Below are 47,145 nucleotides of genomic sequence, written 5' to 3'. Positions count from 1 at the left end.
GCGAAATCTTTAGCAACACCGCCGTATACTTTTGCAAGAGTAGTACAGATAGCAGCAGTTAGAGTTGTTTTACCGTGGTCAACGTGGCCGATAGTACCAACGTTTACGTGCGGTTTCGTACGTTCAAATTTTTCTTTAGACACAATCGTGTTCCTTCCTAGTTATGATTCGCCACGTTCATTATTGAGCGAGACGCGCCAGAAATTGCTATTTTATGCGCCAACTCTCGTTAGCGCAATATTTGGACGCATTGTTCTTTCAAAAAATGAAAAAAAATGCCTTCCTTTTGTTTAACCACGCTCTGCAATGATTGCTTTTGCAACATTGTTAGGCACTTCAGCGTACTCACTAAACTCCATAGAGTAAGAAGCACGACCTTGTGTCGCAGAACGTAAATCAGTTGCGTAACCGAACATGACAGACAACGGAACTTGTGCACGAATTATCTTCAGGCCAGCTGTCCCCTCGTCCATACCTTCGATGATGCCGCGACGACGGTTAATATCGCCAACAACGTCACCCATCCAATCTTCTGGAGTAGTTACTTCAACTTTCATCATAGGCTCAAGCAGAACCGGTTGCGCTTCAAGTGCACCCGTTCTGAAAGCCATAGAGGCAGCGATTGTAAACGCCATCTCACTTGAATCTGTTTCATGGTAAGAACCATCATATAGTGTAGCTTTGATATCCAAAACTGGATAGCCAGCAAGCACACCATTGTTCATCTGCTCTTCAACGCCTTTAGCAACTGAAGCGATAAACTCTTTCGGTACGATACCATTGGCAATTTCATCCACAAAGACAAAGCCTTCGCCAGCTTCTGATGGTTCTAGTTTCAGCCATACGTGACCGTACTGACCTTTACCACCATGTTCACGGATAAATTTACCTTCCGCTTTCGCTGTACCACGAATAGTCTCACGGTAAGCCACTTGCGGGTTACCAACGTTGCAGTTCACGCTAAATTCGCGCTTCATACGGTCAACGATGATATCTAAGTGTAGTTCACCCATACCAGAAATCAGAGTCTGGCCAGTTTCCGCATCCATATCAACGCGGAACGATGGGTCTTCCGCTGCTAGTTTACCTAGAGCGATAGTCATTTTATCTTGATCAGCTTGAGAGCTTGGCTCTACAACGATCTGAATAACTGGGTCTGGGAACTCCATGCGCTCAAGAACAATCTTATGGTTCTGGTCACAAAGGGTTTCACCAGTAGTCACATCTTTCAGGCCAATGATGGCTGCGATGTCACCTGCTCGTACTTCTTTTACTTCTTCTCGCTTGTTTGAGTGCATTTGAACAATGCGACCTAAGCGTTCACGTTGTTTCTTCACAGAGTTATAAGCTGTTTTACCGCTTTCAACAACACCAGAGTAAACACGGATGAAAGTTAAAGTACCAACGAATGGATCTGTTGCAATCTTAAATGCTAGCGCTGAGAACGGTTCTTTGTCGTCTGCGTGACGCTCTGCTTCGTTCTCATCTTCATCGATACCTTTAATTGCAGGTACATCGACTGGAGAAGGAAGGAAATCAACAACTGCATCTAGAACAGCTTGTACACCTTTGTTTTTGAATGCACTACCACAAGTAGCAAGTACGATTTCATTATTAAGGGTACGAGTACGAAGACCTTGTTTGATTTCAGCTTCTGTTAGTTCACCTTCTTCAAGGTACTTATCCATCAGCTCTTCATTTGCTTCTGCAGCAGCTTCAACAAGTTCTGTACGATATTCTTCAGCCATTTCTTGCATGTCTGCAGGAATATCTTCGTACGTGAAAGTCATGCCTTGGTCAGCTTCATTCCAGTTAATTGCCTTCATCTTGATAAGATCGACAACGCCTTGGAAGTTTTCTTCAGCACCAATGTTCAGTTGAATTGGAACAGGAGTTGCGCCTAAGCGGTCCTTGATCTGTTCAACTACGCGCAAGAAGTCAGCGCCGGTACGGTCCATTTTATTAACGAAAACCATACGTGGAACTTGGTACTTATCAGCTTGACGCCATACTGTCTCTGACTGAGGTTCAACACCAGATGAGCCACAGAACACAACAACTGCACCATCAAGCACACGCAGAGAACGTTCTACTTCGATTGTGAAGTCAACGTGTCCAGGAGTGTCGATGATGTTAATACGGTGGTCCGAGAACTGAGCTTCCATACCACGCCAAAACGTAGTGGTTGCTGCTGAAGTGATCGTAATACCGCGCTCTTGCTCTTGCTCCATCCAGTCCATGGTTGCTGCACCATCGTGAACTTCGCCGATTTTGTGAGAAAGACCGGTATAGAACAGAATACGTTCACTTGTGGTTGTTTTACCTGCATCTACGTGAGCAACGATACCGATATTACGGTATTGCTCTATAGGAGTTTTACGAGCCACGGTTGAATCCTCTTATTAGAGACTTAGGGACTATTGCTATGTCTAGATTAGGCGTTAAAAGCGATGCTTCGCTAAAAATTGCTTGCCCTAGAAATAGCAATAGTTCCTAGCATAAGCATAGGAACTAAAGAAGTGCTGCAAGGAACCTTGCAGCACTAAAAAGGTATTACCAACGGTAATGTGCGAACGCTTTGTTTGCGTCAGCCATGCGGTGAACGTCTTCACGTTTCTTAACCGCAGTACCTTTGTTCTCAGACGCGTCTAGCATTTCAGCAGCTAGGCGTTGAGCCATAGATTTTTCACCACGCTTACGCGCAGCTTCAACTACCCAACGCATAGCAAGAGCGTTACGGCGAACCGGACGAACTTCTACAGGTACTTGGTAAGTTGAACCACCTACACGGCGAGATTTAACTTCTACCGCTGGGCGAACATTTTCAAGAGCTTCTTCAAATACAGCTAAGTGGTCTTTACCAGACTTCTCAGCCATTGAATCTAGTGCAGTGTAAACGATTTTTTCTGCAGTAGATTTCTTTCCGTCAACCATAAGGATGTTAACGAATTTTGCCAGCAATTCAGATTTGAACTTAGGATCTGGAAGGATCTTACGCTGACCTATTACGCGACGACGTGGCATGGATATTCTCCGTTGTCTTCTTCAGGTTTTTTCCAAAACTTTTCAGAATAATAAATAAAATAGTGTTTGGCCTTACTTAACGATTTCTTTTTAAAAAAGAGAATCAATTAAGACTTAGGACGTTTCACACCGTACTTAGAACGACCTTGTTTACGGTCGTTAACGCCAGCACAGTCAAGTGCGCCGCGAACAGTGTGGTAACGAACACCCGGAAGGTCTTTTACACGACCGCCACGGATTAGTACAACACTGTGCTCTTGTAGGTTGTGGCCTTCACCGCCGATGTACGAAGTTACTTCGAAACCGTTAGTTAGACGTACACGACATACTTTACGTAGTGCCGAGTTAGGTTTTTTAGGTGTAGTAGTGTAAACACGAGTACATACACCACGTTTTTGTGGGCACGCTTCTAGTGCAGGCACGTTGCTTTTAACAACTTGCTTTACACGAGGCTTGCGAACCAACTGGTTAATAGTTGCCATTAACTAGCTCCTGAAATTTACTTGAAAGTAAGCTTTGTGAAAAATCTATCCCTAATCACAAGTCGTAATTAGGGACGCAAAATTCTATTCAGCAGTGGGAGGTGTGTCAAGAAATATACAGATCTTTTTTAGCCGTCTAGAGCTCAGGATGGTCTAATTTTAACCAAACTGATAAAACACGCTTACCAAGTCACTGATTTGTCTTTCAAAACCGTCAGTTTAACGAAGCCATCGAAGTCAACTTGATCAATGGTACTTGAGACAAGTAGTTGTAAACCTCGGCTATCGAGATCTGGTTTTAACACCGACACCTGCTCTACTGCGCAGATTTGAGTGAATAACTCATGATTAGGAAGGCAAACATACACTGCATCTTCCACCAAAAGGAACTGGTCCTGTGGCTGAGAATAGGTCAATGCAAGTTTAAGCTTGTCGACTGATTTTACGATATGAAGCATAGCGTCCCCTAGAAAGTCAGGATCTGTTGGCACTGAGCTAACTTCTGCGTTAACTCGTCGGCTTCAACGGTGGTCACATCGATTAGCAGGTTGTCTGCTGAAAGACCAAACTGACTCAGACTACGCTGACACACATACACCTGTTCGATGTCGTACAGGTCCATAAGTTTGAATGCGGAGATGTAGTCACGCGATAGTATTTCGTCGGGCTGCTGCGCTTTGAGAAGCTGTGTCACGCCATCACCAACAAAGAACACGGCAATGTCTTCACTATATGCGGACGCAGCAAGCAGGGCGTCTAACCCTTCTCTACCCGCAGCGGTCGTATGAGGGAAACTGTTAAATATAAAGGCTAACTTTCTCAAAACTGCACAACCCTATCTTGCGTTAGTAGCGCTTCCGATAAGCTCCCTAATCCGGCTTGAGTAAATCCAGTGGCTAGGTTAGAGGCACTTAGTTGATGTTGCTCTGCTTCTTCAAAGCTAATCACTCCGCGTCTTAGCGCAGCTGCCACACAGGTTTCAAGGCTAACATCGTGTTCATCAGCCAGCTTTTGCCAAGCAGAAGCTAAATCAAATTCATCGTTAGCCGGTACGGTAAGGTCTGAGCCGTTACTGACGCCATCTTGATAGAAGAACACACTGTGAAGTTTGTGGCCCTGTTTAATCAGAGCCACGGCAAACTGGTAGGCACTTCTTGCTGACTGTGAGCCATAGACTGGCCCATTCACTAGGAGTGTATAGCTTAGCAACCCTCTTCATCCTCTGTTTTACGTTGGCGGATGTATAGGTACACGGTGTGCTTAGAGATGTTCAGTCGCTCAGCAACGCGGTTGATCGCGTCTTTAATATCGAAAATACCTTTGTCGTACAGCTCCATCACGATCTGACGGTTCTTAGTATTGTTCGATACCGATTTGTCAGCGTTAATTTCTTCAATGGTGCGTTCAACCGTTTGGTCGACAAGTTCTTCAACGTCACTAGCGAAGTTAACCGATGATGCGGCTTCGTCTGCGTCTTGTGTAGGCATGAACGATTGCAGCACTTGTGAGAATGGCGCGTCTAGATTCACGTTAATACACAGTAGGCCAATCACTCGGTCTTCACCGTTGCGGATAGCAACCGTGATCGACTTCATCAACACTCCGCCTTTAGCGCGAGTGAAGTATGAACGTGAGAAGTTACGCTTAGAACCTTCAATATCTTTTAGCATCTTCAATGCAAGATCGGTAATCGGCGAGCCAACCTGACGACCTGTATTTTCGCCGTTGGCAATTTTAATCGCAGAAGTATTGAGGTCTTCTAAAGAGTGCAAAACGATTTCACAAAACGGACCAATAAGGCTCGCAATACCGTCAACAACGGCCTCATAAGATCTTAGAATGATTTTATCGTGTTCACTGAATGGCATAACGTGGACTGATTCCATTTCAAGTAACACATCTGCATTGACTGTTTCTGTAGTAGTCACTTATTCCTTACCTTCGTGTGAAAAATCAACAAATTTATGTAAGTTTATCAGAAAATTTTAATTGCACACCTAGCTAACATTGCAACTAGTGATTTAGAACAAGTTTAAAAATCAAATACTCATCTTCAAATCATAAAAAAAGCCTAACTCAAAGTTAGGCTTTTTATTCAATCAACGTATTTTAGTACGAGGCTTTTAACCGATATTACTGTGCAGGAGCTGCTTCAGCGTTATCGATGTTTAGTAGTTCTACTTCGAATACTAGCGTTGAGTTAGCAGGGATAGTCGGTGTGTCTTGCTCACCGTATGCTAGCTCTGGCGGGATAACGAACTTGTACTTAGAACCAACTTGCATCAGTTGTACGCCTTCAGTCCAGCCTGGGATTACGCGGTTTAGTGGGAATGTTGCTGGTTCGCCACGATCGTAAGAGCTGTCGAACTGAGTACCGTCTGTTAGCGTACCTTTGTAGTGTACTTGAACGGTATCAGTGTCTTTTGGAGAAGCGCCTTCACCAGCAGTCATTACTTGGTAAAGTAGACCAGATTCAGTTTGCTTAACGCCTTCAGTTTTAGCGAACTCAGCGCGGAAGTCATCACCGGCTTTCTTCACTTCTGCAGATTTTTCTGCCGCTTGTGCTTGCATCGTTTCAGCAACACGCTTGTCTAGAGCTTCAAGAGCTGCGCGAGTTTCTTCTTCGTTAAGTGCTGTTTTCTCTGCGAATACGTCTTCGATACCTTGAAGAACCATATCTTTGTCTAGGTTGATACCCAGCTCGCTTGGCTTATCAATGCTTGTGCTTAGGTAGTTAGCGAAAGATACACCGATTGCGTAAGCCGCTTTGTCATCTTCTGTTTTAAAGTTTACTGCTTCAACTTTAACTTCTTCTACCTGTGGAGCTTCTGCCTTTGGTTCTTCTTTCTGACAACCAACTGCTAGCATAACCGTTGCGGCAAGCAGTGATACTTTTAAAACTGATTTCATTGAATTCTCCAATTAATGGCCAAGCCATTGGTTATTGTGCACAAATCTAATGATTAGATTGGTGTGAATACGTTAGTTATAACAATATACTAGTCATATGTCTTTCGACACAAACCGGATTATTAGATGTGATGCGAATATTTTTCCACTCATTGCTATGTACAATTGTCATCACCTTGTTAAATGGTTGCTTTTTCTTCCAAGATGATGAGCAGCGTTGGGAAATTGAGCCCAATGGTGCCACCAGCTTTGCACTCAGCAGAGATGGACGCTTCGCCCTGCTCTACTCTCAGCAAAAGCAACTGCTCCTTTGGGACCTCGCCGAAGACCAAGAGTTGGCTCAGCTTGGTCCACAAGACCAGTTAGAAAACCAAGTATCGCGTATCCGTATCTCCGACGGCTTGATTCGCGATGTCGATATCTCTAGCAATGGTGAAAAAGTACTGCTTGGCCTTTCTAATGGAAAAGCCATCTATGTGGACTTAGTCACCGGACGCCGTCTGGAGTTCCTTGCTCACCGAGAAAAAGTGAATTCAGTCTCCCTTTCTTCTAATGGCCGCTACGCATTATCAGGCGGCAACGACTACAAAGCTTACCTTTGGGATACCGAGTCGGGCTTGGTGTTGCGCACCTTTGAGCATGAACAAAGAGTAGTACGAGTCGCGCTACAACGCGATGGTGAACTGGCTTTTACCTCTGATGGCGGCAATCAAGCGATGATTTGGGATCTTGAAACGGGCGAACCTCAAGCGCAATTGCAAAGCTGGTCTCGACAGTTGATTTTCTCGAGTGCGCGTTTTTCTGATGACGGCAGTATGTTGGTGACGGGCACACCATCCAGCCAAGTGAGTGTGTGGAATACTCAGGATGGCAAGCGAATTTCTCGCCACGATGCTGAGCCATTAAAAGATGCTCGCCCTCCTCGTGCGGTAGTGTATGATGCAGCCTTTGATGATAAGAACCGTGTGATATCGGGCACCTCTGCGGGCATTGCCCAAGCTTGGAATGTGGATTAAGAACGATGACAGAAAAGCGAGTTGAACAACTAGAAAGCCGCGTAAATGACCTAGAGTGTCAGCTAGCTTTCCAAGAACAGACCATTGAAGAACTCAATGAAGCGCTTAGCCAACAACAAATGTTAATCACGAGAATGCAAGATCAGATGAAGTTCGTGGTTGGCAAAGTAAAAAATATGGATGGCTCTAATCTAGCTGACGCATCAGAAGAGACGCCACCTCCACACTATTAAGTGCGGTTCAAAATAACCAATTAAACCTAACGACGCATATCGTTAGTTTCTCGTCCTCAATGTGTAAACACATTTCAGGACGGGACATAGAAAACTAAGAGGGCGACAGATACTTATCTGTCGCCCTTTTGTTTATTTCATCTCAGTGAATAGGCTAAAGCCAATTAAGCCGATACCAACTTAGTCGTCGGCATAAATCTTCACTTCAACACGACCTTGAGTATCAACGCTTGCACGATACATTCCTGAGCTGTTCATACCAAAATGTATATCGCCTTGGCCATCGATAGCGATCAAGCCACCTTCTCCACCCATGGTTTTCAATTCACCTTGAATGATCGTTTCACAAGCGGTGTGCACATCTTCTTTCAGATAACGCATTCGTGCTGCGACATCACTGGCGACCATTTTACGTAGGAAGAACTCACCCATCCCGGTTGTTGAGACGGCAACATTGCCATTTTCAGCGATGGTTCCTGCACCAATGATCGGAGAGTCACCCACACGACCGTATTTCTTATTGGTCACGCCACCGGTACTGGTTGCTGCCGCTAAGTTACCCGCTTGGTCTAATGCGACCGCACCAACCGTGCCGTACTTTTTATCGTCAGGGTATTTCTCAGCTTGCTGCTGATCATATTTCGCTTCAGACAGAACAAAGATGCCTTTCTCTTTCATCGACTGAAGTTGGTCATAGCGGCGCTCAGTAAAGAAGTAGTCTTGCTCGGTAAAGGTGTAGTCATGCTCAAACGCAAACTTCTCGGCACCTTCACCAATCAGCAACACATGGTCGCTTTTCCGCATCACATCACGTGCAAGCTCAATTGGGTTTTTGATATGGCGAACGCCTGCAATAGCACCTGCATCCATTTCGCGGCCATGCATCACAGAAGCGTCCATCTCAACAAATTCATCATGCGTTAAAACAGAGCCCCTACCGGCATTAAAGTGCGGGCTGTCTTCCATCACCTTAACCGATGCCACTACCGCATCCAGAGCATCACCACCCGATTGCAATATTTGATAACCAGCCAAAACCGATTTTTCCAAAGCCTCGGTAATACCCGCTTTTAATTCATAGCTCATTTGCTCGCGCAAGATGGTTCCTGCACCACCATGAATGGCAATTGAAAAAGGCTGTGACATACAAACTCTCCACTGACGTCGTCTTATAATGTTGTGCTATCAATACCACATCCATGGTTCGATGTCTGATAACGAAAACCAAACTTTTACGAATGCTTAGATTTGCGGACACTTAGTTTGGTAGAGAAAAGCGAGGTCAAAAAGCGAGACTCCTAAACGCAAAAAGCCTCCACAAGGGAGGCTTTCAAGATTCTTAAACTAAACCGTTAATTCGGTATTAGTGAGAACCACAGCTACCGCCGCCGCAGCAGCCGTCTTTTTTCTCTTCACCCTGGTCATGGCCTTCGCCACCACAGCAACCGCCTTCGTGGTCATGATCGTGGTCGTGACCGCCACAGCCGCCTTCTTGGTGTACGTGACCGTGTTGAACTTCTTCTTCAGTCGCTTCACGAACCGCTACAACTTCAACGTCAAACGTTAGAGTTTGGCCAGCTAGCATGTGGTTACCATCAACAACAACTTCGTCGCCATCTACTTCAGTAACTTCAACTGGGATTGGACCTTGGTCAGTATCCGCTAGGAAACGCATGCCAACTTCGATTTGCTCAACACCTTGGAATACGTCAGCAGGAACACGTTGAACTAGTGCGTCGTTGTGTTCGCCGTATGCGTCTTCTGGAGTAACAGTTGCAGAGAACTTGTCGCCAGCTACTTTGCCTTCAAGCTCTTTTTCAAGACCTGTAATTAGGTTGTTGTGACCGTGAAGGTAATCTAGTGGAGCTTCTGCAGTTGATTGGTCAACTACTACGCCATCTTCAAGTTTCACTTGATATGCAACACTAACTACTACGTTCTTTTCAATTTTCATGAGAGCTCCAAGGAGGTTTGGACTAAGCTCGAACAGTTGAGCTTAGGAAAAATTCTGTACCGGGATATTATGGGGATCAATTAACGAAACTCAATCATTCTGGCTTAAAAATACCGATCATTTCTTGATTCGCGTGTTCAGATTTCTCTACAGTTTTCGGTTTACGCTGTTCTGTGAAGTCACAATCGACACATTCCACCAGCTCGATATTATTTTCAATCCACCAACGGAGTGTGTCTTGAGTACTGCAACTTGGGCAGCTTGCCCCTGCGATAAAGCGTTTTTTCTGTTTCACGTTCATATCCTTTACTACTCTGGATTCGCGGTTCTTCCCACTCACTTTATTGATAAGTTAAGCAGAGACCGCGTTTATTATTAGGTTAGTTCTATAGTCTGTTATTTCTATGCCCAAGCTCTATTTCTAAGCTCAAGCATGAGTTATCACTTCAAGCTACTGCCAATAGTTTCGAGATTGGTGATCGTTTTCCATCTCGTGTCCAAAGATCTCTTCAAGTTCTTTACGAGCCTCTTTCGCTCTTTGGGCTAACTCGGCATCTTCGTTATGCTGAGGCAGCAACTCTTTCAGCATACCATTATCCAACTTTCTAAAGTGTGCTTCTGCTCGCTTCGCTTTATATGGATGCATGCCAAGTTCAGTCAATGTTTGACGACCTAAATCCAATGCTCCAAGGAAGGTTTCACGCGAATAGTTACTCACACCGTGGTTAAGTAGTTGATACGCTTCAACACGGCTTCGTGCACGCGCCAAGATCTTTAAGCGTGGGAAGTGCTGCTTACATAAATCGACGGTTTTCATGATTTCATCAGGGGAGTCAGTACACAACACAATCGCCTCTGCTTTATCAGCACCGGCTGCGCGTAATAGCTCTAGGTGAGTCGAGTCTCCGTAAAACACCTTGTAGCCGAACTTTCTAAGGATGTGTATTTGGCTGGCATCACTTTCAAGGACAGTGATACGAATCTTGTTGGCATACATCAGACGACCAATGATCTGACCAAAACGACCAAAGCCCGCAATAATCACTCGAGGGCTGCGATCAACCACATCCGAAGACATCGCACTTTCACTGATTTGATTAAGCTGACGTGCAAAGAATCGGTCTTGCAGTTTAAGCATCAATGGCGTGGTCACCATAGAAAGGCTCACAACCACCAGTAAGAACGACACTTGTTCGCCACTTAAGATGCCTTGCGCACTCGCCGCAGTAAAAATAACGAAAGCGAACTCACCACCTTGGCTAAGGATCATCGCCATTCGGCTGCGTGCTTTAGCTTGAGTGCCGAAGATACGAGCCAGCGCATACAGCACCAAACCTTTCAATACGACTAGCGACGACACTGCAATAAGTATTGCGAATGGGCTTTCTGCCAGTAGACCTAGGTTTACCGCCATACCCACAGAGATAAAGAACAGACCAAGCAGTAAACCTTTGAATGGATCAATCGCGATCTCAAGCTCGTGTCGATATTCACTTTCAGCCAGAAGTACGCCCGCTAGGAAGGTACCTAATGCCATCGACAAGCCAATCCGTTGCATGATCACAGCAATACCAATCACAAGTAACAGCGCCGCGACGGTGAATAACTCACGCACACCACTCATCACTACGTATCGGAAAAGTGGTCTCAACAAGAAGTGGCCACCGACCAGTAGGCCAATCACGCCACCCAGCATCCACAGCATGTCAGCCCAGCTACCGCCGGTATTACCCGCAAGTAGAGGCAACATTGCTAGCATTGGAATAACAGCGATATCTTGGAAAAGCAGTACTGCAAAGCCCGACTGCCCTGCTTCTTTGCCGCCGAGCTCTCGCTCTTCAATAACACGCAAGGCAATCGCAGTCGAAGACAGCGCCAAACCCATACCTATCACGAGACTGGTTTGCCAGGTTAATCCGAATAGACAGGCGATGGCGGTAATAATCAAGGTGGTGATCAACACTTGCGCCCCCCCTAAGCCGAGAATAGGCGCCCGCATCTGCCACAGTTTTTTCGGGTTAAGCTCTAAACCAATAAGGAAGAGCAGCAGCACCACCCCGAACTCTGAGAAATGTAGAATGGCCTCTACGTCACTGATTAGGCCAAGCCCCCATGGACCAATAGCGACACCCGCTAATAAGTAACCTAATACTGAACCTAAGCCTGCTCGCTGCGCGATAGGAACCGCAACCACAGCCGCCGCTAAAAATATAGCGCTACTTTGTAGGAAATCATTAGTCAGAGCCATCATTCGCTCCTATATCTTGTAGCGGATCTCGCAACCAATTTCGATATTCTTCAGCGTGTTGGTAACGCGTCATATCCGAGACATTTCTAGCCCAATGTAAAACTAAAGGTGACATCCAGTGCATCTGGCACAAAGCGGCAGTTAGCTCAAACGGTTGCAAGATCTCTTGTAAGGGATACTTATTATAGCCTGCAGCACCAAACGCCTCTTCTTTACCACCCGTGGTGATAACACTGCGCCAATGCTTACCCTTAAGTGCACTTTGCTCACCAAACGCAAAGCCCTTGCCTAATACTCGATCAAACCACTCCTTCAATAACGAAGGACAAGAATACATAAACAGAGGATGCTGGAACACAATCACATCGTACTGCAGAAGCAGTTCATGCTCATAAGGCACATCAATAAAGAAGTCAGGATAGAGGGCATAAAGATCGTGGATTTTAACATTCCCAAGCGACTCTATCTTTTTAACCATGATCTGGTTAGCGATAGAGGTTTGCGGCTCTGGGTGCGCATAGATCACTAATACCTTTGGCACGGGTTTGTCTATCGAGGGAGTAATACTCATTCCTTTGAAACATTCCTTTAAGGGCTAAACGGTGGCAAGGCCACTAGAATTTAAATAAAAGTTATTAATATGTTATTGGCATCATAACGCAAATTGCATTGTGATCGACTTTTATCTGGATTCAGCCTACTATGCAGGCGTCTGTTCACCTCTAATTTCTATGCTACCTCTATATGATTACTTTCTCTGATATTCAATTGCTACGCGGCGGTAAGCCACTCCTCGACCAAGCATCTGCGACTTTTCATCCTGGCGACAAGATCGGTTTGGTTGGTAAAAACGGCTGTGGTAAATCTACGCTGTTCGCCTTAATTAAAGACGAGCTGTCTATTGATGCTGGCTCATTCAGTAAACCAGCCCATTGGGAAATGGCTTGGGTTGCTCAAGAAACGCCAGCACTAGAAAGAACAGCGATTGAATACGCGATTGATGGCGACCGTGAATACCGCGGCCTTGAAGATCAACTAGAGAAAGCTGAACAAGCCGACAACGGCACATTAGTAGCAGAGATCCACGGCAAAATTGAAACCATTGGTGGTTACAGCATCAAAGCACGTGCTGCTGAGCTATTGGATGGCTTAGGATTTCGCCAAGAACAAATGACATGGAACCTAACCCAGTTCTCGGGTGGTTGGCGTATGCGTTTGAACTTAGCGCAAGCCCTATTGTGCCGCAGTGACCTACTGCTACTCGATGAGCCAACCAACCACTTGGATTTAGACGCAGTAATGTGGCTCGAGCGTTGGTTACAAAGCTACCCTGGCACGCTAGTGCTTATCTCGCACGATAGAGACTTCTTAGACCCTATCGTCAACCGCATCGTGCACGTTGAAAACCAACAGCTCAATGAATACACGGGTAACTACTCATCGTTCGAAACCCAACGAGCGCAAAAACTGATTCTGCAACAAGCGATGTACCAAAAGCAGCAGAAACAGATGTCTCACATGCAGAGCTACATTGACCGTTTCCGCTACAAAGCCTCAAAAGCTCGCCAAGCGCAAAGCCGTATCAAAGCATTAGAGAAAATGGAACAAGTGCTGCCCGCTCAATTTGATAACCCATTCAGCTTTGAGTTTAGAGAACCAGACGCGCTACCAAATCCAATCATGATGATGGATGAAGTCTCTGCGGGCTACGATGACAACCTGATTCTAGAGAAGATTCGCTTGAACCTAGTACCGGGCAGTCGTATTGGTCTACTTGGCCGAAATGGCGCTGGTAAGTCAACGCTGATTAAACTCCTTTCTGGCGAACTGAAACAGCAAGGTGGTGAACTGAGCTATTCACAAGGCGTTAAGATGGGTTACTTTGCACAGCACCAGTTAGAGACGCTGCACCCAGAAGAAACACCGCTGCAACACATGATGCAGATTGCCCCTAAACACACAGAGCAACAACTGCGTGATTACCTAGGTAGCTTCGGTTTCCAAGGTGAAAAAGCGCTCGATAAAGTAGCCCCCTTCTCAGGCGGTGAAAAAGCGCGTTTAGTTCTGGCGCTACTAGTATGGCAAAAACCGAATCTGTTGCTGCTCGATGAACCAACCAACCACTTGGATCTCGACATGCGTCAGGCGCTGACGTTTGCATTGCAGACGTTTGAAGGCGCAATGGTTATCGTATCGCATGACCGTTACCTACTCCGTGCGACTACCGATGATTTGTATTTGGTACACGACCGCCAAGTGGCACCGTTTGATGGTGACCTAAGCGATTACTACAAGTGGCTAACCGAACAGCAGAAAGTTGAACGCAAAGAAGCACAAGCATTGGCACCAGCAAAAGACGGCGCCAACAGTGCAACAGCAAAAAAAGATCAGAAACGTAAAGAAGCAGAGTTCCGTAAACTAACGGCACCAATTCGTAAAAAGCTGAGTCAATTTGAAAAGCAGATGGATAAATTAACGTTGGCTCTTGAAGAAGCCGAGCAAGAATTATCCGACACTTCACTGTATGAAGCTGAAAATAAGGCTAAACTGAATAAAGTACTCGCTCTCCAAGCGAGCAGTAAATCACAGCTAGAAGAAGTTGAAATGGATTGGATGTCCACTCAAGAAGAGCTTGAGCAGATGGAACAGGATATGGATAGCTTATGAGCCCAGAGCACACCCCAATATCACTAACACTGGAACGACTATGGCAATTTAGCCTTCAGTATTACAGTGTGCGTGGTGTAAAGGATGCGTGCCTAGCTTTACAAAACCAGTTTCACGGCAACGTCAATCTACTGCTGCTGCTCAAATGGCTTGATGAGCAGCAATTGTCTTTTGCCGAAGAAGAGTGGCACAAAGTTCAACAGTGCTTGAGCCGCTCTGAAACCCTGCTTCATAGTTATCGAGAGCTACGTAAGCATCTCAAAGCACACGTTGTTGATTCACTCTACCGTGAAGCCTTACAGTTCGAATTACAACTAGAGAAACAACAACAATCTGATCTCGTCGACTACATAAACTCTCTTCAGCTTTTCGCAAACCAACAATCACCGCTCGCTTTTCAATACTGTCGATTATTAGGGGCAGAAAACCTCTATGTTGCTTTTTCTGAACCAGCCCCTCAGCCCTAAGGCATTCCCTTTTCCTTTTGTTAGATCAAGATCCAAGCTTATTGGGGACTATCGTTCTTCGTGTTCACGCGATGGTGGCTCGGATTATTAGCAATATATAGAGCTTAACCTCGATAGTATTCAACCAGTTACCTACAACCTGTTTTGTAACCTGTATGAGTGAAACTCTTGCGCTTATGCCGAGAATCAACCAAGCTCAAATAAAAACATGGGCGTTTCACTAAAAGCTCAACACTTTATCAAAGCCCATAAAAGAAGCATGGACTGTTTTATGACAATATTTACCGCAGCGGCTGGTCTCTCTAATCCGCACTTACAAACCTTAGTGCCACGGTTTATTCGAAAGCAGGCGCTGTTTCATCCTCACTGGCAAACCTTAGAAACACCCGATGGTGACTTTCTTGATCTTGCTTGGAGCGAATCACCAGACGGTGACACCTCAAATAAAAATGATCGCAGTAGCAAGCCGATATTCGTTCTATTCCACGGTTTAGAAGGTAGCTTTGAGAGCCCTTATGCCAATGGATTAATGAATGCGTTTGCTAAAGATGGTTGGTTGTCCGTGATGATGCACTTCAGAGGCTGCAGCGGAAAACCCAATCGCCTGGCTCGCGCTTACCATTCAGGTGAAGTCGAAGATGCGCGCTTTTTCCTAAGACACCTACACGCCCAGTTTCCGAATAACCCGAAGGTTGCGGTTGGCATATCTTTAGGTGGGAACATGCTGGCGAACTATTTAGCTGAGTACGCAGACGACCCATTGCTGTCGGCGGCGACAATCGTATCTGCTCCATTTGACTTAGCGTGTTGCTCGAGTCGTATTGAGCGCGGTTTCTCCAAGCTTTATAAGAAGTACCTGCTCAACTCTCTAAAATCGAATGCGTTAAAAAAAGTTAACCTGCTGCAGGAAAAACTTGGCATCACCGCTGAAGCCATCAAGAACATCACCAAACTGTATGAGTTTGATGAACGAATCACTGCGCCTCTGCATGGCTTCAAAAATGCCCAAGATTATTATGCGCAATGTTCTGCTCTGCCTAAGCTCAATAAGATCAAACTACCGACTCAGATCATTCATGCCAAAGACGACCCTTTCATGACCGATGATGTGATCCCAAAATTTGTTCTGCCCGATAACATCGATTATCGACTGTTTCAAAAAGGCGGCCATGTTGGGTTTATTACTGGCAGTACACTCAAGCCAAGGTTTTGGTTAGAAGAAGCCTTGCCTGCCTACTATGAAAGTATCCAAGATTCGGCATAATGACCGAGCCTTAGTAAATAGAAGTAAAACAATACTAAGCACACGCATTTCTACATCAATAAACCTATTTATGAACATAAAAGAGAGAAGTATTTATGATCATCCCATGGCAAGACATTGCGCCAGAGACACTGGAAAACCTCATCAAAGAGTTCGTGCTGCGTGAAGGCACAGACTACGGCGACGTAGAGGTTTCACTGCAAAACAAGATTGATCAAGTGAAACATCAATTAGCTTCAGGAGAAGTCAGCATTGTGTTTTCTGAGCTGCATGAAACCGTTGATATTCAAGTCACAAAACGCTTCTAGGCTGCGCTCATAAAGGAGCCGTGTTATAGTGGTAAACGATTGCTAACAAGTAAGTTACTCAAAAGACAAGGGTTGTCATGTCCGCTAAACATCCAATTATTGCGGTGACGGGTTCATCAGGAGCCGGCACCACCACCACCTCAGAAGCCTTCCGTAAAATGTTCAATATGATGGACGTGAAGGCCGCTTGGGTTGAAGGGGATAGTTTCCATCGCTTCACTCGACCAGAGATGGATGTCGAGATCCGTAAAGCGCGCGAGCAAGGTAAGCACATCAGCTACTTTGGTCCACAAGCCAACGACTTTGGTGCGCTAGAAGAGTTCTTCCGTAAATACGGTAACGAAGGTACAGGCAAGGTACGTAGCTACCTGCACACGTTCGATGAAGCCGTTCCTTACAATCAAATGCCAGGCACCTTTACGCCATGGCAAGAGATCCCAGAAAATTCAGATGTGATGTTTTACGAAGGCCTGCACGGCGGTGTGGTTGATGGCGATATCAATGTTTCTCAACACGTCGACTTGCTGATCGGCATGGTACCTATCGTCAACTTAGAATGGATCCAGAAATTCGTTCGCGACACACGCGATCGTGGTCATTCTCGTGAAGCAGTAATGGACTCGATTGTTCGCTCGATGGATGATTACCTTAACTACATTACTCCTCAGTTTTCGCGTACTCACATCAACTTTCAGCGTGTTCCAACCGTAGACACATCAAACCCTCTCAACGCTAAAGGGATCCCAAGTTTAGACGAAAGCTTCGTTGTTATACGTTTGCGCGGCATCAAAAACGTCGATTTCCCTTACCTTTTAGCTATGATTGATGGCTCATTTATGTCTCGCCACAACACGCTTGTGGTACCAGGAGGGAAGATGAGTTTTGCTATGGAGCTCATTGTAAGGCCGATCCTACAACAACTCATCGAAACCGGAAAAATTGGTTAACAGAGCACCATTCTGGTTGATTACTTTTCATACCGTGATCATGTGCACAATTTTGCGTAAAAAATCGTAGCTTGGTCACGATTAAAATCAAGAAATAGTACCTGAAAAAGGATACTATTCTTAAACGAAACACAAGATAGCTTGCAGCGCTCAACGAGTGCTCTTATCCTACAAGTCAATCCAGGCTTAGCTAAAATACGGAAAGCGGCAAGCATACCCTGCAGAGGAAGTGAGATATTATGGTTCTAGGTAAACCTCAAACCGATCCAACATTAGAGTGGTTCCTTTCACACTGTCATATTCATAAGTACCCATCAAAAAGTACTTTGATTCATGCTGGTGAAAAGGCAGAAACCTTGTACTACATTGTTAAAGGTTCTGTGGCAGTTCTTATCAAAGACGAAGAAGGTAAGGAAATGATTCTTTCTTACCTAAACCAAGGCGACTTCATCGGTGAGCTAGGCTTATTCGAAGAAGACCAAGAGCGTACAGCTTGGGTTCGTGCTAAATCTCCTTGTGAAGTAGCTGAAATTTCTTTCAAGAAATTCCGTCAACTTATCCAAGTGAACCCAGATATCCTAATGCGCCTTTCAGCGCAAATGGCAAACCGTCTACAAGTAACTAGCCAAAAGGTTGGTGACTTAGCGTTCCTTGATGTAACAGGTCGTATCGCTCAAACGCTACTAAACCTAGCGAAACAGCCAGATGCAATGACTCACCCTGACGGCATGCAAATCAAGATCACTCGTCAAGAGATTGGCCAGATCGTTGGTTGTTCTCGTGAGACCGTTGGTCGTATCTTGAAGATGCTAGAAGAGCAGAACCTAATTTCTGCACACGGTAAAACTATCGTGGTATATGGCACTCGTTAATCTCGATTAACTGAGCCTAAAATTTGAAAGCCACCAAATGCAAATTTGGTGGCTTTTTTGTTTTCTAAAGATCTACAAAGAAAATACGAATGAAACACCTACAGCTTCGAAGCGCAAACACTCTCGAAGCGAAGCCTATCTGCATCTTTAGGGTAAAGTCCGTACTCGTATCTTTCTTTAACCGTTAGTGCTTTCGAAGATCTTGTCAGCCGATGCTGCCACAAAACCGGTATAAAGCTCACCATTAGCCATCGCATAACGCTTAGCGAACTCATAGAAGCCTCCAGGAATCATCTCATTGCCCTCAACAAATGAAACTGGGACTTTATCTGCCATTGTTGATGATTGCTCTAATAAGACCTCTGGAGAGCCTTTAACCTGGCCACCAGATGCATTGATCGTGAAGCCTGATTCGCTCAAATAATCATTCACTGCCTGCACTTCATCAAAAGCATCGAGTTGATTAACGCTCACTGTAAAGTGGTTGGCACCGTAACCATGAGCTGCGAGCCAAGACGCGTATTCACTCTCTTTTGCAAGCACTTGGAAATCTGCGAAGCTCAAGTCCCATAGACGACCACCAAACAAGAATTCATGGCCTTGAAGCTTGCTTACGTCGACTTGCTCAACCAATTTAGCAACGCTCTGTTGTAAGTCACTTGAACACTCTTCGACCTTCAACTCACTAATGAACACTTTAGGTTGATTTGGATCTGGGTGCTCGTAATGCTTCGCGACTAGCTTCTTACTCTCAAACAAGTAATCGCCACACGCTTTATAACCTAGCTCAAGGAAAGGCTTAGCCAATGTTTCAATACCTAGCGGAGCAACATTGAAAGTACGCAGTGCAATGTGATCATTAATCAGAGCTTCGTCTTCTTTCAGCAAGTGATGTACTTTCTCAGCCGATGGACAAAGCCTGTGAATGTAATCGTCCCAAAGTGATTTAAAGAGTAGATCGGGCGTCATGGTGACTCCTTGTCAGAGGTTCTAGCAAGCTAGTAATTTGGATTAGAAAGGGAGAGGCTGAGACACAGAGTCAGCAGCCATCAGCCTGTGACATACTTTTCTATTATTATCTACCGCCCAATCTAGGTGTTGGGCGTGATGGAAAAAGGAAGCGATAGCACCGCTTCCTATTTCAAACTTAACGCATAAGCCTAAGACTCATTAGCCTAAATTAAAGCTCAATACCTGGGCTAAACGTTGCCGGAAGTTGAGTTTCGCCACCTTCCATTGAAGCCATAGGGTAAGCACAGTAGTCAGCCGCGTAGTAAGCACTTGGGCGTAAGTTGCCCGAAGCACCTGGACCACCAAATGGAGCATCGCCACTTGCGCCTGTTAGCTGGCGGTTACGGTTAACAATGCCCGCACGGATATGGTCAACAAAGTATTCCCATTCAGAATCATCTGTTGATACTAAGCCAGCAGATAAACCAAAGCGAGTGTCGTTAGCTAGCTCAACCGCTTGCTTTAGCGATTGGTAACGAACCACTTGTAGCAGTGGACCGAAGTACTCTTCATCCGGCAGCTCAGCAATGTTGGTTGCGTCGATAATACCCGGAGAAACAAACGCCGCTTGACCCGCTTTTGCTTCTACTAGGCTGACGCCGCCTAACGATTGTAGATTCGCTTGCGCGTCCAGAATGAACTTAGCCGCAGCTTCAGAGATCTGAGGACCCATGAAGGGTGCTGGTTCAGCGAATGGCTGATCAACACGAATCTTTTGCGTCGCTGCGACCAGCTTATCGAGTAGCAGATCCCCCTTCTCGCCAACAGGCACGTACAAACGACGAGCACATGTACAACGTTGACCCGCACTGATGAACGCCGATTGGATAATGGTGTATACCGTTGCGTCTGCGTCACCATATTGGTCACTGATCACCATAGGGTTATTGCCACCCATCTCTAGTGCCAGCATCTTGCCCGGTTGGCCCGCGAATTGACGGTGAAGGATATGCCCCGTATTAGCACTACCTGTGAACAGCACGCCATCAAGACCTTTAGCATCGGCCAGTGCGATACCTGTCTCTTTAGCGCCTTGTACTAGGTTGATTACGCCAGCAGGAAGACCCGCTTCTTGCCATAATTTCATCGCAAACTCACCCGTCCAAGGTGTCTGCTCTGAAGGCTTAAATACCACGGTATTACCCGATAGCAGTGCAGGAACAATATGACCGTTAGGTAGGTGACCAGGGAAGTTATAAGGACCAAATACTGCCATCACGCCTAATGGACGGTGACGCAGTACAATCTGGTTGCCTGCCGCTTCACGAGAAGCTTCACCGGTACGCTCATGGTAAGCACGAATTGAAATAGCAATCTTGCCCGCCATTGCGCCCGCTTCAGTGCGAGTTTCCCAAATCGGTTTACCCGTCTCTTTCGCGATGATTTGCGCGATTTCTTCGCTGTTCTCTTTAACTTTCTCAGCAAAGTTCAACACGATCGCTTCACGCTCTGCAAAGCTCAGTTTTTTCCAAACCAAGAAGGCTTCACGAGCTGCTGCTACTGCAGATTCAACCTGTGCTGGTGTCGCGCTATCACCCTGCCACACTACTTCATTGTTGTATGGGCTTACTGATGTCATGGCGTCACCTTGACCTGCCACCCACTGTCCTGCTATCCACTGAGTCATACTTCTATCCTTAAAATCTTCGACAGATAATCGCCGCTCTTATTGAGCCAACATGCGAACGAATTCGCCTTCTTTTACTTCAAGAGCGCTTGCTACTTCAGATGATAAAATCACTGTGTCGCTTGCTTGGTCATACGCACCTTTCGCGGCTACTGCGCGGAAGTTCTCAAACGAGGTATTACCAATTAGGAAGTCTTTAGAGCTAGAGTGCTCTGCAATTTGAACCTGTGCTCGAATTGAGTGACGCACAGATTCGATGTTTCTTAGATCACACTCAACCGTTGGGCCTGCATCAAAGATGTCGACATAACCACGGTTGGTGAAACCTTCACGTTCCAGCAACTTAAGTGCAGGGCGCGTATTGTCATGTACCTCTCCGATCACCGCTTGAGCTTCTTTGCTCAGTAGGTTCACGTAGATAGGTAGCTTAGGCATTAGGTCAGCAATGAAGCCTTTTTTACCAATACCGGTTAGGTAATCGGCAAGCGTGAAGTCAATCGAGAAGAAATGTTCTTGCAGCCATTGCCAGAAAGGAGAATTGCCTTCCGCATCTGATACACCACGCATCTCAGCAAAGATCGTTTTTGAGAAACGCTCTGGGTGCTCAGCCATCAGTAGGAAACGACACTTAGACATCAGTCGACCGTTTAAGCCTTTGCGGTAATCAGGACGTAAGAACAGCGTACAAATTTCGCTGCAGCCTGTGTAGTTATTACCAAACGTCAACAGCTTAACCACGTTATTCACTTTAAGGCGCTGTGAAGAGTGAACCACTTTACTGATGTGGTACGAGTAAAAAGGCACATCCCAGCCAATGGAAGCTTCGATACCCGTTGTACCAGCAACTTCGCCAGTTTCAGCGTCGAAACCCACCATTAGATAGCCTTCATCACCGGGTTCGGTCACGTCTGCTTTCGCAAAGCTGTATTCAGAATGGGTAATTCGGTTAGTTAACAATTCTTCGTTAACCGGAAGAGATGTGAATCCATGACCTGATTCAACTGCACAGGTGTGCAGCGCATCGTAATCAGACAGTTTTATTGGGCGAACAACTAGCATCAATATTCCCTCCAGATGCAAAATAGGCCCAAAACCAGAAGCTTGGGCCTTTAGCAGAACGTCATGGGATCGCTCTATTGGCGATCATTCCTATGACGCCGCTCAGGCTAAACTAGCGTAGCGATTGCTTTGTCTAGTTTTGATAAACCTTCTTCAATTTCTTGTTTAGTGATAACCAGTGATGGAGTAAAACGAACCACGTTTGCACCCGCAACCAGTACCATTAGGCCTTGCTCGCCTGCTGCTACTAATACGTCACGCGCACGCCCTTGCCATTCGTCATTCAGTGCAGCACCTAACAATAGGCCTTTACCACGAATCTCACTGAAAATTTGGTATTTGTCGTTAATCTTAGTTAGACCATCACGGAATAGCGCTTCACGCTCTTTTACGCCTTCTAGAGTCTCAGGTTGGCTAACTACGTCAACCACTGCTTCAGCTACCGCACACGCCAGTGGGTTACCACCGTATGTAGAACCGTGCGTACCAACCTTAAGGTGTGTAGCCAGTTCAGACGTCGTCAGCATTGCGCCGATAGGGAAACCGCCACCTAGAGACTTCGCTGTGCTTAGAATGTCTGGCGTCACGCCCAGACCTTGGTAAGCATAGAAGTTACCAGTACGACCATTACCTGTTTGTACTTCATCAAAAATCAACAATGCATTGTGCTTGTCACACAGTTCACGAACCGTATTCACGAACTCAGCCGTTGGAGAGATGATACCGCCCTCGCCTTGCAGAGGTTCCATCATGATGGCACAAGTGCGATCAGAGATATGCGCTTCTAGAGCGGCAATATCGTTGTAAGGTAGGTGAGTTACATCGCCAGGTTTTGGACCGAAGCCATCTGAGTAAGCTTCTTGACCACCAACGGTTACAGTAAAGAAAGTACGACCGTGGAAACCTTGTTTGAATGCAATGATTTCAGATTTCTCAGGACCGTGAACATCCGCAGCCCAACGACGAGCTAGCTTAAGTGCTGCTTCGTTCGCTTCTGCACCAGAGTTCGCAAAGAATACTTTTTCTGCAAAACATACGTCAGTTAGCTTCTTCGCTAGACGCAGTGCAGGTTCGTTAGTCATTACATTACTTAGGTGCCAAATCTTGTTTGCTTGCTCGGTAACAGCATTAACCATTGCTGGGTGACAGTGACCCAAACAGCTCACAGCGATACCACCAGCAAAGTCGATATACTCTCGGCCTTGTTGGTCCCAAACGCGTGCGCCTTCCCCTTTTACTGGGATCATTTCCATTGGGTTATAACAAGGCACCATCACCTCATTAAACAGACTACGTTCTACTTTATTTTCCACTGTCATCGTACATTCCTTCTCGATACCGCAAGCTTCGCAAATAAGCGTAATGGTTCATAAGTGAGACAAAGATATTTTGTCTCGCCATAATCCCGCTGCAGCATTATATTTACATTTAATTAACCTTTTCAATAGTAGATTATTCTTTAGCCATCCCTTACAACCAGCTAAACGTCACTACCTATGACTATTTATGCATCAATTAATCTGTTTTATGAAGCTTTTTTTACCTAAACGTATAACCAGCAACAGCAAAGCCTTACTGGCATTGCGGTATATTGGGTTCGAGACGAAATAACGCGAATAATTTTGCATAGGCTAAAAACTTAGCCTGACGAGGGAGAAATGTTATAAAAAGTGATCGGCGTCAGAGGGATGAAGACGCGTAGCGCCCGAATTTAAACGCTTAACGGGTAATGGAATACGTTAAACTGGCTTATTTAGACGGAGAAAGAGTCAAATTTAAACACTCAGCGTGCTAGGAAGTTAGCGAGAAGCTGGTGTCCTTGCTCTGTTTTAATCGATTCAGGGTGAAATTGGACGGCATCAATCGGCAAGGTTTTGTGTTGATAACCCATGATCTCATCCATGCTACCATCTTCAAATTCCGTCCAAGACGTCAGCTCAAAACAGTCTGGTAATGTGCCGTTTTTCACCACTAAAGAGTGGTAACGAGTCACAGTCAGAGGGTTATTGAGACCTTGAAAAACACTCTTCCCGTTATGACGAATAGGCGAGGTTTTACCGTGCATCACTTGTCTGGCTCTCACCACTTCACCACCAAAGACTTGAGCAATGGCTTGATGACCAAGACACACACCTAAGATCGGCAGCTTACCAACGAAGTGTTCAATCACCTGCAGCGAAATTCCCGCATCATCGGGCGTACATGGGCCCGGCGAGATAACAAGATGGCTAGGATTTAGCGCTTCGATGCCCGCAATATCAATCTCATCGTTGCGAACAACTTTTACAGTTACCCCTAACTCACAGAAATACTGATACAAGTTATAGGTAAAAGAGTCGTAGTTATCGATGATAAGTAACATGGGTCGAAATCGTTTGCTAAATACTAAAGGATTGGGAGATATAGGGGCGGTATTGTGCAATACCCATAGCGAAAGGCAAGTGGAAACTGCATTTCGCCAATAATTAAGGCCAACCTAAGTTGACCTTAATTGTTTACAGATAGCGTTAAGTTATCTGAATTGGCTTACTTGTATGGCAAGCCAATCTATTTGTGATTGAGCTACTTACGACGACGCCACATTGCTAAGCCAAATAGTGACATAAGAGCACCGAAGCCAAATGAACCGCCTACTCTTAGCTCAAGAACGGCAGGATCATGATCCGATGAACGGAAGTGATCTTGGTACTTAGGTAGGTCACCTTTGTACTCTTCGTTGTAGTCAAACAACGTCGACTCACCACCATTGATGTGCCAATCGGTAGCATCGACAACCCTATCTTTCAGGCTTTCGCTGATCAGCAGGTGGTCTAGAGCGCCAACTTCATCATTGTATGAGTAGCTCCAGCTGTCTGGGTGCTTTTGAGCCACAGCATTGATATAACCGTAGTTCTTCGTAATCACCGCACCGCTATCACCAAACTGCTCAACACCATCAATGTAGGTATTACGAGCTGCTTTGATCTGCTTGCCGTATTTCTCTTCCGAGTAATCGGTTAGCACCAGCATTGGATCTTCCATGCCGTACGAGTTCATATCACCCAGGATCACTTTGTGACCTTTGATGCCATCGAGCGCTTCACCTAATGCAACCGCCGCAGCAACACGGAAGTTCTCACATGAACCTTGCTTATCGGCATCAACGCCGCCTTGGCCGCCCTGCTCAATCGGAGCAGCATCTTCCCAACACTTAGAGCCTTTCGATTTAAAGTGGTTGATCGCTACGGTGAGTTTCTCTTTGGTGCCTTTAACTTTAAAGGTTGGCGCCAATGAGTCACGTTGGTAGTTCTTACCGTCTTCAATCACCTTGCCTGAATCGTCTAACACCTCTGGTGCTTGTTGGCTTGGCATCGCGATAACACGGCTGTCTTTAAGCTTAACCACCTTCTTACGGTAGATAACACCCGTTGTGATAACGTCAGTACCAATAGAGTCCATCTCGTCGGTTACGCCGTCTTCGTTCGAGTCGACAGCCACAAAGGTATAACGGTCTTTCTTACGCTCAATGCGATCATTCAGTTGGTTTACAAGTTGCTGAATGGCAGAGCCTTCACCAAAGCCATTGTTCTCAATTTCCATCAAGCCAATGATGTCTGCATCTAAGCGAAGAATCGCGTTCACAATCTTCTCTTGCTGCATCTCAAACTCAGTGATGGTGTTCGCGCCACGGTTATTGCCGTGCTGATTCGCGTCGCCACCAAATGGAGAGTTGAAGTAGTTCAATACGTTGAAGGTCGCAATACGTAGGTCGCCTTCATCCATGTCTGGTTTGTCGGTACGCGGATCGTTACGCACATAGTTTTCAGCCGAGATCTGGTTAGTCGCAATTAAACGGTACTCACCGTAGCTGTAAGTCAGCACGCCTTCTAGGCCAACAATGGTGTCATCAATGCGGATGTAATCTTCTGTTGAACCATCTTGGTCGATATCAGTGCGGCCAAAATCTGGGTAGAAAGGGACTTGTCCATCAGCCGCTTTTTGATCGGTTTCAACGAAAAGACGGCGGTCTGCGTTGTCTTCAGTTTGCTGCTTCGCTTCGTCAGATCCCGCGGCGAAAAGCTGGTTCGGCTGCATGTTAATACGCTCATGCGCCAGTACCATGTTGTTACGACGACCTGCGTAGTCATAACCAAAGGCACGCGTCACACGCATATCAAGCGCTTCGGTTGTTTTCACCAACATGCCTTCGTAGCGTTCAAGCGTTGCAGCGAAGTTCTCGTCACTGTCTAGCACTTCAATCGCCGTAGCTTCAGGTGCCTGCTGCTCGCCCTGTTTTAGCCATTGGTTGTTTTCTACTTTCAGCTGAGTGTGGCTGTAGTATTCTTGAACCTTGCCTTTCACACACACTACATCACCGGCTACTAGCTCTGAGCTCGACTGGTTGGTATGAATAAATAGACCCTCAGAAGTGCTTGAGTTGAAATCATCCTCAAGTGCTTGCAGGTAGAAGCCTTTAGTTAGGCCTGTTGTTACCGCACTTACCACACCTTTTACGAAATATTCATCGTCGGTGATGTATGGGTAGCCATCGATGAATGGCGATGTAGCGCCCTCACCTTGGATTTCTTGAATGGTGGTGAATACTGGGTCAGAGCCATCTTGTGTACAAGTGAACGCTTCTGGCAGTTCAACGCTGTCTAGTGAACCTAGGCCTTCAATGCTGTCTTTTGGTAGCGATACCCATTGTGAAGCATCAAACGTCGCAGAAGGTGTTTGTGTCGCACGAACCAAAGTAACATCTTTGCCCCAGTCCACATCGCCCATCAAACCAACAACATCATGTACCGAGCCGTCTGAATTCAAGATAGCCAGCGGGTCGTCACCATTATGATTGGCGATAGAGGCATTAATGATGTCAGCTTGAGCTTTAATCTCATCACTCGCACTAGAATGTGCGACCACGAGTACTTCACCGGGTGCTAAAACGTGTCCATCTAAAGGTAAAGTGGCACCCCATGATCCGTTGCCATTGGCAGATTTCGCCAATGAGTAACCATCTAAACTAATGCTGCTATCGCCACTATTGGCAATCTCAACCGCTTTGTTATAGCTGCCGCCTTCCACATATTGTGAAATAAACAAATCAGCGCGTGCGCTTGTAGTTAACAAGCTACCAATTGCCACTGCTAGCAATGAAGGTTTGTGTAAAAGAGCCATCCGTTTCACCTGAGTTCATCGAGTTATAGTCACTGCCATCTATGGGCAGTCATGTATTTTGTGGTAACTATCAGGTTTATTTATGAAAGGAATAAGTCAGTTGGCAAGAAAATGAGGAACTTATCACTTTGGAATCATCAATTGTTTGGCACGTTATATATTTCCAACATATATAGAAACGAGTGTGATTTTATAAAGCTTGAGGGTACCAAATAAGATCATCTGCACAGCATTACAGCGATGGATATGCTAGCTAAATACTGGGTAAATTATCAATTCAAACAAGGGGGTTTCGAGGAAGACAAATGGAATGGGCATGAAAAAGCCCAAAGTAAACAACAGCTACTTTGGGCTCAAATTCTCAAGCGAGTTGTGTTAGTTCACCCTATGGGCGAGTAACAAAACCTACTGCTTCGTATGCTTTTTTCAGTGTCACTGCAGCACGTTCAGAGGCTTTTTCAGCACCGGCTTTCATTACTGCGTCCATGTAGGCACGGTCAGCACGGATACGGTGATATTCAGCTTGAATCGGCTCAAGCATCTCAACCAATGCTGCGCCTACGTCTTTCTTGAACGGACCGTACATTTCAACGCCTTGGTACTGCGCTTCGATCTCTTCGAACGTTTTACCCGTCGCTGCAGAGTACAGACCCATTAGGTTAGAGATACCCGCTTTGTTTTCCCAATCGTGAGCAATGCGTGGTGGTGTTTCTGCATCGGTTTGCGCTTTGTTGATCTTCTTGATGATCGACTTAGGCTCTTCTAGCAGAGTAATCACGTTCTTACGGTTGTCGTCCGACTTAGACATCTTCTTCGTCGCGTCTTGCAGGCTCATTACACGTGCATTCACTGTTGGAATGTAAGGTTCTGGTACTTGGAAGATTGGCGTTTCAGGACCGTAGATGTTATTGAAGCGAGTTGCGATATCACGCGCTAACTCTAAGTGTTGTTTCTGGTCGCTACCTACAGGCACTTGATGAGCACCGTAAAGCAGGATGTCTGCAGCCATCAACACTGGGTAGTCGTATAGGCCTACGTTTACGTCATTTGAGTGGCGTGCAGACTTATCTTTAAACTGAGTCATACGGCTCAGTTCACCCATTTGCGTGTAACAGTTAAGAAGCCAACCAAGTTGAGCATGCTCTGGTACGTGTGACTGAACAAATAGCGTGCTCTTCTTTGGATCAACACCGACAGCAAGACAGATTGCTAGTGCGTCTAGAGTCGCTTCATGCAGTGCTTTCGGGTCTTGGCGAACCGTAATTGCGTGAAGGTCTACAACACAGTATTGGCAATCGTAATCATCTTGCATCTGTTGCCATTGACGTAGAGCACCCAAGTAGTTACCGATACTTAGTTCACCAGATGGTTGAACACCACTCAATACGATGGGCTTGCTCATGGTTTTAATTCCTTTGCTTATTCGCTAAGTTTATTGAACGCTTAGCTTCTTAACTTAAATATAGAAAAGCCGCACAGCTCTTCTGTACGGCTCATCCAGTGTACTCATTGATAAGTATTTTGCTAGTAGGTTAGCTAACTTTTGTCCGCTTTATGCTGAAACTAGAACGACATCTAGTAATTGCGCGACGTTATCCGCGACATAGTCAGGGTTTGATGCTGAAATCGGCTCGCCGTGGTTATAACCGTAAGTCAGACCAAACGAGTGACAACCTGCATTCTTAGCCGCTTTAATGTCGTTGCTTGAATCGCCAACCATCAACATCTCTTCCGCTTTTACATTGTGCTTTTCTAGCAACCAGTTCAGAGCGACTGGGTTCGGTTTTTTCTCTGGGAAAGAGTCGCCACCCAACACATCAACAAAGTACTTATCAATACCGTGTTGCGCCAGTACGTCTGGTACAAACTTCGATGGCTTGTTGGTAACCAGCGCCATAGTGAAGCCGGCTTTATCCAGCTCAGCCAGCGTCTCTTTAACCGATGGGTAAAGGTGACTTAGCTTGTGACCGCCCTGCTCATAGAAATCATCAAACAGGATGCGTGCTTTTTTCAGTAGCTCTGGCTCTAGGCTTGGGTCAACCGTCAAGTTACGGCTGAGTGAACGTCCGATAAGAACATCAGCACCATTACCTACGTAGTCGCGAACTTGTTCTTCGCTCACTGAAGGGAAACCCAACTCCTGACAAGCTTGGTCAGCAGCAACGGTCAAATCAGGCACGCTGTCTAACAAGGTTCCATCCAAATCAAAGGCGATCAGTTTTATTGAGCTTAATGACATCTTACTTTCCTATTTATTATATTCGTCTTATGAGTTGAGCGATAAGACGTAAAAAAGGGGCAAATTAGCCCCTTAATATTCAATCTATCTGTAGTTTTACGATTATGCGTTTACTTTTGCAAGCTCTGCACGCATCTCATCAATCACTTCTTTGTAATCCGGTTGATTGAAGATAGCTGAACCCGCAACGAACATATCTGCGCCCGCTTCTGCGATTTCACGGATGTTATCAACCTTCACGCCGCCATCAATCTCAAGGCGAATGTCACGGCCTGACTCATCAATCAGCTTACGAACAGCACGTAGTTTATCTAGCGTGTGAGGAATGAAAGATTGACCGCCGAAGCCTGGGTTCACAGACATCAGTAGAATCATGTCTACTTTGTCTAGGATGTAATCTAAGCAAGAAAGCGGCGTTGCAGGGTTAAGAACCACACCCGCTTTACAGCCGTGCTCTTTGATTAGCTGTAGAGTGCGATCGATGTGCTCTGAAGCTTCAACGTGGAAGGTAATCATTGATGCGCCGGCTTTAGCAAACTCAGGCACGATGCTGTCTACTGGCTTAACCATAAGGTGAACATCGATAGGAGCCGTAATACCGTAGTCGCGCAGCGCTTTACAGATAGGCGCGCCAAAAGTCAGGTTAGGTACGTAGTGGTTGTCCATCACATCGAAGTGCACAACATCAGCACCAGCTGCGAGTACTTTTTCTACGTCTTCACCAAGACGAGCAAAATCTGCAGACAAAATCGATGGAGCGATTAGAAAATCTTTCATACCAAACCTCTTAAGAGTGAGTAAATTGCGAATATCACCGCCTTGTGACATCTCATATACAAATACAAGACTCAATTCCAAGACTATTTGGTGTGCAATTCTACCTAAGCAACTAAGCAGATCCTAGCAGTTCGAAAGATTAGTTTATGAAAGTACCCGTTGGTCACTCAATTTAATGAGTTCGAGGGTTATGTTGGCCGCTACAATTCTTCTGAAGCGTGTTGCTGGTTTTTCTCTTTATGAAAAAGTGCCAGTAACTCATCGACTTTATTGCGCCCTGCGCCATTACGGCTAATGGTGCGCTTAACCTTGACCACGTTCAGTTCTGCACCATGGTATAAACGGCGCGTTAAGGTGGTGTCATGGTTTGAGATCAAGACAGGGATGCCTCGTTCCATCGCTGCTTTTTCAGCAACATCCGCCAGTGCAGCTTGGTCATCTAAGCTAAAGCCATTACCTGCGTAAGAGGTAAAGTTTGCCGTGTTCGACAGTGGTGCGTATGGAGGATCGCAGTAAACCACACAGCCTTTGCGCGCGCGGCTAAAGGTTTCATGGTATCCCTCACAGACGAAGGTGGCTTTTTTCGCTTTCTCGGCAAAAAATTCCAGCTCAGCTTCTGGGAAGTAAGGTTTTTTATAAGAACCAAATGGAACGTTAAAACCGCCCTTCTTGTTGTAACGACATAGGCCATTGAAGCCAAATCGGTTCATATACAAGAAAGCCAATGAACGATACATGACGTTATCTGTACCATTGAACTCAGCGCGAATATCTAAGAAGGCTTCTTTACGGTTGTTCTCAGGACAGAACCAGCGCTTCGCTTCCGTGATATAAGTTTCAGGATCGGTTTTAAGCAGGTTGTACAGGTTGATAAGATCGGGATTGATATCTGCAAGCAGGTACTGTTCAAAGTCAGTATTCAGAAATACTGAGCCGGCACCGACAAACGGTTCTACCAATTTACGAGCATGTGGCAGGTGACGTTGGATGTCTTCAACTAGGCCATATTTACCACCAGCCCATTTTAGAAAGGCACGCTGCTTTTTCATTTACTGCTCTATCTATCAACTCAAAAATAAGGCTGCGGAATGTAACATATTTTGAGGCTAAGCTCAGGGTTATTTCGCACGTTCTATCTCTCGATGCACTTGATTCATCGATTTTGCCCAAGGTTCCAACTGTTGAAGGGGTTTTGATAACGCACTTACCGCGTCTCTCGCCACTTGAATCGTTGGGTAATCTTGATAAGTGATAATAAACCACTTGGTGTCGTTGCGAAGTGTTGGGTAAATACGAACCTTGTTCTCAAGGTCATACTCTTCAATGAAAGACTGTACGTCGTCCAATGATGTCATCGCACTCAACTGCAAAGTATAAGCTCGCGGAGAGATAGCTTGTAACTCTTCGCGAGAAAATGAGAATGTAATTTTCTTAGTCGGTGGCGTGGACTGTGTTAGGTCTGTTGCTTCATCGGCTGAAGGCTGTGACTCCACTTTGTCTGCATCTGATTGCGAACTCACCGCGGCACCTGTGTTTTCTTCAACAGCAGCATCAATCGCACTGGTATCGGCACTTTCAGGTTTATCATCAAGCAAGGCATCAACCACATCAGAGGTGATTACGACACGCTGCTGATCTTGTTCGACTTCTCCAACACTCGCGGTATCTTCAACGACAGTCGGTGGCAAAGATGAGCTGTCGTCATCAGCACCTTGATAACTCATGTCAGCTTCGGCTTCAGAATCGTCCATTCCGTCGATTCCGTCGATTCCAGCTTGCTCGGTACCACTTTCCACTTCAAAAGTTGGGATAGCTGTCTGTTCAATCGGAGCGATAAGAGATTGCGCTTTATCGTCAGGGGTTGGTTGACTGAACATCCACCAATAACCACCACCAATTAAAATCAACAGCAAGGCCACCACAATCGCGATATTGATGGGTGAGCCAATAATTGAGCGAATAATAATCCTTTTTTCCACTTTCAATTCTCCTAAAGCCATTAACTCACCGGGCAGAGGTTGCGCTTTATTAAACGCACGTCGCACGCAAGTTTCAGACTCATCATCAACATATCGAATCACCAGTGATTCAAAGAAATGTTCAGCTTCTGGTTGCGAAAGGTCATCGATCTCAAGATCGATAGGTTTGTGTTGTTGACCGTAGCTCAAACGCGTTAATAACGTATCTAAGTGGCCAGGTTCCGAGAAGAGAACGATATTGATCGTCCATTGAGGGTTTGATTGAGCTTCCAGTACCAACATCCATAATTCGGATACCAATAGCTCAGAAAGTCGTTGGGCATCATCAACGACGATAACCACATTACACGGTTCTCCATCCAGTAACCTTGTTAGGCTATCCGATAAAGAATCATGTTGATTAAACAGGGGATCAGAAACAATTTGGCTAAGAATGAGCGCACGGCGTTGTTGATCGTCTTGGCTTGGATGACAAAGCAGTAAACACTGATTTTTTTCTGTCGACCATGCTTCAAGATAACGCTGAGCCAACCAAGATCGGCCAGAGCCAGCTTTGCCCGCCACCGTCACAAGGTTTGAACCAAAGTTAGTCAAAAGCTGTAAGCGCTCTAGCAGCTCAACTTGAGATTCTAACTCTAATACTCTTAATTCATGAGCCAAACTCATTGGGGATCCCTACTGATAAGATCGATCAGTAAAACGCTTCAGTTGCCTAGAGTTTAGCTAGGCAACCTCACAACCAAATTTAAAGAGTACGGCAGAAATCGATCGCTTGTTTAATGATGTCTTGAGGCACATCAGCAACCACTTCAGCAGTACCAATACTTGTTGGTAATACCAAACGCAACTGACCAGACAGCACTTTTTTATCGCGCATCATGTGCTTCATAAAGTCTTCAAAAGACATGCTTTCTGGCGTATGGATTGGTAGTTTCGCATTCTTGAGTATAGAAATAATTCGCTCAAGTTGCTGCTGAGAGATCAGTCCCTGTAATTGAGCTGTTTTAGCTGCCATTACAGTGCCTGACGACACAGCTTCACCATGTAGCCAATTACCATAGCCTAGTTCTGCTTCAATCGCATGACCAAATGTATGACCTAGGTTCAATAACGCTCTGATTCCTGACTCTTTTTCATCTAGAGCCACCACTTCAGCCTTAATTGCACAACAACGAGCAATCGCGGTAATCAGTGCTTCTTCATCAAGTTGATAAAGTTTCTCTAGATTCTGCTCCAACCAATCAAAGAAGGCTTCATCGTAAATGATGCCGTATTTGATCACCTCAGCAATGCCCGCTGCAAACTCACGCTCTGGAAGCGTTGATAAACAGTTGGTATCGATGATCACAGATTTCGGTTGGTAAAAAGCGCCGATCATATTCTTACCAAGAGGATGGTTTACTGCGGTTTTACCACCAACAGAAGAGTCCACTTGAGAAAGAAGGGTCGTCGGGATTTGAATGAAATCAATACCGCGCTGGTAACAAGAGGCAGCAAAACCGACCAAGTCACCGATAACACCACCTCCTAAAGCAATCACCACCACATCGCGGCTGTAATTTCCTTCAAGCATGTAGCTCATCACTGAATTGAACGTTTCAAGGGTTTTGTACTGTTCACCGTCTGGCAGCTCGAGAAGAGATGTCTGACAGCCGACTTGATCCAATAGCGATAAAATTTTATCAGCATAAAGAGGCGCTACTGTCACATTACTGATAACAACAACTTTCTGCTTACCTGATAAAAAAGAAAGGTACGCCGGGTCTTCAAATAACCCGGCGCCAATAGAGATAGGGTAGCTACGCTCAGCTAGATTGACCGTAATCCGTTCCATGGGTTTGCTCTCCGAAAAAATGAACTTAACGTTCTTCTAGCATTTTTACGATCTGGTTGGCTACCACTTTTGCACTTTGGTCGTCAGTACGAACTGTGTAGTCCGCCACTTCTTCGTATAGTGCGTTGCGAGATACAGCTAGATCTTCTAGCACATCACGCGGGTTGTCTGTTTGAAGTAGAGGGCGTTTCTTGTCGCGGTTAGTGCGAGCAAGTTGCTTTTCAATTGTTGTCTCTAGGTATACAACAATGCCTCGTGCAGATAGACGGTTACGGTTTTCTTTGCTCAACACTGAACCACCACCTGTCGCAAGAACAATACCTTGTTCTTCTGTCAGATCATTGATTACAGATTCTTCGCGCTTACGGAAACCTTCTTCGCCCTCAACATCAAAAACCCATGCGATGTCTGCGCCAGTGCGCTCTTCGATCACAGTGTCAGAGTCTAGAAACTCCATATGAAGTTGGGAAGCTAGGTGTCTACCAATTGTACTTTTGCCGGCGCCCATTGGGCCAACAAGAAAAATATTGCGTTTCTCAGCCATGTTTTTAGCAGTAATTTACAACGTTAATTCAATGACATCGCCACAAGGTAGGTCAGTACAAGTACTGAAATTAAAAGGCCCGTGGCACCGATTCCTCACAGATAATTCGTGATAAGACCCGAAATTATCAAGGTTAGGTGCCACTAATGCAACTTTATTTTTAATCTAATTGTTCATTACTGAATCACAACTTTGGGTGTGACAAAAATAAGTAGTTCACTTTTACCCACATTTTCATAGCTGCGACGGAACAATGCGCCCAAAACTGGCAGGTCCCCCAACAGAGGAACTTTATCCACTGTACTGCTCACGCTGTGCTGAAATATCCCGCCAAGCACGACAGTTTCACCATTATTAACAAGCACTTGCGTACCTATTCTTTGCGTATCAATGGCGACCGCTTCACCGGTTCCAGTTTTTACCACTTGCCCTGGCCTATCTTGAGTCACGCTCAAATCCAATACCAAACGATTATCGGGCGTGATCTGCGGTGTCACCTTAAGACTCAACACGGCTTTCTTAAATGCAACCGACGTAGCGCCACTTGAAGATGACTCTAAGTAAGGAATTTCAGTACCTTGCTCAATATAAGCCGGCTTTTTATTGGTGGTGATTAAGCGTGGACTAGAAATGATTTCAGCTTTTGACTCTTGTTGCAGTGCCGACAGTTCAAGATCGAGTAAGGTATCTGAACCCAGTTTGGCCACCTGAAACGCAATACTCGAGGCGTTCGGCGATGTTGCCCCTAAATTGACGTTGAGATAGTCATCAATCACGCTGCTGCCGCTATCGTCGTCATACGGCGTAATCGCTGATGGGTGGTTACCTTCGATTGAGCCACCAACGGTGAAGCTTCCGTTGGTTGAGGAAACGCCCCAGCGCACGCCAAGCTCATCAAGATTACCCTCAGTAACCGTGACAATACGTGCCTCTATCTGTACCTGCTTCACGGGAATGTCTAACGATTCAATGATGCCTCGGATCACGGCAATGTTTTCTTCCAATTCACGAATGAGCAGTGAGTTGGTGCGCTCATCAATGGTAATCGAACCACGATCGGACAACATGCTGACCGCACCTTCACCTCCAATCATGTCAGCGATGTCGGTGGCTTTAGCAAAGTTAATCTTGATGATTTCCGATTTAAGCTCCCCTAACTCCTCTTCTAAGCGCGATTTCTCTAACGCTTGTTGCTCTCGAAGGTCGAGCTCCGCTTTCGGCGCGACCAAGATAACATTGCCATCAACACGCTTATCCAAGCCTTTAACTTGCAAGATAATGTCGAGAACTTGCTGCCAAGGTACGCCATCTAAGCGTAACGTCAGGTTTCCGGCTACCGAATCAGACACCACGAGATTGAAGTCGTTGTAATCGGCAATCAGTTGCAGGACATTTCGTACCGGGATATCCTGGAAGTTAATCGATATCAGCTTGCCCTCTTTCTCTAGAACGCTTTTTTCTTTGGTCGCTTCATCGAGCACCGGTTTGCTGATCACCACCTCAATAAAGCGCCCCTTTAGGTTGTATTCATACTGATAGTCATTGCTAATCGTCGCTAGAAGCCGAGTGCTTGGTGTCTCTTTATAGACTTCAATGCCTTCAACCAAGGTAGCGAAATCCTTCACATCCAGCAGGTAGAGCTTGTCATCATCAACTTGAGTATTGATTAGCTCGATACTTAACCCTTCCTGAGCTCGTTGAACATCCACCACTGCTGTGCTGGTCGCCAGCTCAATAATGATGACGGCGTCTTTATCCTTATTGACCCTAAAATCAATATTCTCCAATTTGTTCGGTAAGCTCTCGGCATGGCTGAGCACGCTAACAACCAACATCACAGACACAGCAAAACCTTGTAGAGCCTTGCTCACTAATCCACTTATTCCTTTAATCATATTTACATCTCATATCCACATCATGTGACATTGGTTTACTTCAGAGCCAGCCTAACGTTGCGCTTATGCCAACAACCTAAGCCATCTGGAAGAGTTTCATTAATCTGAACGTATTGGCTCGTCACCTTAGTAACTCGGCCATTGTTTAAGCCGATAAACTGGCCTTTCTTGACGTTTACCACGTTGCCTTTGGGTGTTTGCACTAAGCCAAACACGCTTGAGCCACTGCCCATCACGCCTCTTAAACGAAGCTTACTCAGCGGGTACTTCTCTAACTTGCCATTACGAGAACGGGCGCTGGGTTGCCAACAGTCTTTCTTAACCAAGGGTTGGTTTTGCACAATGGCTTCTTTAGGCAGTTCAAAGGGAGGACGCAAAGATCGGCGCTGATAAGTCGCCGCCGTGAATTCAGTTGCTGGGACAAGTTGCTCGACATCTTTTCTCGCCTTGGCTTCAACCTGCGCCACAAAATCTTGCAGTGAGTCTTGATTAGCTTTGCAGCCTGACAACGCAAGCATCAATACGATTGAGTAAAACGCGCTATTGGGTTTCATCATTAACCTCCGATTTAAACTGGTAGGTATAAGCTCGAACCCTAAAGTGCAGAGTGCTACTTTCTTGGCTAACTCGCTGCCAGTTCACATCATCAAAGCTAATGATGCGCGGCAGCTTAGCGATGGCAGCCGAAAAGTCACCAATCTCATGGTAGTCACCCGTCAGCTCGATATTGAGCGGTAAACGATAGAGAAACTCCTTGTTCTGTTTTTGTCCCCAATCGATTCGAGTAAAGGTCAGCGAATTATCCAAGCCGAGTTCATTCACAGACGCCAACATACTTGCTAGCTCTTTTTGAACAGGCAGCTGCTCTAACAGGTAATCGTAGCGACTGGTTAGTTCATCCAGCTGACTCTGCAATTTAGGCAAGGCTGCAACCTTGTTGGCCTTTATTCGCAAGGTCGTCTTTAAGGTTTGTTCTTGTTGCTTCATCTGTTGCAGTTCATCGTCGAGTGGCAACACATAAAGCCAAGTGCCTACACCTTGGATTAACACTATCAACACCAGAATCACGAGAAGCTGAGGCAGCAATGGCCATTCGGTGATATCATCAACATCGAGATCTTGCAAGCTCATCCTATTTTGAAGGTTAGCCATGATGTGCCTCCTTCTCTTTTCTGCTCGCGGTTGTGTTTTCTAAAGAGACAGGGCTAAACACAAAAGAGACCTTGAAGGTCTGAAACTCTTTATTGAAGCGCTTGCGGTTATGAACGATAGAGTGCATCTCGACCCCTTTCAAAGAATCTGAACGTTCGAGGTTGTCCAACATGGTGGCGAGACGAGCAGTGCTGTCGCTGATGCCCGACATTTCAATCTCCTGACCATTCATCTTTATCTTGTCGACATAGACACCCTCTGGAATCAGCTCCGGCATCAAGTTCATGAAGTCGGTGGTCTTATTACGGCCAAGCTGCAGCGACTCAACCACATCAAGTCGAGTCAGAATGGCTTTGTGTTCTTGCTCTGCGACTTTTAACGACTGAATTTGTCGGTCGAGCTCAGCAATGTACTGATTGAGGTAATTGAGGCGAGCTTGCTGCTTGGCTTGTTGATCGTGAAAATAGTGACCAACCGCCCATTGCCCTATAAGCGCAATGATGACGCCAAGAATGACCAGATGGATAAAACGCTTCTTGTGCTGAGCACGAATCTCATCACGCCACGGCAGCAGGTTAATTTGATGCAACATGCTTCTCTCCCTGCCACTTGAGCCCACTCATCGCCATACCCGCCGCGATACCAAAGTGTTGCCAGTCAATCGGCAGTCGGCGTCTCTTGGCGACCTTATTCTCAAATAAAGACAAAGGATTCAATGACTCGCAGCTCAACTGAAAATGGCGTTCTAGCTCTTCGGTTACCATAGGGATGCTGGCGCCCTCGCCCATCAACCAAATCCCTGAGATAGGTTGCTGCGCATTTCCCGATGAATAGAGCTGCAATTGACGCTTGAGCTTCTCAATCAGGTTAACAATGAATTGATGTGTCTCTTCCATAGTACCGAACACGCTCTCGATATCACTCGGGTCATCTGAGCTGCGAAGATCTTGAGTGCCAAAGGCGATGTCTTTATAGAAAGGCGCCGAATTCTGCGGGATAACCCCTAGCGAGGTTTGGTCGATTCCAACATCCACTAGCAACCAGTTTTTCTTATCGGGATACAGGCGCGAGGCCAATTGCCAGATATTAAGTAGCCCATGCGCCTGTGTATCCACCACCACAGGTTTGAAGCCAGCCTTGGTTAATGCATCCGCTCGGCTATCCACAACTTCTTTACGAGTGGCGTATACCTGATAACTGCTTGTCGAACCTTTACCAAATCGTTTGTCTTCCAGCTTTACAAAATCTAAACTCAGCTCCTCGATAGGAAAGGGAGATTGATGGGCGAAGGTTTGATAGATAGAAAACTCTTTTTCTCTGTCTTCTAACTCACTCTCTATTTGCAGTACTTTGCTGATCACCGTGTTATCAGGTACCGAAATGGCGACGTTGCGACAGCCAAAAGGCAGTCCTTTCCTAAGTTCTTTAAGTTTCTTAACAGTTTTCTGATACTCCAAAGTATGGTTAGCTGTAAAAATGTCGTCCGAAATCGGCAGCTCTTTGTATCCCACTAGGGCATACAACTCCCCCACGGGTTTTAGTACCACGGCTTTGATGCTGTGATGATTTATATCTATACCTGTAATTAATGATGAACCCATGTGACCTAGCTCCTGAAGTGCCAAGCATTTCGTTGATTATCTAGGGGTTGTGATTATTAGTTAAATAAGCGTTAATAAACGAAAGCTAAGTTTTTAGCCTAGAGTACAAGGGTTTGCTGCTTATCAGCCTTAACTAATCAGGGATTATCCGGTGAAGTTCATAAAGCGATTATTCATATTTACATTGATTTGCATGATTCTTGGAGTCAGTACAATTTTCGGGTTTTATTTTTACGTAAAACCAGAGTTGCCTGATGTTGCCACTTTGCGCGACGTAGAACTCCAAACGCCGATGCAAGTCTTCAGTCAAGACGGTAAGCTGATCTCTCAATTTGGTGAAAAGCGTCGTAATCCAGTCACTTATGACGAGATTCCTCGCCACTTAGTTGAGGCTCTGATTGCCACCGAAGATAGCCGTTTCTATGAACACCCAGGTATTGACCCAATCGGTATCACACGTGCAGCACTCGTGGTTGCAATGTCGGGTTCAGCCAAACAAGGTGCTAGTACCATTACTCAGCAGCTTGCGCGTAACTTCTTCTTATCTAATGAGAAAAAGATTATGCGTAAGATCAAAGAGATCTTCATTGCGATCCACATTGAGCAACTTCTTAGTAAAGAAGAGATCATGGAGCTTTACGTCAACAAGATCTTCCTTGGTCACCGTTCGTATGGTTTTGGCGCGGCAGCACGTGTTTACTTCGGTAAAGATCTTCCTGATCTCACGCTGAGTGAAATTGCGACCCTTGCGGGTATGCCAAAAGCACCTTCGACAATGAACCCTATTTACTCTGTTGAGCGCGCGACTAACCGTCGTAACGTTGTATTGCGTCGTATGTTAGACGAGAAATACATCACTCAAGCAGAGTTCGATGACGCTCGTAGCGAAGAGCTTATCTCGAAATACCACGGTGCAGAGATCGAACTGAGCGCGCCATATGTTGCTGAAGTTGCACGTGCTTGGATGGTGGAACGCTATGGTGAAGAAGCTTATACATCAGGCATGAAGGTCTACACGACCGTTGATTCGAAACTGCAAAAAGCAGCGAACCAAGCCGCAATTAAGAACCTACTTGGCTACGATGAGCGTCACGGCTACCGTGGTGCTGAAAAAGTATTGTGGCAGACTGCGCAATCAGCGTGGGATCAAGAACAAATCGTTAAACACCTTAAGTCTCAACCAACCTATGGTGACCTAGTCCCTGCTGTTGTTACCGCGGTTGATTCGAAAAGTGCTCAAATTTGGGTTAAGAACCAAGGTGAAGGCACTATCGAATGGCAAGGCATGAACTGGGCGCGTAAATTCCTAACGGATAACCGCCAAGGACCAGCGCCTTCTCAAGCGAAAGAAATTCTGGCGGTTGGTGAACAAATCTGGGTTCGCCATGAAGCCGTTACCGGCGATGAAGTCTCTGAAGAGCCGACAGAAGAGTCAGCGACTGCAGAATCAGAAACACCGATTGTATGGCGACTAAGCCAAGTACCGAATGCGAACACAGCATTTGTTGCAATGAACCCGAACAACGGCGCGGTATTGTCGATGGTCGGTGGCTTTAACTTTGTCCACAACAAGTTCAACCGTGCAACGCAATCTATTCGTCAGGTGGGTTCTGGTATCAAACCCTTTATCTACTCAGCAGCGATTGAGAAAGGCTTAACGCTAGCCTCACTGATCAACGATGCACCGATTAACCAATGGGATAAGAGCCAAGGTACCGCATGGCGACCAAAGAACTCGCCACCGACTTACGTGGGTCCAACTCGTTTACGTATTGGCTTAGCTCAGTCTAAAAACGTAATGGCGGTACGTGTACTGCGCGAAGTAGGTCTAGATGATACTCGTAACTACCTAACTCGATTTGGCTTTGATATTGATGAAGTTCCGCGCTCTGAAACCATTGCTCTGGGTGCGGGTAGCTTAACGCCAATGAAAGTAGCTCAAGGTTACTCAGTATTCGCTAATGGCGGCTACTACGTTGAACCTTTCTACATCAGCCGCATTGAGACACCATTTGGTGAGACTGAATTTGAAGCGACACCAAAAGTAGTTTGTAAAGACGATTGCCCACAGCAAATGACCTCAGACCCAATGGCTGATGAGTTTGCAGAGCAAGATGTGGATGCCAAAGTACAATACGCACCTCAAGTTATCTCTGAACAGAACGCATTCCTTGTTCGTGAAATGATGTACAGCAACATCTGGGGTGGCGGTGATTGGAGCGCAGGTACGGGTTGGAACGGTACAGGTTGGCGTGCACAGCCGTTGAAGCGTCGTGACATTGGCGGAAAAACGGGTACCACCAACGATTCGAAAGATACTTGGTACAGCGGTTACGGCCCTGGCATGGTTGCAACGGTATGGGTTGGTTTTGATAACCACAACCGCAACCTAGGCAGAACCAAAGCGAACTCAAATCTTGGTAAGAACCAAATTACGGGTGCAGAAGCTGGCGCGAAAACAGCAGAACCTGCATGGGTTGATTTCATGGGTACGGCGTTAGCGGGTGTTCCTGCTGAGCGTAAAGAGATTCCTGAGAACATCGTCCGTGTTCGTATCGACCGTGAAACTGGCTTACTGACCAACAAGTTCGATAGCTCATCAATGTTCGAGTACTTCGAGAAAGGCACAGAGCCAACCGAGTACATCACTGAACGTTTCAATGATGACATCTACTCAACCTCATCAGGTGAAGCAGTAGAAGAACTGTTCTAACTAAGGTTTGTAGAACCTAGTAACATGAACCAACAAAAAGGGTTGATATGCATTCATATCAACCCTTTTTTTATATCTATATCTGACCAGACTAGGCTCTAAATTCAAGCGCTAAGCCGTCTTCTCCAGTTGAGTTCGAATCGTCTCAGCCAATTGCTCGAAACGTCCCTTCAATGGAGAGCCCGGACGGTAGGCAACAACAATGCGACGTGAAGGTGTTGGATTCACAGCAGGTACGTAACACACACCGTCTTTCTGCTTCTCTTTCGGCACCGATAGCTGAGGAAGCAAGGTAATCCCCGCCCCCGCCGCGACCATGTTACGCAGCGTTTCTAAGCTGGTTGCCTTAAAGCGCTCATCATCTTTGGCGCCCGCAGCAAAACAGAAGCCCAAGGCTTGGTCTCTCAAACAGTGACCGTCACCTAGCGCAAGTACGGTTTGTCCATTTAGCTGCAGCATATCGACAGTGTCTTGCTGAGCCCACTCGTGGTCACATGGAACGGCAACACTTAACGGCTCGTCATACACATCGATCTCTTTGAACACCGCCGTTTCATCAACCGCAGCCAGTACTAAGCAATCAAGCTTGCCATCTTCAAGTTGGCTCACTAACTGATGGGTCTGAGCTTCATGCAGGTAAAGCTCAAGATCTGGGAAGCTCTCTTTTAGATGAGGAACAATCTTAGGCAAGATGTAAGGACCCACGGTTGGAATAAAACCAATGTGCATTGGCCCCGTCATCGCTTCACCGTGTCCACTCGCCATATCTTTAAAAGTTTTCACTTCATTGAGAATACGCTTGGCTTGTTCAACAAGTTGTAACCCTGATTCTGTAAATATTACCTTCCTTGGACTACGCTCGGTTAACTGAAGTCCAATTTCATCTTCGAGTTTGCGTATTTGACCGCTTAGTGTCGGCTGACTGACAAAGCACGCTTCTGCCGCTTTTCGGAAGTGTTTATGCTCTGCGAGCGCCACCAAGTATTCAAAGTCACGAATATTCATGATCAGTCTCTTACCTCAGGTTTTAATAAGAACAAGGGGTTTCATAGAAACATTTAAAAGAAAAATGCTCTTGATAGAATTTACCTATCAAAACCATAACATCAAACGATTAGAGCTATCAAAGAATTTATCTAATAATGGGCTCAACAAAACGAAACAGAGCAACGAAAAACGTTAAGCTCTAATAGAACAAAATTAAAAATACTATTTAAGGAAATCAATATGTTTGCATCTAAAGAAGGTCAATCAATCCCTCAAGTAACATTCCCAACTCGCCAAGGCGATGCATGGGTTAACGTAACGACAGAAGAGCTTTTCAAAGACAAGACAGTTATCGTATTTAGCCTACCAGGTGCGTTTACTCCAACATGTTCTTCAAGCCACCTACCTCGTTACAACGAACTACATTCAGTGTTCAAAGAAAACGGCGTTGATGACATCCTTTGTGTTTCTGTAAACGACACGTTCGTAATGAACGCATGGAAAGCAGACCAAGAAGCGGAAAACATCACATTCATCCCTGATGGTAACGGTGATTTCACAGACGGCATGGGTATGCTAGTTGAGAAAAACGACATCGGCTTCGGCAAACGTTCGTGGCGCTACAGCATGCTGGTTAAAAACGGCGTGGTAGAAAAAATGTTCATCGAAGAAGACGTACCAGGCGACCCGTTCAAGGTTTCTGATGCAGACACTATGCTGAACTACCTTGCTCCTGAGCACAAAGAGCAAGAGTCAATCACAGTATTCACTAAGCCAGGCTGTCCTTTCTGTATGAAAGCAAAACAGAACCTAATCGACAAAGGTCTGAACTACGAAGAAGTGGTTCTAGGTAAAGATGCAACAACAGTAAGCCTACGTGCAATCTCTGGTCGCACTACCGTTCCTCAAGTATTCATCGGTGGCAAACACATCGGTGGTAGTGAAGAACTAGAAACTTTCCTAGGCTAATCGCTTCATCGCCGATATAGGCTTAGAAGTATCAGCTAACCCACCCTCTTGTGGGTTAGCTATTCCAAACACTCTTATCTGAGTTTTGGGAAAAAGAATATAGCTGGTGACTCGCCTGTCTTTTACTAACCTATAGTTAGCAATAAAAGCAGAGTCACAAGCTAAACCTAATAAAACAGAATCACAAAACTGACCCGTTATCCTGACTCTCAAAAAAATCACCAGAGTTGGAGGGGTTCGTTCAAACTAAATTCAGCCATTGCGAGAAAATTATTATGAAACAAGTCAATGTAGATGTAGCAGTTATCGGGGGCGGTACGGCAGGTCTAGGTTCTTACCGCGCTGCAAAAGCACACACTGGCAGTGTCGTGATGATTGAAGGCGGCCCTTACGGTACTACCTGTGCTCGCGTTGGTTGTATGCCATCTAAACTGCTTATTGCAGCTGCAGAAAGCGTACACCAAATCGAGAAAGCTCCGGCTTTTGGCGTTCACCCACAAGGCGATATCGTGATTAACGGTCGTGAAGTGATGGAGCGAGTGAAGTTTGAGCGTGACCGTTTTGTTGGTTTTGTTTTAGAAGGCGTTGATGAAATCCCAGAGCAAGACAAGATCTCTGGTTACGCAAAATTCTTAGACGATAACACGCTACAAATTGATGACCACACGGTTGTCACCGCTAAGCGTATTGTTATCGCGACCGGTTCTCGCCCTGCATACCCTGCCGTTTGGAATGAACTTGGCGATCGCCTGATCATTAACGACGACGTGTTCAGCTGGGATGATTTACCAGAATCGGTTGCGGTATTTGGCCCTGGTGTTATTGGTCTTGAGCTTGGTCAGTCACTGCACCGCTTAGGTGTGAAGACCAAACTGTTCGGTTTGGGTGGTCAAGTTGGCCCAGTAACTGATCCAGAGATCATGGCTTATGCAGATAAAGCTTTCAATGAAGAGTTCTATCTCGATGCCGACGTGAAAATCGAAAGCATGAAGCGCATTACCACTGAATCGGGTGAGCCATGTGTCGAAATCCAGTTCATCAATAAACAAGGTGAATTAGAAACTAACGTCGTTGAATACGTACTAGCAGCAACAGGTCGTCGCCCTAACACTGACAAGCTTGGCTTAGAGAATACCTCTCTAGAGCTTGATGAACGTGGTGTGCCAATCGCAGACCACTACACGCTACAAACATCACTACCATCAATATTTATCGCTGGTGATGCGAGTAACCAACTGCCTCTACTGCATGAAGCAGCAGACCAAGCTCGTATTTCGGGTGACAATGCAGGTCGCTTCCCAGAGATTCGTGCAGGCCTACGCCGCTCTAAAATCTCGGCAGTATTCTCTGACCCGCAAATCGCGATGGTTGGTGAAACCTACAAAGAGATCACCACACGCTTAGGCACATGTGGCTGTTTCGCAACGGGTGAAGTGTCTTTCGAAAACCAAGGTCGTTCACGAGTGATGCTTCGCAACAAAGGTATTCTGCACGTATACGGCGAGCAAGGCACAGGCCGCTTCCTTGGTGCTGAGATGATGGGACCAAACGCAGAACACTTGGCTCACTTATTAGCATGGGCACACCAGAACAAGATGACGGTTTCTGAGATGCTAGACATGCCGTTCTACCACCCAGTAATCGAAGAGGGTGTACGAACTGCCCTACGTGACCTGAATGCGAAACTGCACCTAGGCCCAGAGATGGTGAAACACTGCCTAGATTGTGGCCCTGGTTGTTAATCTCAGACTAGCGCCAGTCAATTAGCAGTTAACAAACGTTAGATACTAAAAAGGAAAGCCATTGGCTTTCCTTTTTGTTTTTGGCAACGAGTAAACTATAGATTCCCGATTACGCTCCTTCGTCGCTCTCGGGAATGACAGCAATTTTCATACACGTCTAGGCGAAGCTAACCAGAATAACGGTGCTTTTCAAAACGCGTCTAAACTGAAGCAAATCAAAGTGACGCATCAGCTAAACCAAAACTAAACTCGTCATTCCAGAACCGAGGGACGAGGTATCTGGAATCTCTTGAAGCCATTGCGTCACTAAAAGCTTTAAGCAATTACTTCTCAGCAGCAATCACAGAGATCTCAACAAGTAGCGCTTCGCGAGCCATGTCGCCTGTCACACATGCGCGAGCTGGAGCGTGACCTTCTGGTACCCATGCATCCCACACTGCATTCATTTCTTGGAAGTCTTTCATGTCTTTCAAGTAAATCGTTACTGACAGCATGTGCTCTTTGTCGCTGCCTGCTTGCTCAAGTAGCGCTTCTACTTTATCTAACATGGTTTGAGTTTGTTCAGTGATGTCTTTAGTTGCATCAGCACAAACTTGGCCACATAGGTAGATAGTACCGTTGTGTTTAACAATACGGCTCATACGTTGCTTGGTTTCTTGGCGATCAATCATCGACTTTCTCTCTCTGTGTCACCGTGATCCAATATCTTGTGACGTGTTATTATCAGGGCAACAAGCATAACGCGAATCAAACCCAAGATGACATGCATTCATTGCAATAAAAGTGAAAAAATCCGTAACAAACTCGGTCGCTGCCAGCGTTGCATGAATCAGCTGATGGTGTTGTCGATTTTGAGTTGGGGAGTATGGTGGCTGTTTTTCAGAGAAGACCCAAAAACCATCAATGCCATCGCGTTGATGATGGCCGCTTTCGCGTTCAGTGGCTTGCTGTCGTTGCATTGGGTCATGAAGTTTGTGGTGCTACCGTTAAAGGGCAAAAAACGTTAGCTGGAAGTCTTTATTGGATAAAGAGTAGTGATTAGAGACAGGGCTAAACAATCCGATAATTCATCATAATTTTCGAGCTATTGTCATTTCCCGAACAGCAGATAGAAAAAAGCCCCAGAACCAATCGATTCTAGGGCTTTCTTAGAAAATTCTAAGAAAAAGCAGTGGTACTTTAATAGACCGGGCTTTTCTTAGTTTGTTCCCAAAAAAGATCAGATTTTTGATCTTTTTTTTAGGAGCTATAAAATCAATGCCTTATGCAACATTAACCTTAGCAATTATCTGCTCTACCAAGTTCACTTCCAATGCCACTTCATCACACGCATGTTGACGAGGACACTGGTCACAATCTTTCAGTACCTTCTCAGGCAGCAGAGATTTCGATGTTGGTAAGAAATCATGCTTCATAAAGAACTCTGGAGTACGAGTCAGCACAAACACCTTCTTGATGGCCATTTGT

48 protein-coding genes (1 of these 48 cut by a window edge) are annotated in these 47,145 nt (G+C 45.7%); 13 read left to right on the top strand and 35 right to left on the bottom strand.

The genetic code is table 11. From position 1 onward, the window contains the following. The 9 genes from AB4503_RS10020 to fkpA form a co-directional block, all read right to left on the bottom strand. The coding region (locus AB4503_RS10020; RefSeq protein ID WP_240798929.1) for a GTP-binding protein at positions 1 to 143 on the bottom strand (143 nt) is incomplete at its 3' end. A 147-nt stretch (positions 144 to 290) separates the two neighbouring features. After that, positions 291 to 2,387 carry an elongation factor G gene (gene fusA / locus AB4503_RS10015; RefSeq protein WP_017061101.1) on the bottom strand — a complete coding sequence of 699 codons (2,097 nt, stop codon included), beginning with the start codon at positions 2,385 to 2,387 and terminating at the stop codon, positions 291 to 293. Between the two features lie 166 nt (positions 2,388 to 2,553). Then, a complete protein-coding gene (gene rpsG / locus AB4503_RS10010) occupies positions 2,554 to 3,024 on the bottom strand; it encodes a 30S ribosomal protein S7 (protein WP_010435163.1) in 471 nt (156 codons plus the stop codon). Between the two features lie 107 nt (positions 3,025 to 3,131). Beyond that, positions 3,132 to 3,506 carry a 30S ribosomal protein S12 gene (gene rpsL, locus AB4503_RS10005; protein WP_004737194.1) on the bottom strand — a complete coding sequence of 125 codons (375 nt, stop codon included), beginning with the start codon at positions 3,504 to 3,506 and terminating at the stop codon, positions 3,132 to 3,134. Positions 3,507 to 3,688: 182 nt separating this feature from the next. Then, positions 3,689 to 3,964, bottom strand: a complete 276-nt coding sequence (gene tusB / locus AB4503_RS10000) for a sulfurtransferase complex subunit TusB (RefSeq protein ID WP_048659145.1) — start codon at positions 3,962 to 3,964, stop codon at positions 3,689 to 3,691. Between the two features lie 8 nt (positions 3,965 to 3,972). Then, complete coding sequence (gene tusC, locus AB4503_RS09995; protein ID WP_372104552.1) at positions 3,973 to 4,329, bottom strand: sulfurtransferase complex subunit TusC; 357 nt, start codon at positions 4,327 to 4,329, stop codon at positions 3,973 to 3,975. Continuing rightward, entirely contained in the window at positions 4,326 to 4,715 is a 390-nt protein-coding gene (tusD, locus tag AB4503_RS09990) for a sulfurtransferase complex subunit TusD (RefSeq protein WP_372104549.1), read from the bottom strand. Before tusD ends, tusC begins: the two co-directional genes overlap by 4 nt. Next, positions 4,709 to 5,434: a transcriptional regulator gene (locus AB4503_RS09985; RefSeq protein ID WP_004729851.1), complete on the bottom strand. Its 726-nt coding sequence runs from the start codon at positions 5,432 to 5,434 to the stop codon at positions 4,709 to 4,711. Before AB4503_RS09985 ends, tusD begins: the two co-directional genes overlap by 7 nt. 205 nt (positions 5,435 to 5,639) lie before the next feature. After that, on the bottom strand, positions 5,640 to 6,416 hold the full coding sequence (gene fkpA, locus AB4503_RS09980; RefSeq protein ID WP_017061105.1) for an FKBP-type peptidyl-prolyl cis-trans isomerase: 777 nt from the start codon (positions 6,414 to 6,416) through the stop codon (positions 5,640 to 5,642). A 131-nt stretch (positions 6,417 to 6,547) separates the two neighbouring features. Here fkpA and AB4503_RS09975 point away from each other — a divergent pair, with 131 nt between their 5' ends. Together AB4503_RS09975 and AB4503_RS09970 are read left to right on the top strand one after the other, a co-directional pair. Continuing rightward, the gene (locus AB4503_RS09975) at positions 6,548 to 7,432 is read left to right on the top strand and encodes a WD40 repeat domain-containing protein (protein ID WP_372114495.1); all 885 of its coding nucleotides are present in this window, start codon (positions 6,548 to 6,550) and stop codon (positions 7,430 to 7,432) included. Positions 7,433 to 7,437: 5 nt separating this feature from the next. Beyond that, positions 7,438 to 7,665, top strand: coding sequence for a SlyX family protein (locus tag AB4503_RS09970; protein ID WP_009848930.1), 228 nt, complete (start codon positions 7,438 to 7,440; stop codon positions 7,663 to 7,665). Positions 7,666 to 7,845: 180 nt separating this feature from the next. Here the strand turns inward: AB4503_RS09970 and AB4503_RS09965 are convergent, their stop codons facing one another. The 5 genes from AB4503_RS09965 to kefG all read right to left on the bottom strand — a co-directional run bounded on the left by AB4503_RS09965 (position 7,846) and on the right by kefG (position 12,438). Beyond that, positions 7,846 to 8,811: an isoaspartyl peptidase/L-asparaginase family protein gene (locus AB4503_RS09965; RefSeq protein ID WP_372114491.1), complete on the bottom strand. Its 966-nt coding sequence runs from the start codon at positions 8,809 to 8,811 to the stop codon at positions 7,846 to 7,848. Positions 8,812 to 9,028: 217 nt separating this feature from the next. Continuing rightward, positions 9,029 to 9,619 (bottom strand): peptidylprolyl isomerase, encoded by a 591-nt coding sequence (slyD, locus tag AB4503_RS09960; RefSeq protein ID WP_017066208.1) that lies wholly within the window; start codon positions 9,617 to 9,619, stop codon positions 9,029 to 9,031. Positions 9,620 to 9,713: 94 nt separating this feature from the next. Next, positions 9,714 to 9,914, bottom strand: coding sequence for a YheV family putative zinc ribbon protein (locus tag AB4503_RS09955; protein ID WP_019825339.1), 201 nt, complete (start codon positions 9,912 to 9,914; stop codon positions 9,714 to 9,716). Between the two features lie 156 nt (positions 9,915 to 10,070). Beyond that, positions 10,071 to 11,867, bottom strand: coding sequence for a glutathione-regulated potassium-efflux system protein KefB (gene kefB, locus AB4503_RS09950; RefSeq protein WP_017068828.1), 1,797 nt, complete (start codon positions 11,865 to 11,867; stop codon positions 10,071 to 10,073). Then, positions 11,854 to 12,438 carry a glutathione-regulated potassium-efflux system ancillary protein KefG gene (gene kefG / locus AB4503_RS09945; RefSeq protein WP_010435196.1) on the bottom strand — a complete coding sequence of 195 codons (585 nt, stop codon included), beginning with the start codon at positions 12,436 to 12,438 and terminating at the stop codon, positions 11,854 to 11,856. Before kefG ends, kefB begins: the two co-directional genes overlap by 14 nt. Before the next feature lie 173 nt (positions 12,439 to 12,611). Here kefG and AB4503_RS09940 point away from each other — a divergent pair, with 173 nt between their 5' ends. The 6 genes from AB4503_RS09940 to crp all read left to right on the top strand — a co-directional run bounded on the left by AB4503_RS09940 (position 12,612) and on the right by crp (position 18,392). Next, on the top strand, positions 12,612 to 14,534 hold the full coding sequence (locus AB4503_RS09940; RefSeq protein WP_372114489.1) for an ABC transporter ATP-binding protein: 1,923 nt from the start codon (positions 12,612 to 12,614) through the stop codon (positions 14,532 to 14,534). Beyond that, positions 14,531 to 15,001, top strand: a complete 471-nt coding sequence (locus AB4503_RS09935; protein WP_372114487.1) for a TIGR02444 family protein — start codon at positions 14,531 to 14,533, stop codon at positions 14,999 to 15,001. Before AB4503_RS09940 ends, AB4503_RS09935 begins: the two co-directional genes overlap by 4 nt. A gap of 271 nt (positions 15,002 to 15,272) precedes the next feature. Further along, positions 15,273 to 16,265 (top strand): hydrolase, encoded by a 993-nt coding sequence (locus tag AB4503_RS09930; protein ID WP_019825349.1) that lies wholly within the window; start codon positions 15,273 to 15,275, stop codon positions 16,263 to 16,265. Between the two features lie 95 nt (positions 16,266 to 16,360). After that, complete coding sequence (locus AB4503_RS09925) at positions 16,361 to 16,573, top strand: YheU family protein (RefSeq protein WP_010435208.1); 213 nt, start codon at positions 16,361 to 16,363, stop codon at positions 16,571 to 16,573. 77 nt (positions 16,574 to 16,650) lie between these two features. Beyond that, on the top strand, positions 16,651 to 17,520 hold the full coding sequence (locus tag AB4503_RS09920) for a phosphoribulokinase (protein ID WP_010435210.1): 870 nt from the start codon (positions 16,651 to 16,653) through the stop codon (positions 17,518 to 17,520). 239 nt (positions 17,521 to 17,759) lie between these two features. Then, entirely contained in the window at positions 17,760 to 18,392 is a 633-nt protein-coding gene (gene crp / locus AB4503_RS09915) for a cAMP-activated global transcriptional regulator CRP (protein WP_004729651.1), read from the top strand. 177 nt (positions 18,393 to 18,569) lie between these two features. Here the strand turns inward: crp and AB4503_RS09910 are convergent, their stop codons facing one another. The 18 genes from AB4503_RS09910 to pilM form a co-directional block, all read right to left on the bottom strand. Then, positions 18,570 to 19,361 carry a DUF1338 domain-containing protein gene (locus AB4503_RS09910; protein ID WP_372114485.1) on the bottom strand — a complete coding sequence of 264 codons (792 nt, stop codon included), beginning with the start codon at positions 19,359 to 19,361 and terminating at the stop codon, positions 18,570 to 18,572. Positions 19,362 to 19,572: 211 nt separating this feature from the next. Then, positions 19,573 to 21,030: a succinylglutamate-semialdehyde dehydrogenase gene (gene astD, locus AB4503_RS09905; RefSeq protein WP_017071310.1), complete on the bottom strand. Its 1,458-nt coding sequence runs from the start codon at positions 21,028 to 21,030 to the stop codon at positions 19,573 to 19,575. Positions 21,031 to 21,069: 39 nt separating this feature from the next. After that, complete coding sequence (astA, locus tag AB4503_RS09900; RefSeq protein ID WP_017061116.1) at positions 21,070 to 22,089, bottom strand: arginine N-succinyltransferase; 1,020 nt, start codon at positions 22,087 to 22,089, stop codon at positions 21,070 to 21,072. A 107-nt stretch (positions 22,090 to 22,196) separates the two neighbouring features. Continuing rightward, positions 22,197 to 23,408, bottom strand: a complete 1,212-nt coding sequence (locus AB4503_RS09895) for an aspartate aminotransferase family protein (RefSeq protein ID WP_017066202.1) — start codon at positions 23,406 to 23,408, stop codon at positions 22,197 to 22,199. Between the two features lie 464 nt (positions 23,409 to 23,872). Continuing rightward, the gene (locus AB4503_RS09890) at positions 23,873 to 24,451 is read right to left on the bottom strand and encodes an aminodeoxychorismate/anthranilate synthase component II (protein WP_009848915.1); all 579 of its coding nucleotides are present in this window, start codon (positions 24,449 to 24,451) and stop codon (positions 23,873 to 23,875) included. A 200-nt stretch (positions 24,452 to 24,651) separates the two neighbouring features. After that, positions 24,652 to 27,246 (bottom strand): ExeM/NucH family extracellular endonuclease, encoded by a 2,595-nt coding sequence (locus AB4503_RS09885; RefSeq protein ID WP_372114482.1) that lies wholly within the window; start codon positions 27,244 to 27,246, stop codon positions 24,652 to 24,654. Between the two features lie 385 nt (positions 27,247 to 27,631). Beyond that, positions 27,632 to 28,648 carry a tryptophan--tRNA ligase gene (trpS, locus tag AB4503_RS09880; protein ID WP_016796005.1) on the bottom strand — a complete coding sequence of 339 codons (1,017 nt, stop codon included), beginning with the start codon at positions 28,646 to 28,648 and terminating at the stop codon, positions 27,632 to 27,634. Positions 28,649 to 28,798: 150 nt separating this feature from the next. Then, entirely contained in the window at positions 28,799 to 29,485 is a 687-nt protein-coding gene (locus AB4503_RS09875; protein ID WP_248638947.1) for a phosphoglycolate phosphatase, read from the bottom strand. Positions 29,486 to 29,587: 102 nt separating this feature from the next. After that, complete coding sequence (gene rpe / locus AB4503_RS09870) at positions 29,588 to 30,262, bottom strand: ribulose-phosphate 3-epimerase (protein ID WP_010435263.1); 675 nt, start codon at positions 30,260 to 30,262, stop codon at positions 29,588 to 29,590. Positions 30,263 to 30,462: 200 nt separating this feature from the next. Next, positions 30,463 to 31,311 carry a Dam family site-specific DNA-(adenine-N6)-methyltransferase gene (locus tag AB4503_RS09865; RefSeq protein ID WP_372114480.1) on the bottom strand — a complete coding sequence of 283 codons (849 nt, stop codon included), beginning with the start codon at positions 31,309 to 31,311 and terminating at the stop codon, positions 30,463 to 30,465. Between the two features lie 69 nt (positions 31,312 to 31,380). After that, positions 31,381 to 32,907, bottom strand: coding sequence for an SPOR domain-containing protein (locus AB4503_RS09860; RefSeq protein WP_372114478.1), 1,527 nt, complete (start codon positions 32,905 to 32,907; stop codon positions 31,381 to 31,383). Positions 32,908 to 32,986: 79 nt separating this feature from the next. Next, positions 32,987 to 34,075, bottom strand: a complete 1,089-nt coding sequence (gene aroB / locus AB4503_RS09855; protein ID WP_017061124.1) for a 3-dehydroquinate synthase — start codon at positions 34,073 to 34,075, stop codon at positions 32,987 to 32,989. A 25-nt stretch (positions 34,076 to 34,100) separates the two neighbouring features. Then, complete coding sequence (gene aroK / locus AB4503_RS09850) at positions 34,101 to 34,619, bottom strand: shikimate kinase AroK (RefSeq protein ID WP_017061125.1); 519 nt, start codon at positions 34,617 to 34,619, stop codon at positions 34,101 to 34,103. A gap of 176 nt (positions 34,620 to 34,795) precedes the next feature. Continuing rightward, positions 34,796 to 36,514 carry a type IV pilus secretin PilQ gene (locus AB4503_RS09845; RefSeq protein ID WP_032545762.1) on the bottom strand — a complete coding sequence of 573 codons (1,719 nt, stop codon included), beginning with the start codon at positions 36,512 to 36,514 and terminating at the stop codon, positions 34,796 to 34,798. Positions 36,515 to 36,549: 35 nt separating this feature from the next. After that, positions 36,550 to 37,068 carry a pilus assembly protein PilP gene (locus AB4503_RS09840; protein ID WP_017063694.1) on the bottom strand — a complete coding sequence of 173 codons (519 nt, stop codon included), beginning with the start codon at positions 37,066 to 37,068 and terminating at the stop codon, positions 36,550 to 36,552. Further along, positions 37,055 to 37,666, bottom strand: a complete 612-nt coding sequence (locus tag AB4503_RS09835; RefSeq protein ID WP_372114476.1) for a type 4a pilus biogenesis protein PilO — start codon at positions 37,664 to 37,666, stop codon at positions 37,055 to 37,057. Before AB4503_RS09835 ends, AB4503_RS09840 begins: the two co-directional genes overlap by 14 nt. Further along, positions 37,659 to 38,258, bottom strand: coding sequence for a PilN domain-containing protein (locus tag AB4503_RS09830; RefSeq protein WP_372114475.1), 600 nt, complete (start codon positions 38,256 to 38,258; stop codon positions 37,659 to 37,661). Before AB4503_RS09830 ends, AB4503_RS09835 begins: the two co-directional genes overlap by 8 nt. After that, on the bottom strand, positions 38,242 to 39,267 hold the full coding sequence (gene pilM, locus AB4503_RS09825; RefSeq protein ID WP_017061130.1) for a type IV pilus assembly protein PilM: 1,026 nt from the start codon (positions 39,265 to 39,267) through the stop codon (positions 38,242 to 38,244). The genes AB4503_RS09830 and pilM overlap by 17 nt, the downstream gene beginning before the upstream one ends. Before the next feature lie 151 nt (positions 39,268 to 39,418). On the opposite strand from pilM, the gene AB4503_RS09820 reads away from it, so the two are divergent. After that, positions 39,419 to 41,980 (top strand): penicillin-binding protein 1A, encoded by a 2,562-nt coding sequence (locus AB4503_RS09820; RefSeq protein ID WP_372114473.1) that lies wholly within the window; start codon positions 39,419 to 39,421, stop codon positions 41,978 to 41,980. A 111-nt stretch (positions 41,981 to 42,091) separates the two neighbouring features. Here the strand turns inward: AB4503_RS09820 and oxyR are convergent, their stop codons facing one another. Further along, positions 42,092 to 42,985 (bottom strand): DNA-binding transcriptional regulator OxyR, encoded by an 894-nt coding sequence (gene oxyR / locus AB4503_RS09815; protein ID WP_017061132.1) that lies wholly within the window; start codon positions 42,983 to 42,985, stop codon positions 42,092 to 42,094. Between oxyR and AB4503_RS09810 the strand changes: the two genes are divergently transcribed. The 3 genes from AB4503_RS09810 to AB4503_RS09800 all read left to right on the top strand — a co-directional run bounded on the left by AB4503_RS09810 (position 42,984) and on the right by AB4503_RS09800 (position 45,678). Beyond that, on the top strand, positions 42,984 to 43,163 hold the full coding sequence (locus tag AB4503_RS09810) for a hypothetical protein (protein WP_017068839.1): 180 nt from the start codon (positions 42,984 to 42,986) through the stop codon (positions 43,161 to 43,163). The two genes, oxyR and AB4503_RS09810, sit on opposite strands and share 2 nt — an antisense overlap. A 44-nt stretch (positions 43,164 to 43,207) precedes the next feature. Beyond that, positions 43,208 to 43,936, top strand: a complete 729-nt coding sequence (locus AB4503_RS09805; protein WP_017061133.1) for a glutathione peroxidase — start codon at positions 43,208 to 43,210, stop codon at positions 43,934 to 43,936. A 275-nt stretch (positions 43,937 to 44,211) separates the two neighbouring features. Beyond that, entirely contained in the window at positions 44,212 to 45,678 is a 1,467-nt protein-coding gene (locus tag AB4503_RS09800; RefSeq protein WP_372114471.1) for a dihydrolipoyl dehydrogenase, read from the top strand. 323 nt (positions 45,679 to 46,001) lie between these two features. Here AB4503_RS09800 and AB4503_RS09795 read toward each other — a convergent pair whose 3' ends face one another. Next, complete coding sequence (locus AB4503_RS09795; protein WP_372114469.1) at positions 46,002 to 46,349, bottom strand: RidA family protein; 348 nt, start codon at positions 46,347 to 46,349, stop codon at positions 46,002 to 46,004. Positions 46,350 to 46,436: 87 nt separating this feature from the next. Here AB4503_RS09795 and AB4503_RS09790 point away from each other — a divergent pair, with 87 nt between their 5' ends. Beyond that, entirely contained in the window at positions 46,437 to 46,685 is a 249-nt protein-coding gene (locus tag AB4503_RS09790) for a DUF3624 domain-containing protein (RefSeq protein ID WP_029235423.1), read from the top strand. Positions 46,686 to 46,940: 255 nt separating this feature from the next. Here the strand turns inward: AB4503_RS09790 and argH are convergent, their stop codons facing one another. Continuing rightward, a protein-coding gene (gene argH / locus AB4503_RS09785; RefSeq protein WP_017061136.1) for an argininosuccinate lyase crosses the window boundary here: on the bottom strand, positions 46,941 to 47,145 show its end. The gene runs 1,670 nt beyond the window's last position; 205 of the gene's 1,875 nt are visible here — the last part of the coding sequence; the start codon falls outside the window, past its right edge; its stop codon occupies positions 46,941 to 46,943.

It is taken from the genome of Vibrio sp. 10N.222.55.B11, assembly GCF_041473705.1.
In the GTDB taxonomy this organism is placed as follows: Bacteria; Pseudomonadota; Gammaproteobacteria; order Enterobacterales; family Vibrionaceae; genus Vibrio; species Vibrio crassostreae_C.
This window is presented reverse-complemented; position numbering and strand designations above follow the sequence as displayed.

What these genes read in the sequence shown, in the direction of transcription:
- rpsG (WP_010435163.1), bottom strand. Translation starts at nt 3,024, where the DNA reads ATGCCACGTCGTCGCGTAATAGGTCAGCGTAAGATCCTTCCAGATCCT.
- rpsL (WP_004737194.1), bottom strand. Translation starts at nt 3,506, where the DNA reads ATGGCAACTATTAACCAGTTGGTTCGCAAGCCTCGTGTAAAGCAAGTT.
- tusB (WP_048659145.1), bottom strand. Translation starts at nt 3,964, where the DNA reads ATGCTTCATATCGTAAAATCAGTCGACAAGCTTAAACTTGCATTGACC.
- fkpA (WP_017061105.1), bottom strand. Translation starts at nt 6,416, where the DNA reads ATGAAATCAGTTTTAAAAGTATCACTGCTTGCCGCAACGGTTATGCTA.
- AB4503_RS09975 (WP_372114495.1), top strand. Translation starts at nt 6,548, where the DNA reads ATGCGAATATTTTTCCACTCATTGCTATGTACAATTGTCATCACCTTG.
- AB4503_RS09970 (WP_009848930.1), top strand. Translation starts at nt 7,438, where the DNA reads ATGACAGAAAAGCGAGTTGAACAACTAGAAAGCCGCGTAAATGACCTA.
- AB4503_RS09965 (WP_372114491.1), bottom strand. Translation starts at nt 8,811, where the DNA reads ATGTCACAGCCTTTTTCAATTGCCATTCATGGTGGTGCAGGAACCATC.
- slyD (WP_017066208.1), bottom strand. Translation starts at nt 9,619, where the DNA reads ATGAAAATTGAAAAGAACGTAGTAGTTAGTGTTGCATATCAAGTGAAA.
- kefB (WP_017068828.1), bottom strand. Translation starts at nt 11,867, where the DNA reads ATGGCTCTGACTAATGATTTCCTACAAAGTAGCGCTATATTTTTAGCG.
- kefG (WP_010435196.1), bottom strand. Translation starts at nt 12,438, where the DNA reads ATGAGTATTACTCCCTCGATAGACAAACCCGTGCCAAAGGTATTAGTG.
- AB4503_RS09940 (WP_372114489.1), top strand. Translation starts at nt 12,612, where the DNA reads ATGATTACTTTCTCTGATATTCAATTGCTACGCGGCGGTAAGCCACTC.
- AB4503_RS09935 (WP_372114487.1), top strand. Translation starts at nt 14,531, where the DNA reads ATGAGCCCAGAGCACACCCCAATATCACTAACACTGGAACGACTATGG.
- AB4503_RS09930 (WP_019825349.1), top strand. Translation starts at nt 15,273, where the DNA reads ATGACAATATTTACCGCAGCGGCTGGTCTCTCTAATCCGCACTTACAA.
- AB4503_RS09925 (WP_010435208.1), top strand. Translation starts at nt 16,361, where the DNA reads ATGATCATCCCATGGCAAGACATTGCGCCAGAGACACTGGAAAACCTC.
- AB4503_RS09920 (WP_010435210.1), top strand. Translation starts at nt 16,651, where the DNA reads ATGTCCGCTAAACATCCAATTATTGCGGTGACGGGTTCATCAGGAGCC.
- crp (WP_004729651.1), top strand. Translation starts at nt 17,760, where the DNA reads ATGGTTCTAGGTAAACCTCAAACCGATCCAACATTAGAGTGGTTCCTT.
- AB4503_RS09910 (WP_372114485.1), bottom strand. Translation starts at nt 19,361, where the DNA reads ATGACGCCCGATCTACTCTTTAAATCACTTTGGGACGATTACATTCAC.
- astD (WP_017071310.1), bottom strand. Translation starts at nt 21,030, where the DNA reads ATGACTCAGTGGATAGCAGGACAGTGGGTGGCAGGTCAAGGTGACGCC.
- astA (WP_017061116.1), bottom strand. Translation starts at nt 22,089, where the DNA reads ATGCTAGTTGTTCGCCCAATAAAACTGTCTGATTACGATGCGCTGCAC.
- AB4503_RS09895 (WP_017066202.1), bottom strand. Translation starts at nt 23,408, where the DNA reads ATGACAGTGGAAAATAAAGTAGAACGTAGTCTGTTTAATGAGGTGATG.
- AB4503_RS09890 (WP_009848915.1), bottom strand. Translation starts at nt 24,451, where the DNA reads ATGTTACTTATCATCGATAACTACGACTCTTTTACCTATAACTTGTAT.
- AB4503_RS09885 (WP_372114482.1), bottom strand. Translation starts at nt 27,246, where the DNA reads ATGGCTCTTTTACACAAACCTTCATTGCTAGCAGTGGCAATTGGTAGC.
- trpS (WP_016796005.1), bottom strand. Translation starts at nt 28,648, where the DNA reads ATGAGCAAGCCCATCGTATTGAGTGGTGTTCAACCATCTGGTGAACTA.
- AB4503_RS09875 (WP_248638947.1), bottom strand. Translation starts at nt 29,485, where the DNA reads ATGTCATTAAGCTCAATAAAACTGATCGCCTTTGATTTGGATGGAACC.
- rpe (WP_010435263.1), bottom strand. Translation starts at nt 30,262, where the DNA reads ATGAAAGATTTTCTAATCGCTCCATCGATTTTGTCTGCAGATTTTGCT.
- AB4503_RS09865 (WP_372114480.1), bottom strand. Translation starts at nt 31,311, where the DNA reads ATGAAAAAGCAGCGTGCCTTTCTAAAATGGGCTGGTGGTAAATATGGC.
- AB4503_RS09860 (WP_372114478.1), bottom strand. Translation starts at nt 32,907, where the DNA reads ATGAGTTTGGCTCATGAATTAAGAGTATTAGAGTTAGAATCTCAAGTT.
- aroB (WP_017061124.1), bottom strand. Translation starts at nt 34,075, where the DNA reads ATGGAACGGATTACGGTCAATCTAGCTGAGCGTAGCTACCCTATCTCT.
- aroK (WP_017061125.1), bottom strand. Translation starts at nt 34,619, where the DNA reads ATGGCTGAGAAACGCAATATTTTTCTTGTTGGCCCAATGGGCGCCGGC.
- AB4503_RS09845 (WP_032545762.1), bottom strand. Translation starts at nt 36,514, where the DNA reads ATGATTAAAGGAATAAGTGGATTAGTGAGCAAGGCTCTACAAGGTTTT.
- AB4503_RS09840 (WP_017063694.1), bottom strand. Translation starts at nt 37,068, where the DNA reads ATGAAACCCAATAGCGCGTTTTACTCAATCGTATTGATGCTTGCGTTG.
- AB4503_RS09835 (WP_372114476.1), bottom strand. Translation starts at nt 37,666, where the DNA reads ATGGCTAACCTTCAAAATAGGATGAGCTTGCAAGATCTCGATGTTGAT.
- AB4503_RS09830 (WP_372114475.1), bottom strand. Translation starts at nt 38,258, where the DNA reads ATGTTGCATCAAATTAACCTGCTGCCGTGGCGTGATGAGATTCGTGCT.
- pilM (WP_017061130.1), bottom strand. Translation starts at nt 39,267, where the DNA reads ATGGGTTCATCATTAATTACAGGTATAGATATAAATCATCACAGCATC.
- AB4503_RS09810 (WP_017068839.1), top strand. Translation starts at nt 42,984, where the DNA reads ATGATCAGTCTCTTACCTCAGGTTTTAATAAGAACAAGGGGTTTCATA.
- oxyR (WP_017061132.1), bottom strand. Translation starts at nt 42,985, where the DNA reads ATGAATATTCGTGACTTTGAATACTTGGTGGCGCTCGCAGAGCATAAA.
- AB4503_RS09805 (WP_017061133.1), top strand. Translation starts at nt 43,208, where the DNA reads ATGTTTGCATCTAAAGAAGGTCAATCAATCCCTCAAGTAACATTCCCA.
- AB4503_RS09800 (WP_372114471.1), top strand. Translation starts at nt 44,212, where the DNA reads ATGAAACAAGTCAATGTAGATGTAGCAGTTATCGGGGGCGGTACGGCA.
- AB4503_RS09795 (WP_372114469.1), bottom strand. Translation starts at nt 46,349, where the DNA reads ATGATTGATCGCCAAGAAACCAAGCAACGTATGAGCCGTATTGTTAAA.
- AB4503_RS09790 (WP_029235423.1), top strand. Translation starts at nt 46,437, where the DNA reads ATGACATGCATTCATTGCAATAAAAGTGAAAAAATCCGTAACAAACTC.